At 74.0% G+C, this 41534-nt stretch carries 42 protein-coding genes and 1 pseudogene; 23 read left to right on the top strand and 20 right to left on the bottom strand.

From position 1 onward, the window contains the following. Positions 1-295 precede the first annotated feature (295 nt). Both AB0B76_RS53965 and AB0B76_RS53960 read left to right on the top strand, forming a co-directional pair. Positions 296-724 carry a MarR family winged helix-turn-helix transcriptional regulator gene (locus AB0B76_RS53965; RefSeq protein ID WP_360392627.1) on the top strand — a complete coding sequence of 143 codons (429 nt, stop codon included), beginning with the start codon at positions 296-298 and terminating at the stop codon, positions 722-724. Then, the gene (locus AB0B76_RS53960) at positions 721-1656 is read left to right on the top strand and encodes an NADP-dependent oxidoreductase (protein ID WP_360392625.1); all 936 of its coding nucleotides are present in this window, start codon (positions 721-723) and stop codon (positions 1654-1656) included. Before AB0B76_RS53965 ends, AB0B76_RS53960 begins: the two co-directional genes overlap by 4 nt. A 1-nt stretch (position 1657) precedes the next feature. Here AB0B76_RS53960 and AB0B76_RS53955 read toward each other — a convergent pair whose 3' ends face one another. Beyond that, entirely contained in the window at positions 1658-3052 is a 1395-nt protein-coding gene (locus tag AB0B76_RS53955; RefSeq protein ID WP_360392623.1) for an aminotransferase class V-fold PLP-dependent enzyme, read from the bottom strand. 88 nt (positions 3053-3140) lie between these two features. After that, positions 3141-3713, bottom strand: a complete 573-nt coding sequence (locus tag AB0B76_RS53950; protein WP_360392621.1) for a TetR/AcrR family transcriptional regulator — start codon at positions 3711-3713, stop codon at positions 3141-3143. 71 nt (positions 3714-3784) lie between these two features. On the opposite strand from AB0B76_RS53950, the gene AB0B76_RS53945 reads away from it, so the two are divergent. After that, on the top strand, positions 3785-4135 hold the full coding sequence (locus AB0B76_RS53945) for a DUF4267 domain-containing protein (RefSeq protein WP_360392618.1): 351 nt from the start codon (positions 3785-3787) through the stop codon (positions 4133-4135). Between the two features lie 2 nt (positions 4136-4137). Here the strand turns inward: AB0B76_RS53945 and AB0B76_RS53940 are convergent, their stop codons facing one another. Beyond that, on the bottom strand, positions 4138-4512 hold the full coding sequence (locus tag AB0B76_RS53940; RefSeq protein ID WP_360392616.1) for an ester cyclase: 375 nt from the start codon (positions 4510-4512) through the stop codon (positions 4138-4140). A 71-nt stretch (positions 4513-4583) separates the two neighbouring features. Here AB0B76_RS53940 and AB0B76_RS53935 point away from each other — a divergent pair, with 71 nt between their 5' ends. Next, entirely contained in the window at positions 4584-5174 is a 591-nt protein-coding gene (locus AB0B76_RS53935) for a TetR/AcrR family transcriptional regulator (RefSeq protein ID WP_360392614.1), read from the top strand. A 5-nt stretch (positions 5175-5179) separates the two neighbouring features. Here AB0B76_RS53935 and AB0B76_RS53930 read toward each other — a convergent pair whose 3' ends face one another. Then, positions 5180-6223 (bottom strand): helix-turn-helix domain-containing protein, encoded by a 1044-nt coding sequence (locus AB0B76_RS53930; protein ID WP_360392611.1) that lies wholly within the window; start codon positions 6221-6223, stop codon positions 5180-5182. 75 nt (positions 6224-6298) lie between these two features. Between AB0B76_RS53930 and AB0B76_RS53925 the strand changes: the two genes are divergently transcribed. The 3 genes from AB0B76_RS53925 (at position 6299) to AB0B76_RS53915 (ending at position 10851) form a co-directional block, all read left to right on the top strand. Next, positions 6299-7924 carry an FAD-binding dehydrogenase gene (locus AB0B76_RS53925; RefSeq protein ID WP_360392608.1) on the top strand — a complete coding sequence of 542 codons (1626 nt, stop codon included), beginning with the start codon at positions 6299-6301 and terminating at the stop codon, positions 7922-7924. 79 nt (positions 7925-8003) lie between these two features. After that, positions 8004-9359, top strand: coding sequence for a sodium:proton exchanger (locus AB0B76_RS53920; protein ID WP_360392605.1), 1356 nt, complete (start codon positions 8004-8006; stop codon positions 9357-9359). Positions 9360-9369: 10 nt separating this feature from the next. Next, entirely contained in the window at positions 9370-10851 is a 1482-nt protein-coding gene (locus AB0B76_RS53915) for an ATP-binding protein (RefSeq protein WP_360392603.1), read from the top strand. A gap of 24 nt (positions 10852-10875) precedes the next feature. Here the strand turns inward: AB0B76_RS53915 and AB0B76_RS53910 are convergent, their stop codons facing one another. Together AB0B76_RS53910 and AB0B76_RS53905 are read right to left on the bottom strand one after the other, a co-directional pair. Then, on the bottom strand, positions 10876-11817 hold the full coding sequence (locus AB0B76_RS53910; RefSeq protein WP_360392600.1) for a zinc-binding dehydrogenase: 942 nt from the start codon (positions 11815-11817) through the stop codon (positions 10876-10878). An 11-nt stretch (positions 11818-11828) separates the two neighbouring features. Beyond that, positions 11829-13325, bottom strand: coding sequence for a Na+/H+ antiporter (locus tag AB0B76_RS53905; protein ID WP_360392597.1), 1497 nt, complete (start codon positions 13323-13325; stop codon positions 11829-11831). Between the two features lie 83 nt (positions 13326-13408). On the opposite strand from AB0B76_RS53905, the gene AB0B76_RS53900 reads away from it, so the two are divergent. After that, positions 13409-16033: a hypothetical protein gene (locus AB0B76_RS53900; protein ID WP_360392594.1), complete on the top strand. Its 2625-nt coding sequence runs from the start codon at positions 13409-13411 to the stop codon at positions 16031-16033. Positions 16034-16294: 261 nt separating this feature from the next. Here the strand turns inward: AB0B76_RS53900 and AB0B76_RS53895 are convergent, their stop codons facing one another. From AB0B76_RS53895 to AB0B76_RS53885, 3 genes are all read right to left on the bottom strand, one after another. Further along, positions 16295-16753 carry a DUF4396 domain-containing protein gene (locus AB0B76_RS53895; RefSeq protein WP_360392592.1) on the bottom strand — a complete coding sequence of 153 codons (459 nt, stop codon included), beginning with the start codon at positions 16751-16753 and terminating at the stop codon, positions 16295-16297. A gap of 107 nt (positions 16754-16860) precedes the next feature. Next, on the bottom strand, positions 16861-18318 hold the full coding sequence (locus tag AB0B76_RS53890; protein WP_360392589.1) for a M28 family metallopeptidase: 1458 nt from the start codon (positions 18316-18318) through the stop codon (positions 16861-16863). A 25-nt stretch (positions 18319-18343) separates the two neighbouring features. Then, the gene (locus AB0B76_RS53885) at positions 18344-19192 is read right to left on the bottom strand and encodes an alpha/beta hydrolase (RefSeq protein WP_360392586.1); all 849 of its coding nucleotides are present in this window, start codon (positions 19190-19192) and stop codon (positions 18344-18346) included. Between the two features lie 60 nt (positions 19193-19252). Between AB0B76_RS53885 and AB0B76_RS53880 the strand changes: the two genes are divergently transcribed. Beyond that, positions 19253-19684, top strand: a complete 432-nt coding sequence (locus AB0B76_RS53880; protein ID WP_360392583.1) for a CGNR zinc finger domain-containing protein — start codon at positions 19253-19255, stop codon at positions 19682-19684. Here the strand turns inward: AB0B76_RS53880 and AB0B76_RS53875 are convergent. Further along, the gene (locus AB0B76_RS53875) at positions 19681-21072 is read right to left on the bottom strand and encodes a serine hydrolase domain-containing protein (RefSeq protein ID WP_360392581.1); all 1392 of its coding nucleotides are present in this window, start codon (positions 21070-21072) and stop codon (positions 19681-19683) included. The two genes, AB0B76_RS53880 and AB0B76_RS53875, sit on opposite strands and share 4 nt — an antisense overlap. A 75-nt stretch (positions 21073-21147) precedes the next feature. Here AB0B76_RS53875 and AB0B76_RS53870 point away from each other — a divergent pair, with 75 nt between their 5' ends. The 3 genes from AB0B76_RS53870 to AB0B76_RS53860 all read left to right on the top strand — a co-directional run bounded on the left by AB0B76_RS53870 (position 21148) and on the right by AB0B76_RS53860 (position 24084). Then, positions 21148-22176: an ATP-binding protein gene (locus AB0B76_RS53870; RefSeq protein WP_360392579.1), complete on the top strand. Its 1029-nt coding sequence runs from the start codon at positions 21148-21150 to the stop codon at positions 22174-22176. Next, entirely contained in the window at positions 22173-22856 is a 684-nt protein-coding gene (locus AB0B76_RS53865) for a response regulator (protein WP_360392577.1), read from the top strand. The genes AB0B76_RS53870 and AB0B76_RS53865 overlap by 4 nt, the downstream gene beginning before the upstream one ends. A 70-nt stretch (positions 22857-22926) precedes the next feature. Next, on the top strand, positions 22927-24084 hold the full coding sequence (locus tag AB0B76_RS53860) for a DUF6585 family protein (protein ID WP_360392574.1): 1158 nt from the start codon (positions 22927-22929) through the stop codon (positions 24082-24084). On the opposite strand, the gene AB0B76_RS53855 is transcribed toward AB0B76_RS53860, so the two are convergent. After that, positions 24067-24852, bottom strand: coding sequence for an NAD(P)H-binding protein (locus tag AB0B76_RS53855; RefSeq protein ID WP_360392571.1), 786 nt, complete (start codon positions 24850-24852; stop codon positions 24067-24069). The genes AB0B76_RS53860 and AB0B76_RS53855 overlap by 18 nt on opposite strands. 189 nt (positions 24853-25041) lie before the next feature. Here AB0B76_RS53855 and AB0B76_RS53850 point away from each other — a divergent pair, with 189 nt between their 5' ends. From AB0B76_RS53850 to AB0B76_RS53830, 5 genes are all read left to right on the top strand, one after another. Next, entirely contained in the window at positions 25042-25176 is a 135-nt protein-coding gene (locus AB0B76_RS53850; protein ID WP_360392568.1) for a hypothetical protein, read from the top strand. A gap of 7 nt (positions 25177-25183) precedes the next feature. Beyond that, positions 25184-25726, top strand: a complete 543-nt coding sequence (locus tag AB0B76_RS53845) for a hypothetical protein (RefSeq protein WP_360392565.1) — start codon at positions 25184-25186, stop codon at positions 25724-25726. Continuing rightward, complete coding sequence (locus tag AB0B76_RS53840; RefSeq protein WP_360392563.1) at positions 25723-26700, top strand: TrmH family RNA methyltransferase; 978 nt, start codon at positions 25723-25725, stop codon at positions 26698-26700. Before AB0B76_RS53845 ends, AB0B76_RS53840 begins: the two co-directional genes overlap by 4 nt. Before the next feature lie 117 nt (positions 26701-26817). Continuing rightward, positions 26818-27702: a sigma-70 family RNA polymerase sigma factor gene (locus tag AB0B76_RS53835; protein WP_360392633.1), complete on the top strand. Its 885-nt coding sequence runs from the start codon at positions 26818-26820 to the stop codon at positions 27700-27702. Between the two features lie 122 nt (positions 27703-27824). Next, complete coding sequence (locus AB0B76_RS53830; RefSeq protein WP_360392561.1) at positions 27825-28091, top strand: acylphosphatase; 267 nt, start codon at positions 27825-27827, stop codon at positions 28089-28091. A gap of 27 nt (positions 28092-28118) precedes the next feature. Here the strand turns inward: AB0B76_RS53830 and AB0B76_RS53825 are convergent, their stop codons facing one another. The 6 genes from AB0B76_RS53825 to AB0B76_RS53800 all read right to left on the bottom strand — a co-directional run bounded on the left by AB0B76_RS53825 (position 28119) and on the right by AB0B76_RS53800 (position 33114). Next, positions 28119-28652 (bottom strand): hypothetical protein, encoded by a 534-nt coding sequence (locus AB0B76_RS53825; protein WP_360392558.1) that lies wholly within the window; start codon positions 28650-28652, stop codon positions 28119-28121. Positions 28653-28713: 61 nt separating this feature from the next. After that, the gene (locus AB0B76_RS53820; protein ID WP_360392556.1) at positions 28714-29472 is read right to left on the bottom strand and encodes a class I SAM-dependent methyltransferase; all 759 of its coding nucleotides are present in this window, start codon (positions 29470-29472) and stop codon (positions 28714-28716) included. A gap of 1 nt (position 29473) precedes the next feature. Beyond that, complete coding sequence (locus AB0B76_RS53815; RefSeq protein WP_360392553.1) at positions 29474-29884, bottom strand: SRPBCC family protein; 411 nt, start codon at positions 29882-29884, stop codon at positions 29474-29476. Between the two features lie 112 nt (positions 29885-29996). Next, a complete protein-coding gene (locus AB0B76_RS53810) occupies positions 29997-30869 on the bottom strand; it encodes an SMP-30/gluconolactonase/LRE family protein (RefSeq protein ID WP_360392550.1) in 873 nt (290 codons plus the stop codon). A 57-nt stretch (positions 30870-30926) separates the two neighbouring features. Further along, complete coding sequence (locus AB0B76_RS53805; RefSeq protein ID WP_360392547.1) at positions 30927-32075, bottom strand: hypothetical protein; 1149 nt, start codon at positions 32073-32075, stop codon at positions 30927-30929. A gap of 148 nt (positions 32076-32223) precedes the next feature. Beyond that, a complete protein-coding gene (locus AB0B76_RS53800; RefSeq protein ID WP_360392545.1) occupies positions 32224-33114 on the bottom strand; it encodes a MerR family DNA-binding transcriptional regulator in 891 nt (296 codons plus the stop codon). Positions 33115-33206: 92 nt separating this feature from the next. Here AB0B76_RS53800 and eno point away from each other — a divergent pair, with 92 nt between their 5' ends. The 4 genes from eno to AB0B76_RS53780 all read left to right on the top strand — a co-directional run bounded on the left by eno (position 33207) and on the right by AB0B76_RS53780 (position 36092). After that, complete coding sequence (gene eno, locus AB0B76_RS53795) at positions 33207-34466, top strand: phosphopyruvate hydratase (protein WP_360392542.1); 1260 nt, start codon at positions 33207-33209, stop codon at positions 34464-34466. Positions 34467-34482: 16 nt separating this feature from the next. Continuing rightward, positions 34483-34908 (top strand): AraC family transcriptional regulator, encoded by a 426-nt coding sequence (locus AB0B76_RS53790; RefSeq protein WP_360392630.1) that lies wholly within the window; start codon positions 34483-34485, stop codon positions 34906-34908. Between the two features lie 5 nt (positions 34909-34913). After that, positions 34914-35369, top strand: coding sequence for a VOC family protein (locus tag AB0B76_RS53785; RefSeq protein WP_360392539.1), 456 nt, complete (start codon positions 34914-34916; stop codon positions 35367-35369). 135 nt (positions 35370-35504) lie between these two features. After that, complete coding sequence (locus AB0B76_RS53780; protein ID WP_360392536.1) at positions 35505-36092, top strand: dihydrofolate reductase family protein; 588 nt, start codon at positions 35505-35507, stop codon at positions 36090-36092. A 58-nt stretch (positions 36093-36150) separates the two neighbouring features. Here the strand turns inward: AB0B76_RS53780 and AB0B76_RS53775 are convergent, their stop codons facing one another. Next, positions 36151-37158 carry an RNA polymerase subunit sigma-70 gene (locus tag AB0B76_RS53775; RefSeq protein ID WP_360392533.1) on the bottom strand — a complete coding sequence of 336 codons (1008 nt, stop codon included), beginning with the start codon at positions 37156-37158 and terminating at the stop codon, positions 36151-36153. Positions 37159-37300: 142 nt separating this feature from the next. Then, positions 37301-37834 carry a helix-turn-helix domain-containing protein gene (locus tag AB0B76_RS53770; protein WP_360392530.1) on the bottom strand — a complete coding sequence of 178 codons (534 nt, stop codon included), beginning with the start codon at positions 37832-37834 and terminating at the stop codon, positions 37301-37303. Positions 37835-37925: 91 nt separating this feature from the next. Between AB0B76_RS53770 and AB0B76_RS53765 the strand changes: the two are divergent. Both AB0B76_RS53765 and AB0B76_RS53760 read left to right on the top strand, forming a co-directional pair. Beyond that, positions 37926-38603: pseudogene (locus AB0B76_RS53765) on the top strand (alpha/beta fold hydrolase); the annotation flags it as partial. A gap of 31 nt (positions 38604-38634) precedes the next feature. After that, positions 38635-39426: a CPBP family intramembrane glutamic endopeptidase gene (locus AB0B76_RS53760; protein ID WP_360392527.1), complete on the top strand. Its 792-nt coding sequence runs from the start codon at positions 38635-38637 to the stop codon at positions 39424-39426. Between the two features lie 216 nt (positions 39427-39642). On the opposite strand, the gene AB0B76_RS53755 is transcribed toward AB0B76_RS53760, so the two are convergent. Next, positions 39643-41391 carry a hypothetical protein gene (locus tag AB0B76_RS53755; protein ID WP_360392524.1) on the bottom strand — a complete coding sequence of 583 codons (1749 nt, stop codon included), beginning with the start codon at positions 41389-41391 and terminating at the stop codon, positions 39643-39645. Positions 41392-41534 lie beyond the last annotated feature (143 nt).

Genomic DNA, 41534 nt, shown 5'->3' with positions numbered 1-41534 from the left:
ACCACTGTCACCACCGCCGGCGGTGTCGTCCTTACGGGTGTCACTACAAGCCGACGTCGCGGCCAGCGTGACGGCCAGGGCGGTGGCGGCCAGGATCTTGAGGGTCTTGCCCATCCCTGACGCCTCCTTTCCTATCGGGAGACGGGGTGTGCGCGCAGGGTGTCGGGGTTTGTTAACGCCGCGAACATACCTCCCCCGGGGGGCGAGCGCATGTAACAGATCAGTAACACCAGGTGGCCCCCGGTGTGACCGTAACAACATTAGACCTAATGTAATTAGTGCTAATGTACTTCGAGTGACGGACCTTCGGCGGCTCTTCGACGACCTGGTGCGCTTCGAGACCGACCTGTGGAACGGCATCGACGCGCGGCTGCGGGCCGCCGGTGCGGTGCCCCTCGGCAGCCTCAACGTGCTGCAGGTGGTGGCCCGCACCCAGGCGTGCCGGGTGAACGACATCGCCGACGCCCTGTCCATCACCATCGGCGGGGCCAGTCAGGCGGTCGACCGCCTGGTCGCCCGGGCCCTGCTGGAGCGCCGGCCCAACCCCGAGGACCGGCGATCGTCCATTGTGGAGCTGACCGGAGCCGGCTCGGCCGCGCTCCGGGCCGGCGAGGAGATCTTCGACGCCGAGCTGGCCGTGTGGTTCGGCGGCGCGCTGACGGGTAGCGCCCTGCGCAGCTTCGCCCGCACCCTTTCCACCCTGCGCAACTGGAGACGAACATGACTGCATCCCCTTCCGCTCGCGCCGTGCGGTTCGACACCTTCGGCGGGCCCGAGGTGCTGTACGTGACCGAGATCCCGATGCCGTCACCCGGCCCCGGTGAGGTGGTCGTCGCCGTGCGCGCGGCTGGCGTCAACCCCGGGGAAAGCGGTATCCGCACGGGGGCGCTCGAGTTCAAGTACAGGACCGCGCTCCCCAGCGGCGAGGGCAGCGACCTGGCCGGCGTGGTCACCGCGACCGGCCCCGGCGTTACCGCGTTCGCGCCCGGCGACGAGGTGCTCGGCTTCTCCTGGACCCGCTCCAGCCACGCCACCCACACCGCGGTGCCGGTCACCCAGCTCATCCCGAAGCCGGCGGCGCTGTCGTGGGAGGTGGCGGGCGCCCTCTACGTCGTGGCCTGCACCGCCTACGCCGCGACCCGCGCGGTCGGCGCCCGGTCCGGCGAGACGATCGCCGTGTCGGCCGCGGCCGGCGGGGTCGGCACCCTGACCGTCCAGCTGCTGCACCACCTCGGCGCCCGGGTCCTGGCCATCGCCTCACCGTCCAACCGGGACTGGCTCGCGGCCCACGGCGCCGAGCAGATCACCTACGGCGAGGGCCTCGCGGACCGGCTGCGCGCGGCGGCGCCCGAGGGCATCGACGCGTTCATCGACCTGTTCGGGCCGCAGTACGTCGATCTCGCCCTCGAGCTCGGCATCCCGAAGGACCGCATCAACACCATCATCGCCTTCCAGGCCGCCGAGCGCCTGGGCGTGAAGGCCGAGGGCAGCGAGGACGCGTCCACTGTGGATGTTCTTACGTACATGGCCGGGCTCGTCGCCGACGGCACCCTGGAGATCCCGATCGCCGCCGCGTACGCGCTGGACGACGTGGCGAAGGCCTTCGAGGAGGTGGATCGCCGCCACACCCGGGGCAAAATCGTCCTCCTGCCGTGACTCAGGCCGTCGCGGCCACCGCGCGGCGCAGGGCCTCCAGGGACTCGTCGATGTCGTCGTCGTCGGTGGACCAGTTGCTCACCGACACCCGCAGGATCGTGCGGCCGCGCCAGCGGGAGCCCGACATCCACGCGCGCCCCTCGGCGAGCAGGGCCCGGGTCACCGCGGCCGTGCGCTCGTCGTCGCCGAACGTGGCGCACACCTGGGTGAACACGACGTCGTTGAGCACCTCGGCGCCGTCGATCGCGGCGATGCCCCCGGCCAGCCGGCGGGCGTTGCGCGCGAACCCGTCCACCATGTCCGCGACCCCGCTGCGCCCCAGCGAACGCAGCGCGGCCCACACCGGTACCCCGCGGGCCCGCCGGGACAGCTCGGGCACCTTCTCGAACGGGTCGGCCGGCCCGCCGGGGCCCGCGGGCTCGATGAGATAGCTGGCCTCGACGCCCATCGCGGCCCGCAGCGCCGAGGGGTCGGCGACGATCGCGATCCCGCAGTCGTACGGCACGTTCAGCGTCTTGTGCCCGTCCGTCGCCCACGAGTCGGCGCGCTCGAGCCCCGGCACGAGTCCGCGCAGCCCCGGCGACGCGGCCGCCCACAGCCCGAAGGCCCCGTCGACGTGCACCCAGGCCCCGTGGGCGTGGGCGAGCTCGCAGGCCTCGCCGATCGGGTCGAACGCTCCACTGTGGACGTTCCCGGCCTGCAGGCACACGATGGTGGGCTCCGCACCGGCGTCGTGCAGCGCCTCGGCGAGCGCGTCGAGGCGGATGCGGCCCTGCTCGTCGGCGGCGACCGGGGTCGGGGCGCCCAGGCCGAGGTACCGCAGCGCCAGATCGAGCGTGTCGTGCCGCTCCTCCCCGACCAGCACGCGGATGCGCGGAGCCCCGAACAGCCCGTCGAAGTCGAGGTCCCAGCCCTGCCGGGCGAGCACCCGCCGCCGCGCGGCGGCCAGGCCGGTGAAGTTGGCCATCGTGGCGCCGGTGACGAACCCGACGTCGGCCCCGGCGGGCAGGCCGAGCAGTTCGAGCACCCAGGCGCCGGCCGCCTCCTCCAGCGCGGCGGTGGCCGGCGTCGGGAACCGCATGGCGCCGTTCTGGTCCCAGGCGCTGACCAGCCAGTCGGCCCCGAGCGCGGCGGGCAGCGTGCCGCCGATGACCCAGCCGTAGAACCGCCCGGACGGCATCGCCATGAGCCCCGGCTCCGCCGAGCGGGCGAGCAGGTCGACGACCTCACCGGCGTCGGCCGGCTCCGCGGGCAGCGGCCCGCCGACGACGGACGCGAGCGCGTCGGCGTCGGCGCGCGGGGGCACGGCCCGCCCGGCGAGCGAGCCCAGCCAGGCCCGGGCGTGCGAGTCAGCCGCGGCGAGGGCGGCGTCGTAGGCGTCCTTGTGCGCACTCATGGGGTCCACTCTGCCCCCTCCGGAGCCACTCGCGTCGAGGTCCACCTCCGAAGTGGCGGACCCCGCCCCGGCCGACCTCGCCGGGCGTTCAGGTCGTGAAGCGCGCCAGCAGGATCGCGAGGCGGCGGTCCTGCTGCTCCCGCGGCAGGCGGTCGCCCCGGGTCAGGGTCACCAGCCCGTGCAGCGCCGCCCACAGCGTCTCCGTCAGCAGTTCCACGTCGTCGCCGCCCGCGAACGGGGTCAGCGCCGACACCAGCGCGCCGAACGCCGCCCGCAACGGCGCCGGGGTCTCCTCGGCGGCGAAGGGCAGGTCGACGGCCCGGGCGAACATCGCGTCGTAGAGCGCGGGCCGCCGGTCGGCGAACCCGAGGTACGCCGCCGCCACCGCGGCCAGGGCCGCCCGGTCCCCGCCGGCCGCGGCCCGGACCGCTTGCAGCTCCGCCGCGAGGTCCGCGAACCCCTCGACGGCGACCGCCGCCATGATCGCGTCCTTGCTCTTGAAGTGGCTGTAGAGGACCGGCTGGCTGTACTCCACCCGCTCCGCCAGCCGCCGCGTCGTCACCGCCTCCCAGCCCTGCGCCTCGGCGAGCTCCCGCGCCGCCGCGACGATCAGCCGCTCCCGCAGTGCCCGCTCGCGTTCCCGCCGGCCTTCGCTAGTCATGCTTGCAATTCTAGCACCGCTAGCGTTAGCATCGACAGGACTTCTAGCAACGCTAGCGAAGGGCTTCCGAAATGTTGGCGAATGGCCTGGCGATCGTCCTCAACCTGTTCATCCTGTTCATCGGCGGGCGCTTCCTGCTGCAGCCCCGCCCGGCCGCGACCGGCTACGGCGTGCCCGGCGACGGCGCCTACCTCGCGGTCAAGGGCGTACGCGACATCACGTTCGGCCTGATCGGCCTGGCGCTGCTCGCCTTCGCGGGCACGACGGCCGAGGCCTGGTACATGCTGGTCGTCGCCCTGGTCCCGCTCGGCGACACCGCGATCGTGCTGCGCAACGGCGGCACGAAGGCGGCCGCGTTCGGCATCCACTTCGCCACCGCGATCGTGGTCCTGATCAGCGCGGCGCTGCTCTTCCTGGCCTGAGGTCAGAACATGCCGTTGGCGTTGCGCGCCTCCTCGGGGATCGGCTGCATCACGTCCCAGTGCTCCACGATGCGGCCCTCCTCCAGACGGAAGATGTCGACGATCGCCGTGCCCGGCTGTCCCGGCACGCGCACCCCGTGGACGTGCCCGACGACGAGGTCGCCCTCGGCCACGAGCCGCCGCACGTCCGCCCGCAGCGCCGGGAAGTCCCGCCGCAGGCCCGTCACGAACTCCTCCAGCCCGGCCAGGCCGTCGGCGATGCGGGGATTGTGCTGGGTGTACCGCGGGCCGACGAGCCCGGCCGCCGCGGAGTAGTCCTTGCGGTTGATCGCCGCGTCGTAGAAGGCGCGCACGACGTCCTTGTTGTCCATGACCATCCCCTCGAAGATAACTGTACAGCTGTAGCGCTACGACCGTAGCGCAACGAACGTTGTCCTACAATGGGCGCGTGGAACGCGGACGGAACCCGCGCGGCCAGGGCGATCGGCTGCGGGCCGAGATCGTGCGTACGGCCCTGCGCCTGCTCGACGAGCTCGGTGACGACCAGGCGCTGTCCCTGCGCGCCGTGGCACGGGAGCTGCGCATCGCGGCGACGTCGGTGTACCTGCACTTCGCGGACCGCGACGCGCTCGTGCTCGCCGCGCTCCGGCAGTGCCAGGCCGAGCTGGCCGCCGCGACCGCCGAGGCCGAGTCCGCGGCGGCCGGCCCACGGGAACGGTTACGCGCCCGGGCGCTGGTGCTGGGGGCGTGGGCGCACGAGCATCCGGGCCTGTTCAAGGTCCTGCACGAGACGACGCTGCACCAGCGCGCCGACATGAGCTTCCGGGAGGAGGTGGCGGCGGGCACGACCGCGGCCGTGCAGCGGTGCATGGACGCGGGCGACGCCCCGCCCGACGACGCGGCGACGGTGGCGCTGGACCTGCGGACCGCCGTCCACGGGGCGATCTCGATGCGCGTCAACCAGCCCGGCCGGTCCTGGCCCCCGCTGGAGGAGCAGGTCGACCGCTTCCTGGCCCGCCTGGTCTACCGCACCGGATAGAACGGCTACGCGGCCGTCAGCGCGAGCTGCAGGGCCAGGCGCTCGTCCGGATCGTCGAGGCGGTCGCCGAACAGCTCGCGGAGGCGGCGCAGGCGGTACCGGATGGTCTGCGGATGGGTGTGCAGGGCCCGCGCCGCCGGGATCACCTGGCCCTGGCAGCGCAGCCAGGCGTGCAGCGTCTCGGTCAGCGGGCGCCGGGCGGCCGGGGAGAGCGCGGCCAGGGGAGCCAGGGCTCGGGCGGCGAGGCGGTCGGCGACCCCGGGCTCCCAGCCCAGCAGCAGCGGTACCAGCACGTCGTCGCAGTCCAGCACCCCGTCGGGCAGCCGCGCGGCCTGCTGCAGCTCCAGGGCCTTGCGCGAGATGCGGTACGAGCGCCGCGCCTCCCGCACCGGCACCGTCGGGCCGATCGCCGCGCGGCGGCCGGCCAGCGCGCGGTCCAGCGGGCCCGCGCTCAGCAGCCGGGTGGCGCCGTCGATGACCGTGGCGATCGCCCCGCCGCCCGCGGCCCGGGCCAGGTGCTCGGCGTCGGTGCCCTCGACGCTCACCGCGCACACCTGCGCGGGCAGCGGCCAGCTCGCGGCCTCGGCGGCGGCCGCCAGCGCCGGCTCGGACGGCGGCTCGGGCTGGACCAGCAGCGTGATGAGGCGGCGGCGGACCTGCGCCCAGTCCCGGGCCGCGTCCCGCTGCTCGTCCAGGTATCCCTCCGCGGCCGCGCCGGCGAGGGCGTCGACGTAGCCGAACAGGGCGGCGGCGGTGGAGTACAACTGCGGCGGTTGCAGCGGCCCCGGGCGCTCCACGAGCGCGGCCCAGAACGTCTGCGCGCCCAGGGTGAGGATCGAGCGCAGCGCGTCGACGCGGTGCCCCTCGCGGTACTCGGTGCGGCCGAGCTCGGCGAAGAGCGACAGGGTCGGGGCGAGGTCGGCGCCGGAGATGAACGTCGCCACGGCGGTCTCGACACCCAGGGTGAGCCCGTGGCCCTGGCCGCCGGTGAGCGAGCGGCCCTGCTCGCGCATCGCGGCGCGGACCGCGGTCAGCACCGTTGTTGTCACCGGGGTGACAAACTCCGGCGGAAAATGTGTTTCGGGCACCAACGATTTTGGCACGCGGGTGCCTAGCCTGGTCGGGTGGATGCGGATGTGATCGTGGTCGGGGCCGGGCTCGCCGGGCTGGTGGCGGCGGCCGAGGTGGCCGACGCGGGCAAGCGGGTCATCCTGCTCGACCAGGAGGGCGAGCAGAGCCTCGGCGGGCAGGCGTTCTGGTCGTTCGGCGGGCTGTTCCTCGTGGACTCGCCGGAGCAGCGGCGGATGGGCATCAAGGACTCGGCCGAGCTCGCCTGGCAGGACTGGCTGGGCAGCGCCCAGTTCGACCGGCCCGAGGACGAGTGGCCGCGGCGCTGGGCCGAGGCCTACGTGCACTTCGCGGCCGGCGAGAAGCGCGCCTGGCTGCGGGCCATGGGCCACCGCCTCTTCCCGGTGGTGGGCTGGGCCGAGCGCGGGGGCGGGCCGGCCGACGGGCACGGCAACTCGGTACCGCGCTTCCACATCACGTGGGGCACCGGCCCGGGCGTCGTGGAGCCGTTCGAGCGCCGGGTCCGGGCCGCCGACAAGGTACAGCTGCGCTTCCGGCACCGCGTCGACGAGCTGCGGCCCGGCGGGGTGGTGCGCGGCACGATCCTGGAGCCGAGCACCGTCGCGCGCGGGCAGAGCAGCTCCCGCGCCGCAGTCGGGGAGTTCGAGCTGTCGGCGGGGGCGGTCATCGTCACGTCGGGCGGGATCGGCGGCGACCACGACCTCGTGCGCAAGGCGTGGCCCCAGCGGCTCGGCCCGGCGCCGCGGCGGATGGTCGCCGGGGTGCCCGCGCACGTCGACGGGCGGATGCTCGGCATCACCGAGGCGGCCGGCGGGCGGATCATCAACCCGGACCGGATGTGGCACTACACCGAGGGCCTGCGCAACTGGGACCCGATCTGGCCCAACCACGGCATCCGGATCCTGCCCGGGCCGTCGTCGCTGTGGCTGGACGCGACGGGCAGGCGGCTGCCGGCCCCGTGCTTCCCCGGCTTCGACACGCTGAGCACCCTGCGGCACATCACCGCCACCGGGTACGACCACAGCTGGTTCATCCTCACCCAGAAGATCATCGAGAAGGAGTTCGCGCTGTCGGGCTCCGAGCAGAACCCCGACCTCACCAACCGCAGCGTCCGCCAGGTGCTGCAGCGCGTGAAGAAGGGCGCGCCGGGACCGGTCGAGGCGTTCAAGGAGCACGGCGCCGACTTCGTGGTGGCGAACACGCTCGACGAGCTCATCGCCGGCATGCAGCGCCTCGAGCCCGGCGTGCCGCTCGACGCCGCCGCAATCAAGGGCACCGTCGAGGCCCGCGACCGCGAGATGACCAACACGTTCACGAAGGACGCGCAGATCACGGCGCTACGGGGGGCGCGGTCGTACCGCGGGGACAAGCTCATCCGCGTCGCCTCCCCGCACCGGCTGCTGGACCCGAAGGCCGGGCCGCTCATCGCGGTGCGCCTGAACATCCTGACCCGCAAGACGCTCGGCGGGCTCGAGACCGACCTGTCCGGCCGGGTGCTGCGCGCCGACGGCAGTCCGCTGCCCGGCGTGTACGCGGCGGGCGAGGTCGCGGGCTTCGGCGGCGGGGGCATGCACGGGTACAACTCGCTGGAAGGAACGTTCCTGGGCGGCTGCCTGTTCTCGGGCCGCACCGCGGGCCGCGCCGCCGCCGAGGCGGTCTGAGCACCGCGGCCGCGGCCGGGAGCGCGCCGCGCGGCGCGCACCGGGCGGTCCGGCCACCGCGCCGGTAGCATCGGCGACCATGCGACGACCGCCCCTTCCGGGCCTGCTGGCACTCGCGGCGACGGTCCCCGGAGTGGTCGTCGCGCTCGCCGGCGTGCACCTGCCCGCCCCCGCGGCCGCGCTCGTGTTCGGCGGCGCCATCATCGGGGCCGCGTTCGTGCTCGCCTGGGCGGCCGAGGCGGCCCAGGTCGACGTGTCCGCCGGGCTGGCCGTCGCCGTCCTCGCCCTCATCGCGGTCCTGCCCGAGTACTCCGTCGACTTCGTCTTCACCTGGCGCGGCGGGGAGGCGGCGGCGCAGTACGGCGCGGACTGCCACCCGCCCGGCGGCGACGGCACCCCCGCGTGCTCCCTCGCGCTGGCCAACATGACCGGCGCCAACCGGATCCTGGTCGGCATCGGCTGGGTCGCCGTCGTGCTCATCGCGTGGCGGCGCTCGAAGCGGCGCGGGATCACCCTGGGCCGCGCCGACGCCGTACCGCTCGCGTTTCTCACCATCGCCTCGCTGTACTGCCTGATCCTGCCCTTCAAGCGGACCCTCACGCTGTGGGACACCGCCGTGCTCGTCGCGGTCTTCGTCGCCTACAGCTGGCGGGTGTCGCGGGCCCCGGCCGGCGAGCCGGAGCTGATCGGGCCGTCGGCGTGGGTCGGCGGGCTGGCCAAGGTCCCGCGCCGCACCACTGTCGTCGCGCTGTTCGTCGTCTCGGCCGCGGTCATCCTGCTCGCCGCCGAGCCGTTCGCGGCGGGCCTCGTCGACACCGGCCAGCAGCTGGGCATCAGCCAGTTCCTGCTCGTGCAGTGGGTGGCGCCGCTGGCCTCGGAGGCGCCCGAGCTGCTGGTGGCCGGGTTGTACGCGTACCGCCTGCACACCACCGAGGCGCTCGGCGCCCTGGTGTCCTCGAAGGTCAACCAGTGGACGCTGCTGGTCGGCACGCTGCCTGTGGTCTTCGCGGTGTCCAGCGGTGGTACCTCAGGCCTGCCGATCGAGCCCGCCCAGCGCGGCGAGCTGCTGCTGACCGCGGCCCAGTCACTGCTGGCGATCGCGCTGCTGCTCGAGCTGACCCTGAGCCTGCGGGCGGCGCTGACGCTGCTCGGGCTGTTCCTGGTGCAGTTCGTGCTCGGCGCGGTCATCCTGGCGCGGTGGCACGACGACGAGCTGGTGGCGCTCAGCGCGGTGTACCTCGCGCTCGCCGCCGTTGCCGTCGTGCGCAAGCGCGCGTGCCTGGTGCCGATGCTGCGCGACGGGCTGCGCACGCCGTACCGGCAGCTCGGCGAGAACCTGCACTGCACCACGACCGGCGGCGGCCGGCTCCGCCTGCGGACCCGGCTCAGGGAGCTCGTCGGCGCCGATCAGGCGGCGGGGCCCCACCTGTCGTAATCTGCCACGCGTGACGGATCGACGGCGGCTCACCAGCCAGCGGCTCTTCGCCCTGACCCTCGGCGCGATGACGCTGCTCATCGCGCTCGGGTCGTGGGCCGGGTACGCCTCCCTGGCCGACACCACCCGGGTCTCCGACCGCCTCCAGCTGCGCATCTCCCCCGCCGCCACCGCCGTCGTCGAGCTGGGCGCGGCCCTGGTCGACCAGGAGACCTCCGTGCGCGGGTTCGTGCTGGCCCGCGAGCGGCAGTTCCTCGACCCGTACAACGAGGGCGTCACCTCCGAGCAGCGCATCGCCGACCGGCTGCGTCAGCTGCTCGCCGACGAGCCGAGCGCGCTGGAGCGCCTCGAGGCCGTGGAGCGGGCGGCCGCCGGGTGGCGCACCGCGTACGCCCAGCCCCTCATCGCGAACCCCGACCCGCGGTCGCCGCTGGTCGTGTCGAGCAAGGCGGCGTTCGACGCGCTGCGCGGCGACGCGGGCGTGCTGCAGCAGCGGGTCGACGCGGCCCGCAGCGCCGGGCGCAAGGCCCTGGACAGCTCCCGCCACCGCCGCGACACCATCTTCGCCATAATCGTCGCCGGGCTGCTCGTCGGCCTGTTCGTCATCGCGGTGATGCTCCAGCGGGTCGTGCTGCGGCCCCTCGAGCGCCTGCAGGACTCGGTGCGGCGGGTCGCCGACGGGGACTTCGAGCACCACGTGCCGGCCGCGGGGCCGCCGGACCTCGCCGCGCTGGGCGCCGACGTGGAGGCGATGCGCGAGCGGATCGTCACCGCGCTGGCCGAGAGCCGGGGGCAGGAGGAGCGGCTGCGGCGCTCCAACTCCGACCTGGAGCAGTTCGCCTACGTCGCCAGCCACGACCTGCAGGAACCGCTGCGCAAGATCGCTTCCTTCTGTCAGATGCTGCAGCGTCGGTACGCCGAGCAGCTCGACGAGCGCGCGAACCAGTACATCGCCTTCGCCGTCGACGGGGCGACCCGGATGCAGGCACTCATCAACGACCTGCTCGCCTTCTCGCGCGTCGGCCGCGTGTACGACAACGTGGCCGACGTCGACCTCAATGCCACGATGCGCCGCGTGCGCTCCGACCTGGAGGTCCGGCTGGAGTCGGCCTCCCTCGAGTGCGGCGAGCTGCCCGTGGTCAAGGGCGACCCGACGCTGCTGGCCATGCTGCTGCAGAACCTCGTGAGCAACGCGGTGAAGTTCCGCAAGCCCGACGAGGACCCGCAGATCGTGGTCGGCGTCGAGCCGGAGGACGGCTTCCACCGCTTCTCGGTGCAGGACAACGGCATCGGCATCGAGCCGCAGTTCGAGGACAAGATCTTCGTGATCTTCCAGCGGCTGCATCCGCGGGACGTCTACCCGGGCACCGGCATCGGCCTCGCGATCTGCAAGCGCATCGTCGAGCACCACGGCGGCCGGATCTGGCTCGACTCCGCCTACACCGGCGGCGCGCGCATCTGCTTCACCCTGCCGGCCGCGGCCGCCGTCTGAGGGCGGCCGTCTAAGTGCGGCCGTCTAAGGGCGGAGCAGGACCTTGCCGGTGGTACGGCGGGCCAGCAGGTCGGTGAAGGCGCGGCCGGCCTCGTGCAGCGCGTACTCGGCGCCGGCGGGCGGGCGCAGCTCCTTCGCCGCGACCAGGCGGAACATCGCCTGGAGGGGCTCGGCGTAGGCGCCGGGGACCTCGAGCGCCGGGCGCAGCCAGAAGCCGGCCACGGCGAGGTTGCGGTCGGACAGCTCGCCGGGGTCGAGCGGCGGGCGGCCCTCGCGGGAGGCGTTGCCGAAGGTGACGAGCCGGCCGAACGGGGCGAGCACGTCCAGCCCGGCCGTGAAGACCCGGCCGCCGACGGACTCCAGCACCACGTCGACCGGGCGGCCGCCGTTGGCGTCCCGGACGCGCTCGGCGTAGCCGTCGGGGGCGCCGTCCACGGCCGCGTCGGCGCCGAGGGACAGGGCGAGCGCGCGCCGCTGGGGCGTCGAGGCCGCGGCGATGACCCGGCCCGCGCCGAAGTGCCGGGCCAGCTGTACGGCGAGCGAGCCGACCCCGCCCGCGGCCGCGTTGACCACGACCGTCTCCCCCGCGGCGAGCCGGGCGCAGCTGCGCAGGACGTGCCAGGCGGTGAGCCCCTGGACGAGCAGCGCGAGGGCTTCGGCGTCGGTGACCTCATCCGGTACGGCCACCGCCGCATCGGCCGCGACGGCCGCACGCTCGGCGAAACCGCCGCCCGCGAACGTGTGCGCGAGGACCCGCCGCCCGTCGCCGGTGCGGCCGACGACCTCGGTGCCGGGGACGAACGGCAGGGCGGGCGCGGGCCGGTAGGTGCCGGCGATGCGGCTCGTGTCGGCGAAGTTCACCCCGGCCGCGGCGACGTCGACGAGCAGCTCGCCGCGGGGCTCTTCGGTCTCCACGAGCTCGAGGACCTCGGGGCCGCCGAACCTGGTGCACTGGATCGCTCGCACGACCGCCCAGCCTACTCAGGTTCACCGAGCGCGGTGTCCCGCAGGTCGAGGCGGCGCTGGAGGCGGCGGCGGGTGGCGTCGCCGATCTCGCCCTCCGCGTAGAGCCGGTCGAGCTCGCGCAGCTCGGCGGCGATGAGCTCGCGGCGGACCGCGGGCAGGGGGGTGTGCTCCGGCGCCGGTTCGGGGCGTGCGTCGATGCGGTGGCGCAGGGCGCGGCGGAGGGTCGCGGCGGGCTCAGGGGGTACCGAATCCAGCTCTTCCAATCGGGCCAGCGCCGCACGAGCGGTGGCGGAGTCGGCGCGGATCTCCTCGGCCCGCTGGTCGGCGCCGCTGGCGGCGATGCCCGAGCGGCGCACCAGCGGGCTCAGCGTGAAGCCCTGCACGGTGAGGGTGAGGACGATCACGGCGGCGGTGATGGTGACGGTGAGCTCGCGGCCGGGCAGGTCGAGGGGCACCGACAGCGCGGCGGCCAGGGGCAGCACCCCGCGCGCGCCCGCCCACGACACGACGGCGGCGCCGCGCAGCGACCCGCCGCCGAACGCGGCCAGCGGGAAGACCCACAGCACCCGCACGGCGAGCAGGGTCGCCGTGACCGCGAGGACCTCGACGAGCAGCCGCGGCGGGTCGGTGGCCACGTCGGCGACGAACCCGGGCAGGGTGAGGCCGATGACGGCGAAGACGACGGACTCGAGCAGGAAGACGACGGTGCCGTACACGGCGTGCAGCTGCAGGCGGATGCCCGGGTTGGTGAGGCCGGGCGCGAGGCCGCCGAGGATGACGCCGGCGACGACGACCGCGGTGATGCCGGAGACGTGGACGGCCTCGGCGGCGACGTACGCGGTGTAGGGGGTGAGCAGGGCGATCACCGTCTCCAGCACCGGGTCCTCGGTGCGGCGCCGGATCGCCGCGACGCAGGCGGCCACGAGCGCGCCGACGGCCGCCCCGCCGCCCGCGAGCAGCACGAACAGGCCGCTCGCCCGCTGCCACGACAGCGCCCCGCCGGCCGCCGCCCCGGCCACCGCGACCCGGAACAGCACCAGGCTGGTGGCGTCGTTGAACAGGCTCTCGCCCTGCAGGAGCGTGCTGACCCGGGGCGGCAGCGGCAGGCGCCGGCCGAGCGCGGTGACGGCGACCGGGTCGGTGCTGGCCAGGATCGCGCCGAGAACGAAGGCCATGGCGGCGGGCAGGCCGGTGAGGGCGGCGGCGACGAGCCCGACGGCGGCGGCCGAGGCGAGCACGAGCCCGAACGCGAGGATGGTGACCGGGCGCCACACCCGGCGCAGCTCGCGCCAGGAGAGGTCCTCGGCGGCGGCGTACAGCAGGGGCGGCAGGACGACGAGCGCGACGACCTGCGGGTCGATGCTCACCCGCGGCACGAACGGCAGCAGCCCGACGGCGACGCCGGCGACCACGAGCAGCGAGGGGGCGGGCACCCGGAACCGGCGGGCGGAAACGGCCACGACGGTGGCGAGCACGATCAACGCCAGGACGGTTTCGACGCTCTGCACACTCGCCTCATCTGCTCAGCCGGTGCCAACTCTAGACGGCGCCGCGGAAAAAAGTGTCGTACCCACCGGGTAGCGTGCCGGGCGTGCTGACAGAACTCGATGCGGTGGATTGGCCGGACCTCAGCCACGCCTACGGCGAGGCCGATGACGTCCCCGACCTGCTGCGCCGGCTGGCGACGGGCGACGCCGAGGCGCTGCACGCTCTGTACGGCAACATCTGGCACCAGGGCACCGTCTACGAGGCGACCGCGCCCGCCGTACCGTTCCTCATCGAGGTTCTCGACGCCCCCGAGGCCGACACCGCCGGGGTGCTGCACCTGCTGGCGTCGATCGCGCGCGGCTCGTCCTACCTCGACGTGCACGAGCGCCTCCTGCCCGCCGCCGAGCAGGGCACCGCCGAGGTCACCGCGCAGATCGCCCGGGAGCTGGCCTGGGTGACGGCCGCCCACATCGCGGTCGCCGCGGGCCGCCCGGCCTACCTGCGCCTGCTGTCCGCAGGCGCCGCGGAGGACACCCGCGCCACGGCCGCCTACGTGCTCGCCGCGGTCGACGACGCCGCCGACACCGCCGCGCTGCGCGACTGCGCCACGGCCGACGCGAGCCCCGTGGTGCGCGCCGCGGCGATCCTGGCCCTCAACGGCCGCGGCGTGACCGACGCGCGGTTCCTGGCCGACCCCGCTCCCCTGCCACGGGTGACCGCGGCCATGGCGCACATCGTGCGGGAGAGCCCGGCGCCGGTCCGCCCCGAGCTCGCCGCCGTCCTGGCCGCCGACGCCCCCGCGACCCTGCCCGACGTGGCCCGCCTGCCGTGGGACGGCGACGACCCGCTGGCCTGGGTCCTGAGCGCGGCCGAGCGCGACTGGCCGGCCCAGGTGCGCATCCTCGCCGCCTGGCTGGAGCACCCCGACCCCCTGGTGCGCGCGGGCGCCGCCTACGCCGCCGAGGAACCCATGCGCACCTGGCGCGCCGCGGCCCCCGCCCTCGCCCCGCTGCTGGCCGCCCGCCTGGACGACCCCGACGCCACGGTGCGCTACTGGGCCGCGTCCCACCTGGCCGCCGCGGGTCGCATGGGCAACCCGCCGGTGGCCGACGCACTGTGGGCCGTGGCCTCGCGCGGACCGGGCCTGGACGCGACGGCGGCCCGGGCCCTGACGGCGCTCGTCTCGCTGCAGGACACCCGCGCGGACGCCTTCATCGCGCGGGTCCTGGCCGCACCGGCGGTGCCGTCGCTCTCGGAGCTGTCGGGGTCGGAGCGGCTGAGCGCGCTGACGGCCGCGACGACCGAGCGCAACCCGGCCGTGGGCTGGCGCCGCGCGGTCCGCGAGCAGCTGGGCTCGGCCACGGCGCCGGTGACGGCACTGGTCTTCGACCTGAAGGCGCTGCAGCCGGCTCTGCCTCGGCTCGGGCCGTGGGCGGCGCGGACGCGGGCCGGTCTGATCGCGGCGATCGGGCGGGCCCGGCCGGGGTTCGAGCAGAACCTGCTGATTGCGACGGCCGCTCGGTTGCTGGCCGCTCCCGCGCCGCTTGCCGACCACGCCGCTCCCGCTGCTGATCACGCCGCTCCCGCCGGCTCGGGCCCGCCGCTGCTTTCTGATCACGCTGCTCTTGCCGACGCCGGCCCGACGCCGCCGGCCGACCACGCCGCCGCGGCCGACGCGAGCCCGACGCCGGTTTCTGATCACGCCGCTCTTACCGACGCCGGCCCGACGCCGCCGGCCGACCACGCCCCTGCGGCCGACGCGAGCCCGACGCTGCTTTCTGATCACGCCGCTCTTACCGACGCCGGCCCGACGCCGCCGGCCGACCACGCCGCCGCGGCCGACGCGAGCCCGACGCCGGTTTCTGATCACGCTGCTGCGGCCGACGCGAGCCCGCCGGCGTTTTTCGAGCTCGTCGCTAGCCCGTCGCACACTCTCGACCTCGCCGTGAGCCCGTCGCACTCCCCTGAACCCGACGCTCTGCCCGACTCGGACGTCCGCGTCGCGCTCGGCGCCGCCGGGCCCGCTCGGTCGGCGGGCGATCCCGCCGCTTCTGCCCCCGGCGCCGGGCCGGCGGCCGGCCCCGCCGGTCCCGGCGATCTCGCGGCGCTGGTCTCGGTGCTGCGCGGCTGTCTCGGGCCGGAGCACCCTTCGACCGCCGCGATCGAGGCGCTCGGGTCGCTCGGTCCGGCCGGGGCCGGTGCGGTGCCGGAGTTGGCCGCGCTGCTCGAGCACGCCGAGCCGACCGTGCGCCTGCCCGCCGCGGCCGCCTACGCACGTCTCACCGGCGACCCGGACCCGCTGCTGGCCGCGGCCGAGGCGGCCCTCGACGCGCCGCGCGCCTGGCAGCGCACCGAGGCCCTGCACGCCCTGCCCGCCGCCGGTCGCGCGGCGTCCGCCCTGGCCCCGCGCCTGCTCGCCATGTTCACGGACGAGGACGAGTGGCAGTCGATGCGGGCCGCAATCGCGTACTGGCATGCCACCGCCGACCCGGCCCCCGTCGTCCCGCTCCTGCTGGAGCACGCCACGAACAGCCCGCGCGGCCTGGAGGCGGTGCGCGGCCTGGCCACGATCGGCCCCGCGGCCGCCGGGGCCCTCCCGCTGCTGGAGGCGGCCATCGCGGCCCCCGACCGGCAGCCCCACAGCGACGACTCCTGGGGTCACGACGACGACGTGTGGCTCGACGCCTGCACCGCCGCCGTGGCCAGCATCGGCGCCACCCCTCGGTGACACCGCGCGACCCGGCCGGGCGAGACGCATCGACCGGTCAACCGGAGTGACGACGCCTGCGCCGCCGCTGTTCATTGACGACCCGCGACCCGGCCGGGCGAGACGCATCCACCGGTCAACCCGGGGGTGGCGACGCCTGCGCCGTGGATCGCCGCCGCCGCTCGACGACGACCGTATGACCGCTGCGCCGCCGCTGTTTCGTGACGACCGCCTGAACCCGGCCGGGCCGGACCGTCCGGACGACGCCTGCGCCGCCGTTGCTCAGTGGCCGTGGTGGTACTGGTGGACCACTGCGTGGCCCCGGCCGCGCGAGATCATCCAGCGGTTCACCGGAGTCGTCAGCACGAACGCGACGACCAGAGAGAACGCCAGCGAGAGCCAGAACAGCGCGCTGGTCAGGCCGGCGTTCATCGCGCCCGGCACGGTCACGATCACCAGGTTGTCCAGGATCTCCATGACCGCGATCGACACCGTGTCGGCGGCGAAGGCGACGGCCAGCGCGGCGCGCAGACCGACACCCGCCCGCAGCACGCCGCGCATGGTCAGCGCGTAGCCGAACACGAACGCGAGGACCACCGACAGCACGACCGTGGCGGCGTTGTGCAGGCCGAGGCCGGTGCCGATGACCATGCCGAGCACCTCCCCGATGGCGCAACCGGTGAGGCAGTGCAGTGTCGCCCGGGCCGCCGCGGCCCAGCTCGTGTGGGTGTGCATCTCCATCGCGAACCTCCGATCCGTCGCCGGTGAGCATACCCCCGGGGGGTATTACAGCGAAGTGATGCGGCCCACGCCGAGCTGGATCCCGGAGATTTCGGGAAAATGCGGACTCAGGTCACGGGCTGGGGGTACGCGACCGGACTGCGATGGCCCGCCTTGTCGACCGCCCGCACGCCGAAGTGGACGTTGTCCTTGGCCACCGGGATCGTCGCCGTGGTCACGTCGCCGACCGGGATGACGTGGGTCCAGTCCGGGACGGTGCTGTCGCGCCACAGCACCTCGTACCCCGCCAGGTCCGGCTCGGCGCCCCGGGTCCAGCGCAGCGTCGTGTCGTTGGTCAGCACCGCGGCCACGATGCCCACGCCCGCCGGGGTGGCCGGGGCCTGGGCCAGGGACCAGAGGGTGGCCGCGTTGACCTTCGCGACCCGGGTCATGTACGCGAAGTCGCAGAACTGGGGCAGGTCGCCGAACTGCGTGCCGTTCTCGACGCGCACGTCCTGGTGCTCGTGGTCGAAGTTCTCGCGGGGCTCGGTCAGGCGGCCCGCGGGGTACCCCTGCTGCAGGAACGGAATGTGGTCACTGCCGCGCAGGAAGCGGTCGCGGCGCCACACGACGCGGATGCGCATGCCCGTGGCGTCGTTCTCGGCCACGTCGCGGGCGAAGCGGGCGAGCTGGCGCGACGGGCCGTCGTCCTCACCGCCGACGCTCTGGCGGGTGGCGGCCTGGGCCGCGGTCTCGCTCGTGGGCACACCCTCGACGAACAGGCGTACGGTGCGCGGGTCGGGCGGGGTGCCGTCCCAGGCCTGGCTCGCGCCGACGATGTCGTTGCTGAACATCGCGGCGACCTTGGCGCCGGCCGCCTTGAACTGGGCCGCCATGTACGTCGAGCCGAACAGGCCCTGCTCCTCCCCCGCGAACGCGGCGAAGACGATCGTCGACTCCACCGGCCGGGTGGCGAAGACGCGGGCGAGCTCGAGGACCACGGCCACGCCCGAGGCGTCGTCGTCCGCGCCGGGGGCGTCGGCGGTGAAGTTCATGACGTCGGTGACGCGCGAGTCGTAGTGGCCGGAGACGACGTGGATGCGGTCCGGCGCGACGGTACCGCGCAGGGTGGCCACCACGTTCGTCACCGTGACCGGCTCCGGGTTGCGGGCGCCCGGCGGCTGTACGAAGGACTGCAGCTCCACCGTCATCCGCCCGCCGGATGCGGCCGCCGCCGCCTGGAACTGGGCGTACAGCCAGTCCCGGGCGGCGCCGATGCCGCGGGCCGGGTCGGTCTGGCTCGACAGGGTGTGGCGGGTGCCGAAGGCCACCAGGCGGGTGACCGTGGCGCGGATGCGGTGCTCGTCGAGTTCGCCGAGGAGCCGGCGCAGGTCGCGGTCCGGGGCCTGCGGGGCCGGGCGGCGGCCCGGGCCGGTGTCCAGGTCGAGGCCGGCGGCCGGCTCCGCGTGGGCCGGGGTGGTGCCGGCGAGGGTGAGGGCGGCCGCGGGCACGGCGGCGGTGGCCGCGGTGAGCAGGGCGCGCCGCGTGGCAGCCGGCTTGGTGGGTGGTTCGCGATCGGTCTGCATGCCTCCGCATCCTGGCCCGGCTCCGTCAGGAAGTAAATAAGCTTCGATGGATCAGGAAGTCCTCGACGAGCGCGGCGATCTCGGGCAGCCGGTCCTCGAGCGCGAAGTGGCCGGTGTCGAGCAGGTGCAGCCCGGCGCCGGGCAGGTCGCGCAGGTAGGCCCGGGCGCCCGCCGCGGTGAAGAACGCGTCGTTGGTACCCCACACGATCAGCGCCGGCGGCCGGTGCTCGCGCAGGTACCGCTGCCACCGCGGGTACTGCGCCACGTTGCCCCGGTAGTCCAGGGCGAGCTCGGTCTGGGCCCGCACGCGGCCGGGCCGGTCGAGGAAGTGCTGGTCGAGGGTCCAGCCGGCCGGGTCGACCAGGCGCGGATCGGGCACGCCGCCCTCGTACTGGCCCCGGGTCACGGGCTCGGTGAACAGCTCGCCGACCTCGTCCGCCGCGATCGTCGCGCGGGCCAGGTCGCTCAGGCCCTCCTCGTACGCGTTCGCGTTCTGCAGCACCAGCCCGGCGATGCGCTCCGGGTGCCGCGCGGCGAGCCGGAGCCCCACGGGGCCGCCGAAGTCGAACGCGTACAGGACGAACCGCTCGAGCCCGAGGGCCGCGACGAAGCCGTCGATGACGTCGGTCAGGGCCTCGAAGGTGTACCGGAAACCCTCCGGCGCCTCCGTGAAGCCGAACCCGGGATAGTCGGGCGCGATGAGCCGGAAACGGTCGCCGAGCGCGTCCATGAGCCGGCGGTACTGGTGCGAGCCCGACGGAAACCCGTGCAGGAGCAGCACCGGCGGCGCGTCGGCCGGCCCGGCGGCGCGGTAGAAGACGCGGACGCCGCCGACGTCGACGAAGTCGTGCACATGCTTCGGAAGCCGATTCATGCATTAGTCATAGGGCGTCGCCCACTAATGCGTCAACGGTGATGTGTATCATTAGTCGGCGTGGAGGTCCTCGACCTGATCAACAGCCGGCCGGCCGACGGGGACGACGAGGTGCCGGCCGCCGTCCGCGAGGTACGCACCCTGGCCGCCCGGGCTGTCGAGGCCGCCCGGCACGGGGGGACGCCCGCCCCCGCCGACGTCGATCGGCTCAACGCGATCATGCGGGCGGCGCCGGCGTACCCGGTGCTGGACGGGCGCACCCTGACCCGGGCCCGCGACGGCTCGCCCGCGCAGCAGGCCGCGGCGCGGCTGGCCGAGGCGACGGCCGAGCTGCTGGCGTCACCGTCGGTGACCGCGATCAAGCAGTGCGCCGCCCCGGACTGCATCCAGCTGTTCCTGCCCGCGAACCCGCGGCGGCAGTGGTGCTCGGCCGCGCGCTGCGGTAACCGGGCGCGGGTGGCGCGGTACTACCAGCGCCACCGCACCGTCTAGATCGCGTCGGCGAGGATGTCGGCGACCGCGACCCGGGTCGGGTCCGGGTTCGCCCAGCTCCAGTTCGGGTGCGCCCGGTTCGTCAGCAGGACCAGCACCAGCTTGCGGCGCGGCTCGACGACGATCTCGCAGCCCGTGAACCCGGTGTGGCCGTAGGCGCCGGAGCCGGCCAGGCGGCCCATGAACCAGGACTGGTCGAGCTCCAGGCCGATGCCGTGCGTCGAGGAGCGGTTCGGGCGGTCGACGTCCGTGGCCGGCAGGCCCGAGTTCTTGTTCGTCAGCATGTTGCGGACCGTGGCCTCGGACAGGATGCGCTTGCCGTTGTACTGCCCGCCGCCGAGCAGCATCAGGCCGAGCACGGACAGGTCGGCCGCCGTGGTGAAGATGCCCGCGGAGCCCGCGACGCCGCCGAGGACGTTGCAGATGTCGTCGTGCACGGTGCCGCGCAGCAGGCCGCGCGACGAGCGGGCGTCGGTCGCCACCAGGCGGTTGGCCTTGTCCGCGGCGCTGAGCCAGCCGAGCGGCTTGAAGCCGGTGTCGCGCAGGCCCAGCGGGCCGGTGAGCTCGCCCTTCACCTGCTGGTCGAGCGGCTTGCCGGTGAGCTTCTCGAGGATCTGCTGGGTGAGCAGGAGGCCGAGGCTGGTGTACCGGAACAGGGTCCCGGGCGCGACGCCGTCGGCGAGCGGGGTCGAGACGATGTACTCCCACCGGGCCGCGTAGTCCGGCTTCTTCGACGTCTCCGGGATCGACGGGCCGACCGGCAGGCCGCTGGTGTGCGTGAGCAGCATCTGCACGGTGACCGCGGACTTGCCGGGGCCGTCGAAGGCGGGCAGGTACTGCGCGACGGGCGCGGCCAGGTCGAGCCTGCCCCGGTCGACCTGCTGCAGGGCGAGGATCGTGGTGAAGACCTTCGTGACCGACGCCACGTCGAAGATCGAGTCGGGGCGCATCGCCACGCGGGACTTCGCCGCCAGCTCGACCGGGCCGGCGCCGTAGCGCAGCGCGTCGCCCACCGCGGCGAGCGTGGTCACCTTGCCGCCGACGTTGACGAGCACGACCGCCCCGGCGTAGCCCGGGTGCTTCGGGTTGTCCGTGGTCGGCACGAGGTAGTGCTTGAGGGTGTCGACGAGCTTGCCGCTGTACGGCGCGGACAGGACCTGCCCGGAGACGGCCGCGCCCGGCGAGCCGGATGCGGACAGCCCGGCCACCCCGTCGGCGGCGACCGGCTCGGCCGCGGCCGCGTCGGCCGGGACGCCGGAGGCCGAGCCCGACGGGTCGGCCCCCGCGGGCGGGGCCGGGTCACCGCCGCAGCCGGCGAGCGCGGCGACGGAGGCGGCGAGCCCGCCACCGAGGATGGCGCGCCGGCCGAATCGGAGATCAGAGGACACGGCGGGGATTGTTGCATCCGAGGTGGGGTCGCCGTACCCCCGAACCGCCAATTCGGACACTGTCAGGATGGGGGGATGAGCAGCGGCCGTGCCCGGGGCACCGTGGTCGCGGCCGCCGGGCTCGCCGCGGCGACCGCGGTCCTCGAACCGCTGCGCGGGCACCTGTCCCTGGCCTCGGTCACGCTGCTGTACCTCGTGCCGGTCGCCGCCGCCGCCGCGGCGGGCGGGCTCTGGCCCGCGCTCGGCGCCGCCGTCGCCGCCGACCTGCTGCTGAACTTCTTCTTCGTGCCGCCGCTGCACACGCTGAGCGTGGCGAGCTTCGACAACGCGATCGCGCTGGTCGTGTACGTGCTCGTGGCGGCCGCGGTCGCGGTGGCCATGGACGTCGTGGAGCGCCAGCGCGCGGCGGTCGGCCGGGCCCGGGAACTGGCCGGGGTCGACCGGCTGCGCACGGCGCTGCTCGACGCGGTCAGCCACGACCTGCGCACGCCGCTGGCCGGGATCAAGGCCGCCGCGTCGAGCCTGCGCAGCCCCGACCTGCGGTTCTCCGACAACGACCGGGCCGAGCTGCTGGCCACCGTCGAGCACGCGACCGACCGCATGACGGCCCTGGTCGAGAACCTGCTCTCGCTGAGCCGGCTGCGCGCCGGGGTGCTGTCGGCGCACCCGGAGCCGACCGCTCTCGATGCGGTGGCGGCCGAGGTGGTACTGCACCTGCCCGATCCCGAGCACGCGCGCGACCGGGTGGCTCTGGAGGTACCGGATGACCTGCCGCTCGCGCGGGCCGATCCGGGGCTGTTGACCACGGTGCTGGCCAATCTCGTCGCGAACTCGCTCGCGGCCGCGCCGCGCGTGCACATCACCGGCGCGGCGCACGGGTCGCGGGTCCGGCTGGCCGTCGCCGACAACGGCCCGGGCGTGCCGGCGGCGCAACGGGCGGCGCTGTTCGAGCCGTTCCAGCGCCTCGGGGACCGCGGCGGGGCCGGGCTCGGGCTCGGCCTGGCCATCGTGCGCGGGTTCACGGAGGCCATGGGCGGCACGGTCACCCCGTCCGAAACGCCCGGTGGAGGCCTGACGATGACGGTGGAGTTGCCCGGAGCATGAGCAGCGTCCTCATCATCGACGACGACGAGCCGCTGCTGCGCGCGCTGCGGCTCAACTTCGCCGCGCGCGGCTACCGGGTGCTGACCGCCGGCACCGGCGCCGGGGGCCTTGCCGTGGCCGCCGACCACCCGCCCGACCTCGTGATCGTCGACCTGGGCCTGCCCGATCTCGACGGGCTCGACGTGGTGGCGGGCATCCGCGGGTACAGCAGCGTGCCCATCATCGTGCTCTCCGCCCGGCACGGCGGGCCCACCAAGGTCGCGGCGCTGGACGCGGGCGCGGACGACTACGTGACCAAGCCGTTCGGCATGGACGAGCTGCTGGCGCGCATGCGTGCGGCCCTGCGCCGCGCCGCCCCGGCCCCGTCGGCGCCCGTGCTCGCCACGCCCGCGTTCCGGCTGGACCTGGCCGCGAAGCAGGCGACCGCCCCGGACGGCACCGTGATCCGGCTCACCCCCACCGAGTGGCACCTGGTCGAGGTGCTGGCCCGGCACGAGGGCAAGCTCGTGGAGCACAAGCGGCTGCTGCGCGAGGTGTGGGGCCCGCGGTACGAGACGGAGACCAACTACCTGCGCGTGCACTTCGCCAACCTGCGCCGCAAGCTCGAGCCGGACCCGTCGCGGCCGCGCTACTTCGTCACCGAGCCCGGGATCGGCTACCGCCTGCAGCTCACCCCGTAGCGGCGGGACAACACGCGGGACCGGGATGTGGTGTCATGGCGCACCCACCTCTTTCACCCCGGGGGACATCATGATCCCGCACTATCGCGGCGCCGTCATCGGCGCCGTCGTCGGCGTGGCCGGCCTCGCCCTCGCGGCCTTCCTCGCCACCTCGAGCAGCGTCAGCTGTGACGGCCACGACATGTCGCCGGGCGACCAGTGCGTCCACATCTCCGACAGCGGCACGCGCACCGTCAACTCCTTCGACGACGAGCTGTCGTCGCAGCGGACCACCGGCGCGCTGAGCGGCGGCGGCATCGCCGTGCTGTTCCTCGGCCTGGCCGGGGCGCAGCTGGCCGGCGGCCGCCGCCGCGAGCGCGAGTCGGCCGCCGCCGGGCAGGCGACCCGCGAGCTGCTGAGCATCCCGCTGCCGCCGGACCCGGCCGCGCCCGCGAACCCGCCGCCGCCGACGATCCCCGCGGACGCCGTCCAGGCCGCGTGGCAGGCCCAGCTCGGCGGGTACGTGACCTCGCTGCAGCCTGGCAAGCGCTCCGCGGCGCTGGTCTACGTGGGTCTGCTCGCGGCCGTCGGCATCCTCATGTTCGCCCTCGCCGCCGGCCGGGGCGGGACGCAGGCCGTCGTCTTCGGGCTTATCGCGCTGGTGCCGGTGGCCGCGTGGGTCGCCGTGCTGGTGCGCTCGCCGCTGGTGTCGAAGAAGGCCCGCCAGCTCGGCTTCCACCTGTTCGCCCACGGGTTCGTGCGGGCGACCGCGGCGGGCGTGCAGGCCTACCGATGGGACCAGATCGTCACGATCTACCAGTCGATCATCCGGCAGCAGGTGTACGGGGCGACGACGAACACGAACTACATCTACGCGCTCCAGTTCGCCGACGGCCGCGCGCTGACCCTCAACAACTTCTCCGCGGACATGCGCGTGCTCGGCCCGATCCTGCAGGAGCAGGTGGCCCGGGTACAGGTGCCGAGGGCGCTGCAGTACCTGCACGCGGGCCGCCCGATCCCCTTCGGGGCGTACACGCTGACGAACGCGGGCGTGACAAACGGCGGCAAGAGCGCGCCGTGGTCGGAGATCGGCGGCCTGAAGGTCGCCAACGGCGCGCTGCGGCTGAGCCGCCGGGACGGCAAGGCGATCCTCGGCGGCCGGAAGGTCAGCACCATCCCGAACTTCCTGACCTTCGCGACGCTCGTCGAGCGGATGGCGGGCCAGCCGGCCTCAAACGTTCCCCTGTAGGAACTCCTCCCACGTACGGCGGCCCACCGCGCGGTCCGGGGCGAGGTTCGCGCCTTCCCGGATCGCGCGGTACGCGCCGCCGCCCATCGGCATCCGCACGACGGGCCGCCGCCGGCCGGCCGCGCGCAGGTAGGAACGGACGAGCTCGTCGAAGCCGTACGCGCGCGGCCCGGCCAGGTCCGGCACGAGCCCGGCGGGCTCGCCCAGCGCCAGCTCGGCGAGGCGCGCGGCGACCTCGGCCCCGTCGACCGGCTGGAAGCGCACGCCGGCCGGGACGGGGACCACCGGCATCCGGGCCAGCTGCCGGACCGTGGCGAGGGTCAGCTCGTGGAACTGGCTGGCCCGCAGGGTCGTCCACGGGATGCCGGACTCGGCGACGAGCACCTCGGCGGCGCGCTTGGCCGCGAAGTACCCGAACGCCATGCGGTCCATGGCGCTGCGCACGGGGACGCGGTCGGCCCCGACGACCGAGATGTACACGATGTGCTTGGCCCCGGCCCGGACCGCCGCCTGCAGCAGGTTGGCCGCCTTGACGTCGTCGCCCTTGGCCGAGCCGGCGCAGTGCACGATTGTCGCCGCGCCGTCGACGGCCCGCTCGACGTTGTCGCCGGTGGCCAGGTCGCCGGGGACGTACTCGACGCCGGGGGCCTGTTCGGCGGGCCGCCGCCGGGTCAGGACCCGGATCGGGCGGCCCGCCTCGCGCAGGTGGGGCAGCAGCAGGCGGCCGAGCGTCCCGGTGCCGCCGGTGAGCAGGATTGCAGTGGTCATACCACCCCGACCCGCGAACGGCCGGGAATGTGACTAGCGCGCGTTGAAGACGCGCAGGGTCCAGTCGTCGAACCGGCGCCACGCGTCGCGCAGGAGCCGGCGAGCCTCGGCGGGCTGGACGTTGGGCAGCGGAAGCATGAGCAACTCCTCTCTGGATCGATTCAGTAACTCCACCGTAGATGACGCTGCGTGATCGACTCCAACGTTTGCGGTGTGCGCCTCGACACGCCGCCGGAGTGGTTGAAGCAGGGCCGCGGCCGATGGACCGGCGCAGAAAATCCGCTGGCCGGCGGGGCGGGCGGGCTGCTATCAACGTCGGTGTGATCGCCGCTTGAGCCGTACCCTGCACACCGACCCCTACCATCGCCGCGCCACTCGCCGGCCGGCCGAAGTGGCCGTCCGCGTCCGGGCCGCGCGTCCGGGGTTCGTCCACCCCGCCTCCCCCGCCGACATCCGGCGGCTGCTCGCCTTCTTCGGGCCGGCCGCCACCTACGGCCTGCGCGGGGTCGAGCTGCGCCAGCGGCCCGGCCCCGGTTTCGCGGTCGCCGCGCTCCGGGTCCCCGGGATCGTCCGGCTGTTCGAGCAGCCCGAGCCGCCGTGGGTGCTGCCGGGCCGGCTCGGCCCGCCCGACCTGGCGCGGCTGCGGCGCGCCGGTGCGGTCGTCTCGCCCGGACCGACGGCCACCGAGGTCGGGTGGCCTGGCCACTCGCTGCGCGACTTCGTGCTCTTCGACGGGCTCATGCACGAGATCGGCCACCATGTCGTGCAGCACGCGGCGAACAAGCACCGGACGGCGGCCATGCGCACGGCCGACCACGAGCGCCGCGCGGATGCGTACGCCGCCCGCGCCCGGGCGGAGGCGACGCGTTGGTGACGCTCGTCGGGGACGGGGTCGAGAACCCCGCCAACGCCGAGGCGCTCCTGGAGGCGGCGGCGATGTTCGATGTCGCGTGCCGGTTCCGCGACACCCGCGGCCTGGCCGGTCACCTGCCCGCACTGTCCACCGTGGACACCGAGGCGCTCCTCGCGGCGCCGGTCGTCGCGGTCGACAACGCGCCCGGGGCGGAGTCGGTGTACCGGACGTCGGGCATCCACAGTGGAGCGTCCATCGTGGTCGGCAACGAGCGGCGTGGTATCCGGCCCGATCTGCTGCGGGCCGCGGCGCGTACGGTGCACATCCCCATGCCGGGCCGCGGCGTCAACACGCTCAACGTTGCCACGGCGGCCGCGGTGGCGCTGTTCTACCTGCGCGGGGCGGGCGGGCGGCGGGCCGTACGGGCGCCGCGGCCCGAGTCGCAGCGGCCCGGTGTGCTGCTCGCCGCGCCGCGCGACCACGTCGAGGCCGGCAGCTCGCTGCGCTCGGCGGCCGCGTTCGGCTGGGCTTCGGTGGCGGTCGAGGACCGCGACAAGGTCTGGTTCGGCACGTCGCGGCCGGTGCGGGCCGAGGGGCGGGCCGCCGCGCGCAGTCACCGTAACCCGCTGCGGGTGGTGCCGAGCGAAGGGCCCGGCCCGGCGTACTCCCGGATCGTCGTCTGCTCCCCCGCCGCCGACGGGCCGCCGGTGCACCGGACGGATCTCACCGGGGCGGAAACGCTCGTGGTCATCCCGGACGAGGGCTGGGCGCCGCCGCCGGGGTGCGCCGTGACGTGGGCCCGGGTCGAGGCGCCCGGCATCACCGGGCGTTATCGGCTCGTCACGGGAATCGTGCTGGCCGAGATCGCCCGCCAGCTCGGCGCCCGTGCGGCCGGGCGACCGCCCCGGCGCGGGCTGTCCTACGGCAGCGACCTGCGGCTCACCGCCCCGGGCGACGGAGACCTCGTCGAGACGTGGGAGCTCCTGGCGTACTGAACCCGGCGCCCATGGACTGAGGGGCGGCGTGGGAGCTCTCGCGGTACTGAACCCGTCACGTTTTCGTTCTTTGCGGGGTCGACCGGGAGAGGATCGAACGTGGAGAAGGGAAATGTCGTGGACGAGAGCGAATGGCTGACCGGGCAGTTCGAGGCGCACCGGGCCCGGCTGCGGGCGGTCGCGTTCCGCATGCTCGGCTCGGCCGCGGAGGCCGACGACGCCGTCCAGGACGCCTGGCTGCGAGTGAGCCGTGCCGGGGCCGGCGGGGTGGACAACCTCGCGGCCTGGCTCACCACGATCGTGGCCCGGGTCTGCCTCAACCAGCTGCGCGCCCGTACGCAGCGCCGCGAGGACCCGCTCGAGGTGCACGTGCCCGACCCCATCGTCAGCCCGGTGGCCGGCGTCGACCCGGAGCACGAGGCGCTGCTCGCCGACTCGGTGGGCCTGGCCCTGCTCGTGGTGCTGGAGACCCTCACCCCGGCCGAGCGCCTCGCGTTCGTGCTGCACGACATGTTCGCGGTGCCGTTCGAGGAGATCGCGCCGATGCTCGAGCGCTCCCCGGCCGCGACGCGCCAGCTCGCCAGCCGGGCCCGGCGCCGCGTCCAGGGGCGCCCGACCGCGCCCGACCCGGACGTGGCCCGCCAGCGCGCGGTCGTGGACGCGTTCTTCGCCGCCTCCCGCGAGGGCGACTTCGCGGCCCTGGTCGGCGTGCTCGACCCCGACGTCATCCTGCGCTCCGACGGCGGCCCGTCCCGCCCGCGGCTCACCTTCACGCTGCACGGCCCGGAGCAGGTGGCGACCCAGGCCCTGGCCTCGTCGCGGCTCTCCCCGTTCGTGTACCCGGCCCTCGTCAACGGCGCCGCGGGCGTCGTGGTGGCGGCGAGCCCGGACCGCCCGCTGTTCGTGATGGCGTTCACGGTCACCGACGGGCGGATCGTCGCCATCGACGTGCTGGCCGACCCCGACCGGCTGCGCGCGCTGGACCTCGCCACACTGCGCTGAGGAGGACTGCCGAACTCCGGACGGCGACCGCGTCATGGTGGCATCGGACGAAGGAGGACGCATCGGGCTGGTGCGCACCGAACCCGGGCGCGGGTACCTGTGGCGGCGGGTACGGTCGGACGGTGATCCGTAAACGGGTGCTCGTCTCGGGCCGGGTGCAGGGCGTCTACTACCGCGACACGTGCCGCCAGGTGGCCCGCGAGCGGGGCGTCGCCGGCTGGGTGCGCAACCTCCCCGACGGGCGGGTCGAGGCGGTGTTCGAGGGCGGCGCGGAGCCGGTCGGGGCGCTGCTCGCCTGGGCCGGCGAGGGCCCGCCGCAGGCCGCGGTGGCCGGCGTCGAGGCGTACGACGAGCCCGTGGAGGGCCTGACCGGCTTCAGCGTCCGCTGAGCCGGCCGCCCGTTGGCAAACCGCCCGTCAGCCGCCGGCGGAGCTGCGCTGGGCCTCGATCGCGGCGCGCATCGACTGGGCCAGGCCGATCGCCTGGACGACGGACAGCACCGGGGTCAGCAGCTCGAAGGCGAGCCCGTCGGGGCGCAGCGACAGCAGGGGGCTGTTGTTCACCAGCCGGGCGACCTCGCGCTGCTGCTCGTCGGTGACCGTGAAGCGGCGGGCGGTCCAGTTGCCGCGGGTGCTCAGCGTGCGCCCGCCGGCCAGGGCGAGGGTGCTGGGGCGGCTGGCGCCCCAGAAGCCGAGCCGGAGGTGGAACAGCGAACCGCCGCGGGCGTCGGTCAGGTAGTAGTTGCGCCCGGCGAAGCCCTGGCGGTGACCGGTGGCGAGGACGCTGCCGGCGGCCGGGTCGAGAATCTCGTAGCGGGCCCGCATCGACCAGTTGTGCCAGCGGATCGTGGCGACCGGGCGGCCGTCGGCCAGAGTGACCGGCGACACGCTGCCGAACGGGGCCTTGTCCGGCAGCAGCAGAGTTCCGGCGTACGGGGCGAAGACGTCCATGCCCCCAATGGTTGCGCCGCCCCGCAACAAGGGCACCCCGAAGTGGGCGATGGTGTAGCGGTCAGTCGCGCTGGAAGACGAGCAGCTGGCTCGTCTCGTGCTGCGGCTCCTCGGCGAGCCCGGGCAGCGCCGCCTCGATCCGCTCGAAGCCCGCCGCGGCGACCTCGTCGCTCATGAGCTCGAAGACCGAGACCGCGCGCATCCGCAGGCGCTCGACCTCCTGGGCCAGGGTCGCCGAGCGCAGCCAGGTGACCTCCTCGTGGGCGACGGCCGTGAACCCGCCCCCGGTGAAGGCGCCGCGCACCTCCGCCTCGGACGGGAACTGGGCCCGGTCGATCTCGCGCCACTCGGGCACGACGCGGAACCACCAGACGTCGGGCATGCGGTCGGGGAAGTTCGCCTGCACGAAGATCCGGCCGCCGGGCCGGACGACCCGGCGCAGCTCCCGCACGGCGGCCGCGCGGTCGGCCACGTGGTGCCAGACGAAGAACAGCAGGGCCGCGTCGACGGAGGCGTCGGGCAGCGGGATGCGCTCGGCCGAGCCGGCCCGGTAGGTGACGCCCGGGTGCGCGGCGCCGGCCACGGCCTGTTCGCGCATCCGGTCGGACGGCTCGACCCCGTGCACGGGGCCGCCGAAGGTGCTCGCCAGCGAGGGCGTCAGGCGGCCGGTGCCCGAGCCGAGGTCGAGCCAGGCCAGCGGCCGGGTGGCCGGCAGGTGCCGGGCGAACACGTCCATCCACGTGCGCAGCGCGGCGGGCGGCACCTGCCGGGCGGTGGCGTACACCGTGTGCAGCCGCGTGTCGTAGTCGACCTTCTCCATGTCAGCGCTCCTCCTCCAGCACGGCCCGCATCTCCTCGATGCCGCGCTCCACCCGGGCCCGCACGGCCGGCTCGCGGTCGTGCGGGAGCACGTCGGTCGTCCACACGAGCCGCGCGGCCGCCCCGCCGTCGTGGTCGAAGACCTCGAACGTGGCGTGGTGGTGGGCGAGCGTCAGGCGGCCGGGGCCCTGCACGGAGTACGCCAGGCGGCGGAGCCCGTGGTCGACCGCGACGATGAGCTCGCGCACCTCGGTGCCGTCGGGCATCGTGAGGATGCGCTCGTCACCCTCGACGCGTGCGGCGGCGACGCGGCCCGGCAGGAGCCGCCGGTGCACGTTGCCGACGTCGGCGACCGCCGCCCACACCGCGCCCGGGGGCGCCGCCACGACCGTCTCGACCCGGATGGATGCCACGCCGCAGTCTAGCGATCACGGCGGGGCGGCCGCCGCCCCGGACGACGATCACGGCGGGGCGGGCGCGGCCCGGACGACGATCACGGCGGGGCGGGCGCGGCCCGGACGACGATCACGGCCACCCGACGTGCGGCGCCGGGGCGGGGGCGGCCAGGATCCGGCCGGTACCGCCGCCGAAGGGGTCCTGCGGGTCCCACCGCGCGGCGCAGATGAACAGGGTGCGGCCGTCGTCGCCGCCGAGCATCACGGCGAAGGGCGCGCGGTCCAGCTCGACGCGGTCGAGGATGCGGCCGCCCTCGGCGACGCGCACGGCCTCGTTGCCGCCGCTGGAGGTCCACACGGCGCCGTCGGCGTCGAGGCAGATCCCGTCGGGGCCGATGCCGTCGGCGAACACGCGCCGGTTGCCGAGGGTACCGTCGCCGGAGATGTCGAAGGCGGTGAGCGTTCCGGTGAACGACTCCGAGACGATGAGCGTGCCGTTGTCGGGCGTGACGGCCATGCCGTTGGGGAACGCCAGGTCGTGCTCCTGCCGCTCGACGGTGCCGTCGGGCCGGATCAGGGCGATGAACCCGGGCCGGTAGCCGGGGCGCTCGGTCAGCGGCCGCGGGTCGGGCCGCTTGATGAACTCGAGGAAATCGAAGCCGGCGCCGTTGACGTACGCGTTGCCGCGCCCGTCGACCACGAGCTCGTTGCACCCGCCGGGCAGCGCCGAGAGGTCCGCGTGGGCCACGAGGGTGCCGTCGGGCTCGAGCCGCAGCAGTTTTCCGTCCGGCTTCGGATCCTTCGGTACCACGAGCAGGCGCCCGTCCGGCAGCCAGCCGATCGTGTGCGGGTCGGCGGCCAGCGGTACGACCTCGTGGTCTCCTTCCGGCGTCACGGCGATGACCTCGCCGGCGCCCCAGTTGCAGAACCAGAGCCGGCCCTCGTGCCACCGGGGCGACTCGACCAGCTTGAGACCGTCGAGAAGGATGCGTGCGTTCGTCATACCGCCTACACGAACGGCCCACCCCCGCTTTCGACACCCCGCCGGGCGATCCGGCGCTCAGCTGACCAGGACCGGCGTGGTGCGGTTGCTCGTGTCGCCGACGCCCAGCTCGCCGCTGGAGTTGAGGCCCCAGCACCACAGCCGGCCGTCCACGCCGATGCCGCACGAGTGGGCGGGGCTCGCCGACACGGCGCTCCACTTGTGTTCGTTGATGAGCCGGATCGGCTGGTTGCGGTTCGTCGTGCCGCTCAGGCCCAGCTGGCCGTAGTAGTTGGAGCCCCAGCAGTACCGCGTTCCGTCGGTCATCAGGCCGCAGGCGTGCGACCCGCCGACCGACACCGAGGCCCATCCGCCGCCCGGCGTCATCGTCGGCGTCGTCCGGCCGGTGTTGTCGCCGACGCCGAGCTGGCCGCTGCCGTTCTCGCCCCAGCAGTACAGGCGGCGGCCCGTGGAGACCGCGCAGCCGCTCTCGTTGAAGTCCGAGGCGGAGATCGCCAGGAAGGTGCCGTCGTCCGGGTTCGACGGCACGTCCCAGCCGTTGCCCGTCGTGCCGAGGCCGAGCTCGCCGGAGCTGTTGTCGCCCCAGCAGTGCCGGCTGCCGTCGGACTGCAGGCCGCAGGTGAACGTGTCCCCCGCGGTGACCGACGTCCACACGTTCGCGTCCACGACGGCCGGCACCGAGCGGTTGACCTCGTCGCCGAGGCCGAGTTCCCCGAGCTGGTTGTACCCCCAGCAGGCCAGCTCGCCGCTGGAGCGGATCGCGCACGTGTCGTCGCCACCGGCGGAGATCGAGTCCCACACGCCCTCGTGCAGCAGCCGGATCGGCGCGTTGCGGCGCAGGAGGTCACCGAGGCCGAGCTCGCCGTAGGAGTTGTCGCCCCAGCAGTACCGTGTCCCGTCGGTCTTGAGCGCGCAGGTGTGGTTGAGCCCGGCCGACACCGTGCGCCAGCTCCCCGCGCCGACCTTCGCCGGCACGGCGCGGTTGGTGGTGTCGCCGACGCCGAGCTGCCCGAAGCGGTTCAGGCCCCAGCACCACAGCGTGTGGTCGGACTGCACGCCGCAGGTGTACCCCCAGCCCGTGCTCACGTTGAGCCACGTGGCCCCGGCCGCGTTCGCCCGCACCGGCAGCCCGGCGATCAGGACCGCCGCGACCAGCGCGACGACCACCGCCCGCCCGGTACGCCGAACTCTGCTCGCGCTGTCCATGGCGGGGCCCCTTCCGGCGGCGATCGGAGAACCCGCACCCTAGGACCCGCACCGCCGATCGGCCCACCCGACGGGTTTCCGCCCGCCCCGCGGGGCTGCCCAGCCGACCCGGCGGGCGGGAAAATTTCACGGAACCCGGTAACGATGCTCAGCGCGGCGCGCGCGAGCGGTTCAGCCAGCGCAGGACCTCGTTCGCGTGGGTCGACGGGGCCGGGATCGGGTCGAAGACGTGTTCGACGCGGCCCTCCGACACGATCAGGGTCACGCGGCGGTACAGCGTCATGCCGCCCTGCTCGAACGTCGGCAGGGCCAGCGCCGCGGCGAGGGTCAGGCGGGGGTCGGGGATCAGCGGGTACGGCAGTCGCAGGCGGTGCGCGAGCTCCTGCTGGTAGCCCAGCGACTGGGCGGACAGCCCGTAGACCCGGGCGGCCCCGGCGACGAGCAGCTCGCCGTGGTGGTCGCGGAACCAGCGCGCCTGCTCGGTGCCGCCGCGCGCGCCCGGGATCTCCAGCAGGCCGTCGGGCAGGTCGACGCCGGGGCGGCCGGTCAGCGGGTACACGAACAGGATCGTGCGGCCCGGGCCCAGCCGGCCGAAGTTCACCGCCTCGCCGTTGGTCGCGAAGATCTCCACGTCGGGCAGCTCGCGGCCGACGAGGTCCGCGGGCTCGGCGGCGGGGCCGGCGAACTCGGCGACCCGCACCAGGGCCAGGCGCTCCTCCAGGGCCTCGCGCTGCGCGGTCAGCTGGCCGATGCGCGACTGCAGGCCCGAGATCGCGCCGCGGTACGTGGCCAGCGCCGCCGCGCACACGTCCGACTCGTCGGCCCCGGCGGCCAGGCTCTCGACGAACGGCCGGGTCTCCTCCACGCTCAGGCCCAGGGCGGTCAGCTCGCGGATCTGCACGACGAGGCGCTCGGCGACCGAGTCGTACTCCCGGTAGCCGTTGGCCGTCCGGCGCGGGACGACCAGCCCCAGCGACTCGTAGTACCGCAGCGCCCGTATGGTGGTCCCCGAGCGCCGCGCGAGCTCCCCCACGCGCATCCCCCGACGATAAACCCGAACCCCAGGGTACGGGTCAAGGTGTTCGTCATCGCGTCGCGCACACCGGCGCTGAGCTGCCAGGATCTGCGCTCATGACAGTCATCGAAGCAGTCGCCGCCCGCCAGATCCTCGACAGCCGCGGCAATCCGACGGTCGAGGTCGACGTGCGCCTCGCCGACGGGTCGCTGGGCCGGGCCGCGGTGCCCTCCGGCGCGTCGACCGGCGCCGCGGAGGCGGTGGAGCTGCGCGACGGCGACCCGGAACGCTTCCACGGCAAGGGGGTCGCGAACGCGGTCGCCAACGCCGCCGGACCGCTCGCGGCGGCCGTGCGGGGCCTCGACGCCGAGGACCAGGCGGCGGTCGACGCGGCGCTGATTGCCTGCGACGGTACCGCCGACAAGCGCCGCCTCGGCGCCAACGCGATCCTCGGCATCTCCCTGGCCACCGCCCGGGCCGCGGCCGCCGCCCGCGGCGTGCCGCTCTACCGCTCGCTCAACCCCGACGCCGCCGTGCTCCCGCTGCCGATGATCAACATCGTGAACGGCGGCGCCCACGCCGACAACCCGCTCGACTTCCAGGAGTTCATGATCGCCCCGGTCGGCGCGCGCACCTTCTTCGAGGCGGTGCGCATGGGCTCGGAGGTCTTCCACACCCTGCGCCGCGCGCTGGCCACCGCCGGGCACAACACCAACGTCGGCGACGAGGGCGGGTTCGCGCCCCAGTTCACCACCGCCGACGAGGCCCTCGCGTTCGTCACCGACGCGATCGCCGCGAGCGGCTACGAGGCGGGGCACGACATCGCGATCTGCCTCGACCCCGCGGCGTCGGAGTTCTTCAAGGGCGGCGCCTACGACTACGCCGGCGAGGGCCTGAGCCGTTCCGTCGGGGAGCACATCGACTACCTGTCCGGGCTGCTGCGGCGGTACCCGATCATCTCCATCGAGGACCCGATGGCCCAGGACGACCTCGCCGGCTGGCGCGCCCTCACCGAACGCGAGGGCGCGAACACCCAGCTCGTCGGCGACGACGTCTTCTGCACCGACGCCGCCCGCCTGCAGGCCGGCATCGACAGCGGCTGCGCCAATGCCATCCTGGTGAAGGTCAACCAGGTCGGCACCCTCACCGAGACACTGTCCACCGTGGACACCGCCCGGCGCGCCGGGTACCGCGTGGTGATGTCCCACCGCTCCGGCGAGACCGAGGACACCACGATCGCCGACCTCGCCGTCGCCACCGGCTGCGGGCAGATCAAGACCGGGTCGGTGTCGCGCTCGGACCGCACCGCGAAGTACAACCGGCTCATCCGCATCGAGGAGGAGCTCGGCCCGCGCGCACGGTTCGCGGGGCGGTAGCCTCGGCGGCGTGGTGATGTCGGCGGCGGAGGACCAGAACCGGCGGCTGCTGCGGGCCCGCGACGCGATGGACCGTGACTACGCGCGGCGGCTCGACCTGCCCGCGCTCGCGCGGCTCGCCCACATGTCCGAAGGGCACTTCAGCCGCACGTTCCGGGCCACGTTCGGCGAGACCCCGCACCGCTACCTGCAGCGGCGGCGCATCGAGCGCGCGATGGCGCTGCTGCGCGACCCCGCGAGCTCGGTCACCGACGCCGGGCTGCGGGTCGGGTTCGACAGCCTCGGCGCGTTCAGCCGGGCGTTCCGGGCGGTCGTGGGCGTGGCGCCGTCGCAGTACCGCGCCCGCGGCCTCGTCGCCCGCGCGCCCGTGTGTTTCGTCAAGACCTGGCTGCGACCGGTCAGTTTCGGCGAAGCGCCCGGCGCCGTCCCGCCCGTACGGTGACAGGCATGTTCAACGCGATCACGATCACCACGGTGCGGGTCCTCGACCAGGACGAGGCCCTCGACTTCTACGTCGGCAAGCTCGGCTTCCAGGTCGACGAGGACGTCGACATGGGCTTCATGCGCTGGCTGACCATCTCGCTGCCGTCCGACCCGGGCCGGCAGCTGCTGCTGGAGGTGCCCGGCCCGCCGGCGCTGAGCGAGGAGACCGCGGCCCAGGTGCGCGACCTGCTCACCAAGGGCGCCCTCGGCACGGCCGCGATCCTCACCACGGACGACTGCCGGGCCGTCCACGACACCCTCAAGGCCCGCGGCGTCGAGTTCACACAGGACGTCGAGGTCCAGCCGTACGGCACCGACTGCGCCTTCCGCGACCCCTTCGGCAACCACATCCGCGTCACGCAGATGGCCGAGCAACCGGCCGGGATCACCGAGGCCGACATCGCCCGCTGGAGGGGCTGACCGGCTACGATGCGGCCGTCTGGACCCCACCCCGGCGTACGTCTCATGACCGTCTTCGCTGCCAGCAGCGCGCACCGATGAGGTTTTCGCCCAGCGCCCGTCAGTACGTGTGAGATCGGCTCACGAGAGGCTGGCATGATGCGGAAACTGACCTTCGGCATGAATGTGACCCTGGACGGTTACATCGCCGCGCCCGGCGACGACCTCGGCTGGAGTGGCGGTGAGGGACCGGACTCGCCGCCGAGCGACGAGCTGTTCCAGTGGTGGTCCGACCGGGTGGCGGCGACGGGCCTGGCGCTGTACGGGCGCAAGCTGTGGGAGGCGATGAGTCCCCACTGGCCGACCGCCGACCAGCAGCCCGGCGCCACACCGGCGGAAATCGAGTACGCCCGCCGCTGGCGGGACATGCCGAAGGTGGTGTTCTCCTCGACGACCAACACGGTCGACTGGAACACCCGCCTGGTCACCGGCGACGCGGTCACCGAGATCACCCGGCTCAAGACGGAGGACGCCGGCCCGATGGACATCGGCGGCGCGACGCTCGCCGGGGCGGCGATGCGGGCCGGGCTGATCGACGAGTACGTGCTGGTCACCGTGCCGGTCCTGGTGGGCGGCGGCACGCCGTTCTTCACCGCGCTGGACCGCTGGGTGAACCTGAACCTCGTGGAGACGCGGACATTTCCCGGCGGCGTCATGCTGACCCGATACGAGACGAGGCGATGAGCACGGGCCGGTTGCCCGGTTCGTGAGGCCGGGTCGTCGACGACGGGGACCTGTCTGATCACAGCGTCGGGGGCAGGTCCAGCCATGGTTTGTCGGTGGCGTCGAATCCGGTGAGCTCGGCGATCTTCCCGTCGACGATGTGCAGGACCGCGATGTTGAACAACCGGTACTCCGGGTCGTCAGGGGTGCGGCGGTACAGCGCGGCGGCGGGCATGCGGTTGACCGTCGTGGCGATACAGCGCCAGTCGTCGTAGCCGGGCTGGAAGAGCCCACCGCAGACCCAGCCGTCCACCGCGTCCTTGGCCGTGATGACCGAGGTGCCCGCCTCGGGCAGCATCACGAAGCGCAGGTCGTCGCGCAGCAGGGACATCAGCCCGTCGAGGTCGTTGCGCTCATGGGCGTCGATGTACGACTTCACCACGCCGCGCTCGTCATTCGACAGCTCGTGGGCGGCGGGGCTCCGCCAGTCGAGGCGGCGGCCGGGCAGCTGCTCGCGCATCGTCACACGGGCCCGCTGCAGCGCGCTGGTCACCGATGCGATGGTCAGATCGAGGGCGTCGGCGGCCTTCGACGCCGGCCAGCCGACGACGTCGCGCAGGATGAACACCGCCCGCTGCCGCGGCGGCAGGTGCTGGACGGCGACGATGAACGCCAGCTCGATCGTCTCCCGCGCCACCACCGATTCCTGCGGGTCCTCGGGGAGCATCCGGTCGGGGTACGGCTGCAGGTACAGCACCTCGGAGCCGGCGTCCGCCAGCCCGGACGGTACGGGTGTGCGGTCGTTGCGCTTCTCCAGGAAGTCGAGGCAGACGTTCGTCGCGATCCGGTACAGCCAGGTCCGCAGCGCAGCGTGGCCCTTGAACGACTCCCGCTTGTTCCACGCTCGCAGGAACGTCTCCTGCGTCATGTCCTGGGCGTCCTCGTAGTTCGCAAGCATCCGGTAACAGTGCACCTGCAGCTCACGCCGGTGGCGCTCCGTGATGAGCGCAAACCGCGCCGTATCGCCTGAGCGAACCACCGCGATGAACGAGGCCTCGTCAGCGCCCAGCGGTCGAGCGTCGGTCATGGTCAGCAATCCTTCCACCGGTGCGAGGGGGCTGCCAGAACCGACGACGTGGCGGAGGAATTCTGATCGGTGAAGCTGGGTTCGCCGAGTTGGAGCGGTTGGTCGCCGAGCAGTTGGCGGAGCTTGACCGCGGCGGCCCCGGTCACGTCGTGGGTTCGTCGGGTACGACGACGAGGCTGACGACGCGGCGGATCCGGCCGCCGTCGCGGGTGTTGCCGACCCGGGAGACGACTGCGCGCTCGATCTCGGCGACCATCGCGGCGAACTCCTCGTCGGTCAGCCACACCACGGCCTGCCGGTAGACCACGCCGTCGCGGTGCGGGTCGACGTCGTCGTGGGTGAGGTAGCGGTCGAAGTCGCCCATCAACGATGCCGCGAACGTGGTGAACGCCCGCCGGTGATCGTCGCGGGTCATCGCCGCCCGGGCCGCAGGATCGATTCTGCCCTGGTCCTGGCTCACCCGGTAGCTGCGTTCCACGGTCCCGCGGACCCGCTTCTCGTCCACCACCTCCAGGACGCCCGCGTCGACCAGGACCGCGACGTGGCGGTACATCGTGGCCGGTGGGATGTCGGGCAAACGCTCACGCAGCTGGCCCGTGGTCATCGGGTCGGTGTCGAACAGCGCTTGCAGGATGCGCATCCGGACCGGATGCAGCAGGACGTCCGCATTTGCCATGACCCCATCTTCCCACATACGATAATGATATCGATTCTGATAATGTTCCTGAGAACGATAGTGACCAGGACAGATACATGGAAGGCGGGTCATGCCGGAAGTCGAGATGACGGCCGAGGCGCACGACGGACTGCTCCTGGCCGGCACGCTGACCCTGCCCGGCGGGCCCGGCCCGCACCCGGCCGTCCTGCTGCTGCACGCCTCCGGCCGGCTGGACCGCGACGGCAACACCCGCCGGCAACGGCTGGAACTCGGCCCGCCGCTCGCGGCCGCGCTCGCGCAGCACGGCATCGCGACGTTGCGGTACGACCGGCGCGGTGTCGGAGCCACGCCCGGAGACTGGCGAGCGACCGGATTCACCGGCACGCGCCGCGACGCCGCCGCCGCGCTACGGGCCCTCGCAGCCCGGCCCGACATCCAGGCGGACGCCGTCGGTGTCGTCGGGCACAGCGAGGGTGCCGTCCATGCCATGGCGCTCAGCGCACAGTCCCTGGGTACGCGTCCGGCAGTCGCGGCGGTGGTGCTGCTGGCCGGATTCGCCCGCACCGGTGAGGACGCGCTCCGCCGCCAGGCGGACATGATCGCCAGCAGTCTGCCCACGCCAGTACGAAAGCCGCTGTTGGCTCTGTTCACGCGGCATCTCGCGCGGGTCAAGGCGACCAGCGCCGACGTCGCCCGCGTCGCCGGCATGCGGGTCAACGCCCGCTGGATGCGCGAACTGCTCACCCATGATCCACGGCTGGACCTGGCGAACATCCGGGTCCCCGTCCTGGCCGTCACCGGCGGCAAAGACCACCACCGTGACGTGCTGGCTCACCGCGATCGTCATCGGCGGCGAGCCGACGAGCTTCCCCACCGCCATCCCGTACCTGCTCGGCGGCTTCGGCCCGGTGTACGGCGCGATCGCGGTCCGGATCCTCCGGGCCCGCCGCCGCGAACCCGTCCCGGCCCGCACCGTGCGGCTGCGGCAGGGCGGACGACCGCTGTTGGCGCTGCCGCTCCTCGTCCTGGCGGTGGCGACCGTGGTGGGTGCCGCACTGCTCGCGGCCGCCCTGGGCGGTCCCGCGGTGGACCTGGCCGAGGGCCGCGACCTCGTCGCCACGGCCGGTGGACCGGTGCCGTTCCTGATCAGCATGCTCATCGCCGGGCCGATCGCCGAAGAACCAGGATGGCGGGGCACGGCGTACCCACGTCTGCGCGCCACGATGAACCGTCTCCAGACGGGTCTGGTGCTCGGCGCCGCCTGGGCGGTCTGGCACCTGCCGCTGTTCTTCATCACCGGTACCGTGCAGAACGAACTCGGTCTGTTCACCTGGAGCGGGCTGCTGTTCACGCTCAGTGTCTTCCCGATGGCCCTGCTGACCGGGTACGCGTACGAGGTGGCCGGCGTCGTCGCGTCGATCGCGGTCCACTTCGGCGTCAACACCACGATGGCGCTGCTGACCGTCAAGTCACCCGCGACCCAGGCAGCCGTCCTCACGGTCCAGATCATCGTGGCGGCCGTGCTCCTGGCTTCCTGGCGTGGCCGTCCTGCGACCGACCTGCCCGCTCATGCGGGCCACCGGGACCGCGCGCTGGACGGTGTGCGCTGACCGGTCGGATCGCCTGGATCGGGCTGCGCCGCCCGACCGGGTTGCTCTCCGTCACGATGGGCAGCCGCGTACAAGTCGCAGCAACGCGGCCGTCCCGCGTTATCTCGCCGAGGGTGTTTGCATGCCGTAACCTGCTCGCCGCGCCGGGCGGACTCGACCACCACGGTGAGTCCGCCCGGGCGCCGCATGGTGCGGACGATGTACCGGTCTCGTGCGTCAGATCCGGTACGCGTGCAGGACCGTCACCGACGCGGTGTTGCCGTCGCTGTCGCGCAGCGATGCCCGCAGCGAGACGAAACCGCCGCCCGCCGGGTGGCGGACCAGGGCAACCCCGGCAGCGTACGGCGCCCGGGTCCAGGTCGCGCCGTCGTCGTAGGAGACGTCGACCGTCACCTCGCGGAGCTTGCCGACCTGCGCACCGGCCGCCGGGGTCAGCACGACCGGGATCACGAAGTCCCGCCCGGCCGGGGCAGTGTTGTGCTCGTCGAGGCGCGGGGCGAACCGGATGCCCCACAGCGGCAGCGGCCGGTCCTGCGCGGTCCGCGCCGAGCGGAAGCCCCAGCTCGCGGTGACGCTCGTCGACAGGGCGTAGGGGGAGCCGCGCTGGCTGCGGGCCTCCAGCCGATACCGAGCGCCGGCCGGCGGGACGGTGAACGTACCGATGCCGCCCCATTCCTCACGGCCGGCCTCAACCCCGTCGCGGAAGAGCACGGTGGTACCCGCGTCGCCGCTGTCACCGGCCCGTCCCGCAGCACCGTCGCTGTACATCGGCAGGTCGACGGAGATGACGTCGCCGGCCCGGCTCACGGTGCCCGGCGACGGCGAGAACACGGCACGGTTCCACGCCTCGGTGACGGCGGTGCCCGGCCGGTACGTCGTCCAGGCGCCGGTCGTGACGCTGCACCCGAAGCAGGACTCCGCGACCTCGTACACCCGGGAGCGCCACTGCACCGCGCCGCCGTCGTTGTTGAAGTACCGCACGACGGTCGACGGGAGCTGCACCGGCAGCCCGACGGCGGCCGGGTGCACGTCCTGGCCGGGCAGGCGGCTCACCGCGTACCAGGACCCGCGCATGCCCTGCTCGTTCCCGGCGGCGTAGGTCATCGTGACGGTGGTGAGCTCGGCGGGCCGGACGGCGCGCTGATAGCCCGAGATCATCGTGCCGTTCCGGTTGTACCGGATGTTGTACGTCCTCGTCGCGTTCTGCGTCGACCAGACGGCGCTCACCGAGGAAGCGAACCCGTCGACGGGCGTGGCCGGCCCGAGCTGCGCGGTGTAGAGCTGGTCCAGCCAACTGCCGGCGACGCCGATCTCCGCCGTCCCGGCATCGGTCCGGTACGTGAAGCCGACCGACCCGAGCACCTCGACGACTTCGGCGTCCGGGACGCTGAGCGAGCTGAGCTTCCCGGCCCGGGCGTCGAGCACGACGGTGATGTCGCCGGTGACGTCGAGGACGGGCTGAACCAGGAACGCGGCCCGCGGGTCGGCGCGATCGTCCGGCGAGATGGCGCTGGAGAGCACGTACCGGCCGGCCGGCACGCTGATCGTCTCCGTCCCGTCGGGGTCGTAGGCGAAGTACTCGGTCATGTCCCCGGCGAGCAGGGACGTGTTGTGGAACCGGGCCGGCTGGCCGTCGAAGCCGAGGTGGACGAGGGTGACCTCGTGGATCGGCGCCGTGCGGGTGGCCCTGGCCTCGGCGGGCGCACCCGCCTGGAAAACCGCCGGGGACTGCGGCGCGTCGGTGGCGGCGACGCTCACGCGGCCACCGGCGGAGCGGGTCACGAACGGCACGTGCTGCCGACTGGCGGCGCGTTCGATGATGGGTGAGCCGTCGACCATGGACACCAGGTCGCCGGTGGGGAGGATGACGGCCACGTTCGGTGCCGGCCGCGGATCGGCGTGCGCCGGGACGGGGAAGGCGGCCAGCACGGCCAACGCGCCCAGCACGGTCAGGAAACGCCTCATGGATCGTCCTTCGCAGGGCAGGGTCGAGCGTCGCGGGCGGCCCCCCGTGGGCCGACGTGCTGCTCGTCGGCCGCGACCAGGACCGCCTCGCCCGGGCCGCGGCGAACCTCGACGCCGCCGGCGTCGCGGCCTTCGACGTCACG

This window comes from Dactylosporangium sp. NPDC049140, assembly GCF_040648435.1.
This window is presented reverse-complemented; position numbering and strand designations above follow the sequence as displayed.

What these genes read in the sequence shown, in the direction of transcription:
- eno (WP_360392542.1), top strand. Translation starts at nt 33,207, where the DNA reads ATGACAGTCATCGAAGCAGTCGCCGCCCGCCAGATCCTCGACAGCCGC.
- AB0B76_RS53785 (WP_360392539.1), top strand. Translation starts at nt 34,914, where the DNA reads ATGTTCAACGCGATCACGATCACCACGGTGCGGGTCCTCGACCAGGAC.
- AB0B76_RS53805 (WP_360392547.1), bottom strand. Translation starts at nt 32,075, where the DNA reads ATGGACAGCGCGAGCAGAGTTCGGCGTACCGGGCGGGCGGTGGTCGTC.
- AB0B76_RS53885 (WP_360392586.1), bottom strand. Translation starts at nt 19,192, where the DNA reads ATGAATCGGCTTCCGAAGCATGTGCACGACTTCGTCGACGTCGGCGGC.
- AB0B76_RS53945 (WP_360392618.1), top strand. Translation starts at nt 3,785, where the DNA reads ATGTTGGCGAATGGCCTGGCGATCGTCCTCAACCTGTTCATCCTGTTC.
- AB0B76_RS53820 (WP_360392556.1), bottom strand. Translation starts at nt 29,472, where the DNA reads ATGGAGAAGGTCGACTACGACACGCGGCTGCACACGGTGTACGCCACC.
- AB0B76_RS53800 (WP_360392545.1), bottom strand. Translation starts at nt 33,114, where the DNA reads ATGCGCGTGGGGGAGCTCGCGCGGCGCTCGGGGACCACCATACGGGCG.
- AB0B76_RS53775 (WP_360392533.1), bottom strand. Translation starts at nt 37,158, where the DNA reads ATGACCGACGCTCGACCGCTGGGCGCTGACGAGGCCTCGTTCATCGCG.
- AB0B76_RS53950 (WP_360392621.1), bottom strand. Translation starts at nt 3,713, where the DNA reads ATGACTAGCGAAGGCCGGCGGGAACGCGAGCGGGCACTGCGGGAGCGG.
- AB0B76_RS53780 (WP_360392536.1), top strand. Translation starts at nt 35,505, where the DNA reads ATGATGCGGAAACTGACCTTCGGCATGAATGTGACCCTGGACGGTTAC.
- AB0B76_RS53920 (WP_360392605.1), top strand. Translation starts at nt 8,004, where the DNA reads ATGCGACGACCGCCCCTTCCGGGCCTGCTGGCACTCGCGGCGACGGTC.
- AB0B76_RS53890 (WP_360392589.1), bottom strand. Translation starts at nt 18,318, where the DNA reads ATGCAGACCGATCGCGAACCACCCACCAAGCCGGCTGCCACGCGGCGC.
- AB0B76_RS53940 (WP_360392616.1), bottom strand. Translation starts at nt 4,512, where the DNA reads ATGGTCATGGACAACAAGGACGTCGTGCGCGCCTTCTACGACGCGGCG.
- AB0B76_RS53865 (WP_360392577.1), top strand. Translation starts at nt 22,173, where the DNA reads ATGAGCAGCGTCCTCATCATCGACGACGACGAGCCGCTGCTGCGCGCG.
- AB0B76_RS53955 (WP_360392623.1), bottom strand. Translation starts at nt 3,052, where the DNA reads ATGAGTGCGCACAAGGACGCCTACGACGCCGCCCTCGCCGCGGCTGAC.
- AB0B76_RS53755 (WP_360392524.1), bottom strand. Translation starts at nt 41,391, where the DNA reads ATGAGGCGTTTCCTGACCGTGCTGGGCGCGTTGGCCGTGCTGGCCGCC.
- AB0B76_RS53825 (WP_360392558.1), bottom strand. Translation starts at nt 28,652, where the DNA reads ATGGACGTCTTCGCCCCGTACGCCGGAACTCTGCTGCTGCCGGACAAG.
- AB0B76_RS53770 (WP_360392530.1), bottom strand. Translation starts at nt 37,834, where the DNA reads ATGGCAAATGCGGACGTCCTGCTGCATCCGGTCCGGATGCGCATCCTG.
- AB0B76_RS53860 (WP_360392574.1), top strand. Translation starts at nt 22,927, where the DNA reads ATGATCCCGCACTATCGCGGCGCCGTCATCGGCGCCGTCGTCGGCGTG.
- AB0B76_RS53895 (WP_360392592.1), bottom strand. Translation starts at nt 16,753, where the DNA reads ATGGAGATGCACACCCACACGAGCTGGGCCGCGGCGGCCCGGGCGACA.
- AB0B76_RS53810 (WP_360392550.1), bottom strand. Translation starts at nt 30,869, where the DNA reads ATGACGAACGCACGCATCCTTCTCGACGGTCTCAAGCTGGTCGAGTCG.
- AB0B76_RS53960 (WP_360392625.1), top strand. Translation starts at nt 721, where the DNA reads ATGACTGCATCCCCTTCCGCTCGCGCCGTGCGGTTCGACACCTTCGGC.
- AB0B76_RS53790 (WP_360392630.1), top strand. Translation starts at nt 34,483, where the DNA reads ATGTCGGCGGCGGAGGACCAGAACCGGCGGCTGCTGCGGGCCCGCGAC.
- AB0B76_RS53870 (WP_360392579.1), top strand. Translation starts at nt 21,148, where the DNA reads ATGAGCAGCGGCCGTGCCCGGGGCACCGTGGTCGCGGCCGCCGGGCTC.
- AB0B76_RS53855 (WP_360392571.1), bottom strand. Translation starts at nt 24,852, where the DNA reads ATGACCACTGCAATCCTGCTCACCGGCGGCACCGGGACGCTCGGCCGC.